The organism is Emticicia sp. TH156, from assembly GCF_002855535.1.
GTDB lineage: Bacteria > Bacteroidota > Bacteroidia > Cytophagales > Spirosomataceae > Emticicia > Emticicia fluvialis.
Window position 1 is genome coordinate 692,058 of record NZ_PKRS01000001.1, and the last position, 57,671, is coordinate 749,728.

A 57,671-nucleotide genomic window follows, 5' to 3' on the forward strand; every position below is an offset into this window, starting at 1 on the left:
GCTGTTTTCAATAGCATCATTGTGGTGTATCCGGGTACGTCTCCGGCCGACATGGAAAAACTGGTGGTTGACCCAATAGAAGACCGCCTTTCAGGTATCAGCGACATCAAAAAAGTAACATCTACTTCTGATGAAGGCGTGGCCAACATTGTGGTTGAGTTTCAATACAAAGTAAATGTTGACGAAAAATATAACGAGGTTGTAAGAGAAATAAACGCTATTCGGAACACGCTGCCTACAGATATTTACAGCATAGATATTATGCGTTATACGCCTGAAGGTGTAAACATCATACAATGTGCTCTGCTATCAGAAACTACCCCATATAAAGACCTGGAAAAAGAAGCAAGATTACTAAAAGAAGATTTACTGAAAGTAAAATCTATCAAGGCAGCAGAGGTATGGGCTTTCCCGAAACAACAGGTGCTCGTGGCGGTTAATCTTGACAAAATGGCGCAGTTTCATATACCGCTAAACCGTATTCTGGGAGCCATTCAGTCAGAAAACGCCAATATACCAGCAGGAAATATCGAAATCGGGAGCAGGAAGTTCAGCGTAAAAACGTCCGGAAGTTATGAAAATCTGGAAGAAATCAGGAACACCGTTGTAAATACCTCAGGCACCGCCGTTACCTATCTGAAAGATATTGCCGTAGTAAGCATGGATTACGAAGAAGAATCGTACATGGGCAGGCTGAATGGCAAGCGTGCCGTGTTTGTAACTGCAAACATGAAAGCCGGAAGTAATATTTTTGACACCGGAGATAAAATCCGCCCGGTTATTGACAATTTCAAAAAGAATCTTCCACCAAATATCCGGTTTGAGCAAAGTTTCGACCAGGTCAAGAGTGTTTCCACCCGTTTATTAGGATTAACGCGCGATTTCGGCATTGCCATTCTTTTGGTATTAATTACCCTCATACCTTTGGGCTTCAGGGCATCGGTTATTGTTATGATATCCATTCCACTTTCACTAGCTATGGGTCTTACCATGCTCGACCTGGCAGGCTTCGGCATTAATCAGCTAAGTGTAGTGGGGTTAGTTATTGCTTTGGGGCTACTGGTTGATGACTCAATTGTAGTTGTTGAAAACATTGCTCGCTTTCTGCGTTCGGGTATGCCCCGCCGCCAAGCCGCCATTGAGGCAACCAAGCAAATCGGGCTGGCAGTTTTAGGTTGTACAGCTACCCTGATTTTTGCTTTTTTACCACTCTGCTTTCTGCCAGAGGCTGCAGGAGACTTTATCCGTAGTTTGCCAATAGCGGTTATCACTACCATTATTGCCTCTTTATTTGTGTCTCTTACCATTGTGCCATTTCTGGCCAGCCAGCTAATGCCCAGAGAAGAGCATCAGGAAAACGTGGTGCTAAAATTAATGAAACGCGGCATTGAGGGGTCGTATCGTAAGATACTACACCTGGCGCTCAGGCATCCTGTTATCAGTCTGGCTATTGCCTTTGCTATTTTTGCTGGTAGCCTGGCGCTGATTCCGGTAGTTGGTACAAGTGTATTCCCCCGCTCTGAAAAACCGCAGTTTCTGATTAATGTTGATACCCCATTAGGCACAACCCTCTCAGAAACCGACAAAGCTACCCGTTTTGTTGAAAACGAGCTGGCAAAGCATGATATCGTGAAAAACTATGCAACAAATGTTGGGAAGTCTAATCCGAGAGTATATTATAATGTTTTACCCGTAGGCGGTACGTTATCTAACTTTGCACAAATTTTTGTGCAGTTGCAGGACGACGTAGAAGTACCTGAAAGAGAAAAATTTATTGACGAGCTTCGCAAAAAATTTGACTTATTTGCAGGTGCCAAAATAAAGGTGATTCAGTTTGAACAGGGCCCGCCGGTAGAAGCACCGCTGGCTGTACGTATTCTTGGTGAAAACCTCGATTCACTACGGGCTATTTCATTCAGAGTAGAAAAAATATTCAAAGAAACCCAGGGTACTATTTATGTTAACAACCCCCTTTCGGCGCAGAACGTAGACCTCAGAGTAAACATCAACAAAGACAAAGCAGGTATGTTGGGTATTCCAACTGTAGATATCGACAGAACCGTGCGCATGGGTATTGCAGGTATCAACATGGGAACCTTTAAACAAAATGATGAAGACGAGATTGATATCAATGTAAGTCTGCCTCGTGGAGAACGCGCCGGTATGGATGCCTTCCAGAAAATGTTTATCAGTAACCAGATGGGCAGTCTGATTCCGCTCAGGCAGGTAGCCACTATAGATTTTGAAACATCGCCGAACAGAATTAACCATTATGACCGTGACCGCTACTCAACTGTTACTGCCTTTATAAAAAGCGGTTACCTGACGCCAACAGTAACCAAAGACGCCAGCACGCGCCTATCTGAACTTAAACTGCCTAAAGGCTATTCGATAAAAATGGCCGGAGAAGTAGAACGCTCTCAGGAAACATTCGGCGGCTTAGGTACTATTATCATGATTACCATTTTCGGTATCATGGCTATTCTGATACTTGAATTTAAAACCTTCAAGAGTACTATTATCGTGCTGTCGGTTATTCCACTGGGTATGATAGGGGCTATTCTTATTCTGTTGTTTACGGGCAATTCATTGTCGTTCACGGCCATAGTTGGTATTATTGCTCTGGCAGGTATAGAAGTAAAAAACTCAATATTATTGGTTGACTACACCAATTTCTTAAGAAAAGAGCGGGGTTTAGGTATAAACGAAGCCATAGAAGAGGCCGGCGAAACCCGGTTTATACCAATAGTACTAACTACGCTTACAGCTATTGGCGGCCTGATTCCATTGGTGCTCGAGCATTCACCACTCTATTCGCCATTAGCGTTGGTAATGATTGGCGGACTGGTATCGTCTCTGATACTGACCCGCATTGTAACGCCGGTAATGTATAAGTTGCTGCCACCTCAGATATAATTCTTGCTTCAGGGCGATGCCGTTGACGGGCATCGCCCTAAAACTTTCTCAAGTCTTTTTGTCAGATGCCTTGTTTTATCTACCTTGCAATTGTTTAAGGGCCACAATGTGTCAGGCCCTGCAACTGAAATACAAAGAATCTGTATCGTATGGCTGACTTTCTGAATCTTAGCGACTTCCGCGACAACGTCATCAGGCTTATTGAAGCAAAATTTGAATTAACCAAATTAAGCTTTCAGGAAAAAATAGAAGGCATTGCCGTAAAAGCCATTTATCTGCTTATTTTATTTATTTTATCTATAACGGTAATCATTTTTCTCAGTATTCTGGCGGCAGTTGGGCTCAATATCTGGCTGAAAAGCCTCTGGCTGGGTTATCTGATTATATTTCTGGTTTATGCGGGTATTCTGGCATTATTTGTTTTAGCCCGAGACCGTGTGCAAAACAAAATAAAAGAGCAGGTTCAACAGATGGTGGATGAAAATCTTAATAATATGCCTGCTGACGACACCCCCCCGGAACTATAACCCATAAATTGATTTACCTGTTATAAAACAAAAAAGTTATCCGCTCACACAGATAACTTTTTTAGTATTTCGTATTCAGCACACACACTTTCAATACTGCCGCCCCGGTATTTGCCAGAAGTTGATCATCCGCCAAACACATTTTTGAAGTAAACTTAAAAGGCATACATACTCAGCTTTTCTTTCAGCTCTTTTCTGGCAATGTGTATTCTGTTTTTAACAGTTCCGATAGGCACTTTCAGTTTCTGTGCTATTTCATGATACTTAAACCCGCTGAAATGCATCATAAACGGTTGGCGATAATTCTCATCCAGAGTCTCAACGGCATGATTGATGTCTCTCATGGTAAAAGAAGAATACGCTTCATTTTCAATGCTGCTTTCAGTACTGTTGATAAAGTGTAAATTGTCTGTTGTATCTATAAATGTGTTTCTTCTCATTATCCGCTGGTAATTGGTAATGAAAGTGTTTTTCATTATAGTATAAAGCCAGGCCTTCAGGTTTGTACCATCGGTGTACTTTTCACGATTCATAAATGCTTTTACAAGCGTATCCTGCAATAAATCATTGGCGTCCTCCTGGTCTTTAGTCAATCTAAAGGCAAAAGGCTTTAATGCCTTTGAGGTCTTTGAAATGGCGTAATTAAATTCAAGAGTTGTCATGGTTTGTTTATCTTTTTTTGTTTTTCGTTAAACAAAATTAAAAAATAAATTTTCAGAATACCAAAACTCCCCCATTTTTTTTGCAAGAATTTTATTAAAAGAAAAAACCAGGCATTAATTGGGCGGAATCGACCTGTTTCATTAAACAGCAGGCTATTAAAAACACTAAAAAATTGTACCAGCCATCAATTCTGTTTAACCGGCCTGGCTTGAGATTCCCCAATTTCCATGTTTGAGCGGTGCCAACCTACGTTCGGCAAGCGAATTATCGCTGTTAAATATTTACTGATTAAACAAAAAAGATTTACTTTACGCTCTGATAAAATAACCCTCGATTGAAATATGTTAAAACTTGGATTTGTAAGTGCTATCTTAGCCGATTTTGGTTTTGAACACGTAGTAGATTTCGCTTCGAAAAACGGATTTGCCTGCCTTGAGATGATGTGCTGGCCCAAAGACAACTCTGAAGCCCGCCGTTATGCCGGCGTTACACATATAGATGTAAATAATCTGGACGATAAACATATAAAGTATATTAAAGATTATACCCACAGCAGGGGGATATCCATATCCGGGCTGGGTTATTATCCGAACCCCCTAGACCCCGACATTGAAAAGGCAGAATATTATATAGAGCATATCAAGAAAGTTATTGTAGCCTGTAACAAACTGGGAGTACCGGTTATGAACACTTTTATTGGCCGAGACCCCCGGAAGAATATTCAGGAAAACCTCATTACCTTTAAAAGAGTATGGAAGCCGATTATTGAAACGGCAGAGCAGGAAGGAATAAAGATAGGTATTGAAAACTGCCCGATGTTTTTTACAAACGACGAATGGCCGGGTGGAAAAAACCTTGCCATTTCTCCGGCAGTTTGGGATGCCATGTTTGAGGCATTCCCTACTCCGCTTTTTGGTTTGAATTATGACCCGTCGCACATGATATTCCAGATGATGGATGAAGTAAAACCTATCTATCAATATAAAAACCGTTTACATCATATACATATAAAAGATGTAAAGGTGTACAGAGACAAACTAGACAGAGTAGGCATTCTGGCCAATCCGTTAGAATATCATTCACCCAAGCTGCCGGGTCTGGGCGATGTAAACTGGCGTGGGTTCTTCACTGCCTTAACGGATGTACGCTACAAAGGCCCTGTGGTAATTGAGGTAGAAGATAAGGCTTATGAAGGCAGCATTGACGACATCACGTCGGCCATTCTTACCGCCCGCAACTACGTAAAGCAGTTTCTGCCCTAGAATAAACGTAAAATTTATTAATTCAGCGAGGCAAGGCGCGCCTCGCTGTTTTTATTTTCAGGCTTCAAAGCAGGCAAACTTCTTTAAAAGTTTATATTTGTTTAAATTTTATCTTATTATTTCTTAAAAAATTCTCATTTTTGAACAAAATCTGTTCAATCAAAAAAATTGAAATTTTAACCCTAAACTATCATGGCTTCTATTTCGGGCAACAAACCCAATTTCCAGACCACCGCTACTCAAAACAATTATCTGGTTCCGTTTATTCTTGTTACAAGTTTGTTCTTTTTGTGGGGCTTTGCCATTAGTATGCTAGACGTACTCAACAAGCACTTTCAGGAAACCCTCAGCCTTACCATCTCTCAATCTACCTGGGTACAGATTGTTACCTATGGGGCTTATTTCCTGATGGCACTGCCTGCCGGTATGTTCATGAAAAAATGGGGTTACAAAAAAGGCATTCTGGCCGGTTTGCTGCTTTATTCAGGGGGGGCATTTCTGGTGTATCCGGCCAGTGAGGCACAGTCGTGGACGTTTTTCCTAATTTCTTTATTTATATTGGCTTGTGGTCTGGCATTTCTTGAGACAGCGGCCAACCCTTATGCTACCGTTCTTGGCCCGCCAGAATCGTCAGAAAGACGTCTGAATCTGGCGCAGTCGTTCAATGGCCTGGGTGTTATTATCGGGCCACTGGTTGGCAGTATGCTGGTTTTCAGCGAACATAAACAGAGTATTGAAGAGGGCTTCAAATCTGTACAGCTACCTTATATGATTGTAGGTGGCGCCGTTCTGTTAATTGCACTGATGTTTCTGAGAACCCCCATGCCTGAAATTCAGGAGTCTGCCTCTGCTGCAGAAGATATGGGAGCCGACAACACTTCATTTGGCCGTTCTTTATCTGGCCTTTTTAGGCACAAACACTTTGTGCTTGGGGCATTTGCCCAGTTTTTAAACGTAGGTGTACAGGGTTGCGTATGGGGGCTGTTTATCAATTTTGTAATGGACGCCATCAAAGTTTCTAATATTGATGCTTCACGCTGGTTGTCGTTAGGTATGATTATATTCATGGTTGGCCGGTTTGCCGGTACATTCCTGATGCGCTACATTAAACCAAACATATTGTTGGGCATATATTCGCTGGGCATTGTTGCTTCTCTTTTGGTGGCATCTCAGGCAAAAGGGCAAATAGCAGTTAATGCCCTTATGGCATTTTTCTTTTTTCAGAGTATTACCTTCCCTACCATTTTCTCTTTAGGCGTAAAAGACCTGGGTAAATATACCAAGTTAGGGTCGTCATTCATCATTATGGGTATTGTAGGCGGCGCGGCGTTCCCTCCTATTATGGGTGCCATAGCCGACAGCACAGATATTGCTACCTCTTTATTATTACCAGTAGCCATGTTTGCCTACATTGCCTGGTATGGTTTCTCGGGTTCTAAAGTAAGCAGATAAGATATATTGAAATCAAAGGCAGGGTTTATTCCTGCCTTTGCTATATCAACACTACTATTCAATCTCTATGAAGTACATTGCATCTATCGACCAGGGTACAACCAGTACCCGCTGTATTATCTTCGACCGCAAAGGGAATATCGTTTCGGTTGGACAAAAAGAACATGAACAGATATACCCCAAGCCGGGTTGGGTTGAGCATAATCCGGAGGAAATCTGGAAAAACACGTTGGAAGTTATTGCCAGAGCCCGCATAGAAAAAAGCATTAAAACAGAAGACATTGCCGCTTGCGGTATTACCAATCAACGAGAAACCACAGTTGTATGGAACAAACGCACCGGTAAAGCCTATTACAACGCACTGGTTTGGCAAGATACCCGTGTAGATGAAACCGTAAAAGCGCTCACCAGAAGCCACGGTTCTGCGTTCTTTCAGGACCGCACCGGTCTGCCGCTGGCTACCTATTTCAGTGGCCTGAAAATCAAGTGGATTCTCGACAATGTGCCGGGGGTGAGAGAGGATGCCGAAAAAGGAAATGCCATTTTTGGCAACATGGATACCTACCTTATCTGGAACCTTACAGGAGGCATTAACGATGGTTTGCACATAACTGATGTTACCAATGCCAGCCGGACACAATTAATGAATCTGAAGTCGATGGCATGGGATGCCGAAATGGCAGAGATTATGAATATTCCATTGCAGATGCTACCTGAAATAGAGCCGAGCAGTAAGGTATATGGCCGCATTAAATCAGAAGTACTGGCTGGGATTCCGCTTGCCGGAGACCTAGGCGACCAACAAGCCGCCCTTGTGGGGCAAACCTGCTTTGAAGCAGGCGAAGCAAAAAACACCTATGGTACCGGCTGCTTTATGCTCATGAACACTGGCACTGAACTGGTACCCTCTAAACACGGATTATTAACCACTGTGGCGTATCAGTTTGAAAACCAGCCAGTGCATTATGCGCTGGAGGGGTCGGTGGCTATTGCCGGTGCATTGGTGCAATGGCTGCGCGACAACCTGGGTATTATTAAAAAAAGTACTGATATTGAACCTTTAGCCAAAAGTGTTGATGACAATGGCGGAGCTTACTTTGTACCGGCTTTCTCTGGCTTGTATGCCCCCTACTGGAAGTCATCGGCCAGAGGCGTAATGGCTGGCCTGACCCGCTATGTAAATAAAGGCCACATTGCACGTGCGGTATTAGAAGCTACTGCCTATCAGACAAAAGATGTACTCAATGCCATGGAAAACGACTCGGGCATTGAAATCAGTTCTTTGAGAGTAGATGGCGGCATGGTAGTGAATGAATTGCTGATGCAGTTTCAATCTGATATGCTGAAGGTTCCGGTCATTCGCCCTACTATGATTGAAACCACCGCCCTTGGGGCGGCCTACGCCGCAGGTTTAGCGGTAGGGTATTGGAAAAACTTCGACGATCTGATACAAAATTGGGGTGTAGACAAAACCTGGAAACCCAAAATGAAAGCCTTAGAAAGAAACAAACTCTACAAAGGCTGGAAAAAAGCGGTCAAACGGTCGTTCGACTGGGAGAAATAAAATATTATTAACAGAGGCGCAAATATCATCATGCGCCTCTGTTGCTTTATATAGTAAACAATATTTCGCTTCTTACCGCTCTATCATATTTCTCTTTATCAAACCTGTATAAGAACGGTGATTTAAAGGCCCCGCCTGTCCGTTTTTCAGGTAGTTTTTCCAGAATATCATAACTTAACACCAGCTTCTGGAAATTCCGTCGGTCTAGTTGTTTACCCAGAATAGTTTCATAAAGCCTTTGCAGTTCGGGCATGGTAAATTTTTCCGGCAAAAGGTTATAGCCTATCGGCTGATAACTCACTTGTCTACGCAGTGCTTTCAGAGCCATTTCAATCATATAGTTGTGGTCAAAAAGTAAATCAGGTATAGCGGAAATCTCCCACCAGCGGCATTCATCTGTGTACCAGTCAGGGGTAGCCATTACCTGCTCAAATTCAACAAGTGCCATATAGCCGATAGACACGTTGCGTTTCATGTATTTCTCGTCATAAAAATGTTTGCCGAAAGTCTGCTCCATTTTACTCATCAATACCTCCGGGTCAAATTTCTTATAGCGGTCAGTTTCTCCGAAAGTGTAAAATTGTTGTAGAAAAATCTCTTTAAGCCCTGTTCTTTCCTGCAAAATTCTGATAACCGCATCATTAACGGCCTCGTCCAGATAAATACGCCCACCCGGAAGGCTCCAGGAGTCGGTGCCCTTCCATTTAAGTAGCAGCACCTTCAGTTCTCCGGCATGAAATCCAAAAATCACACAATCAATTGATACTTCTTTTAATGTAGCTTCCAGATATTGTTTTAGTCGCGGGTCCATATCAGTGTTGGTTTCAGCCCAAAAATAAAAAAAATCTTTGTGTTTATTGTACACATTGAAAAATTCTCTATTATTGCGTAGTTTTTACACATTAGCATAATTATTTTTAAAACCAGAAAAATCCTATTACCTGTCTCTTTTATATTCAACCCTGCCTTTTACACCTGTTTTGCTCAGCCACCTTATTTTGTTTTATGGTTAGCAAAATTGATATAGGCAACACCCATAACCCGAACCTTTTACCCCCTGAGCGCAAAGTTTGAAAGAACAAACTATCACCCCGAAACTGTAATAAAAACTGATTGAAATTATGAGAACAATTATTAAAGGCCTTTTGCTAGGCATAATGCCACTGGCTATGCTGGCGCAGGTGCCTGAAGAAAACCGCTTTCAAAAAGTAACCCTTACCGAAAACCTGAATGAGCCGCTTGAACTGGCTGTGTTACCAGACGAACGCGTGCTATTTATTGAGCGCCACGGGCTGGTAAAGATGTACAGCCCCCTTACCAGAAAAACAACTACTATTGCCACTATTCCGGTTAGTACCAAGTACAACTTTGCAGATGGCGGGCAGCCTGAGGCAGAGGATGGATTACTGGGACTAAACATTGACCCCAGCTTTTCGAAAAACCACTGGGTTTATCTCTATTACTCTCCGGCCGGAAGTGAGCCCAAAAATGTTCTGGCACGCTTTGAATTGAAAGGCAGTACGCTTGACATGAACAGTAAAAAGATAATACTGGAAATACCCACCCAAAGAGACCAATGCTGCCATACCGGTGGCTCAATTGACTGGGACTCTGCCGGGAATCTGTATCTTTCAACCGGCGATAACACCAGCCCGAGGGCATCTGACGGCTATGCACCCATTGATGAGCGCCCCGGTCGCAGCCCTTACGATGCGCAGAAGTCTTCTGCTAACACCAATGACCTCAGAGGCAAGATTATCCGTATCCACCCTGAAGATGATGGCAGCTATACCATACCGGACGGTAACCTGTTTCCGAAAGGCACACCTAAAACACGCCCTGAGATATATACCATGGGCCACAGAAACCCTTACAGAATATCGGTTGATAAAAAGAATGGCTTTTTGTATTGGGGAGACGTAGGCCCAGATGCCGGAAAAGACTCAACAGGCCTTGGCCCGGCAGCTGAAGACGAGTTTGGGCAGGCCCGTAAGGCAGGTAATTTTGGCTGGCCTTATTTTGTTGGCGACAATAAAGCTTATTGGGACTTTGATTTTGCCAGCCTGAAATCGGGCGACAAGTTTAATCCTGAAAAACCAATCAATAATTCGCCCAACAATACCGGTCTGCTAGAGCTGCCCCCTGCGCAGAAAGCTTTTCTGTGGTATCCGGCAGCAGAATCAAAGAAGTTTCCTTTGTTTGGTGCAGGTGGCCGCAGTGCAATGGCCGGGCCGGTTTATAGAAAAGAAATGTTTGCCGGTGCCAAACGAGCGTTCCCTGACTATTACAACAACAAGCTATTCATTTATGAATGGATGCGCGACTGGATAATTGCCGTAACAATGAACGAGCAGGGCGACTACGTAAAAATGGAGCGTTTTTTACCTAATCTGAAACTGGAACACCCCATTGACATGGCTTTTGGGCCGAATGGGGATATGTACATACTGGAATACGGCCAGGGTTGGTTTGTGGCCAATCCGGAATCAAAACTTGTAAGAATTGAATACAACGGCGGTAATCGTAAACCAGTGGTAATTGCAATGGCAGATAAACAGGCTGGTGCTTTGCCACTTAAAGTAACGTTTTCGTCAATAGGAACAAAAGATTATGATAATGATGCACTGAAATATGAATGGAAAATAACGCCACAAGCGGGGGGCAATCCGGTAATTCTTACCGACCCAAACCCTACCTATACTTTCAGTAAGTTGGGCACTTATAAGGCGGCACTAACGGTAACAGATGCCCAAGGCCTTAAAGATACCAAAGAACTGATTATAAAGGCAGGAAACGAGCCACCACAGGTTTCTCTTGCGCTTTTGAGTGGCAACAAGACCTTCTTTTTCCCTGGCAAAGAGGTGCCTTACGAAGTGAAGGTATCTGACAAAGAAGATGGCAGCCTTGATAATAAACGTATACCGGCCGCCAAAGTGAAAATTACGGCTATTTATCAGGATGCCGAAGATACTCCCCAAGTTCAAGGGCATCAGGCAGCGCCGGTTACTTTTACAGCAGGCAAAAACCTGATTGACAAAAGCGACTGCAAAGCCTGCCATTTTCAGGATAAAAAATCAATCGGCCCCGCATTTACTGAGGTATCCAAAAAGTATAAGACCAATAGTAATGCCGTTGCTGTTTTATCTGACAAAATCATTAAAGGTGGCGCAGGTGTATGGGGCGACGTGGCCATGTCGGCCCATCCGAATATTGGCTTGCCCGAAGCCGGACAAATGGTAAAATATATCCTGAGCCTGGCAGATAAGCAAACACCCCCTGCTTTGTTACCGCCCAAAGGCACGTTTGCAACCAGAATACCAGAAGGGGTCGATGCCGGAAAAGGCGTCTTTAAAGTTAAGGCCTCTTATACTGACAAAGGCGCCAACGGGCTGCCTGCACAAACCACCGAAAAAACAGTGGTGCTGCAAAGCCCTACCATATTGCTTGGGCAAGCCCCGGAAACATCAAAAAACATCATGAAATTCAAGATGGGCGAAACCAATCTGTTGATAGTAACGGCGGCCAATACCTATGCGGCCTTCAAGAACATTGACCTCACAGACGTGAAAACCCTGCGCTTCATAATAGCAGCCCCCAAACAACAGCTAAACGCACAAGGCGGAATTGTAGAAGTGCATACCGGTTCACCGGATGGGCCGCTATTGGGCAAAACAGATTTCGTTGAGCCTAGTGACGACATGACCGCCTTCTCGGGTGCGAAACCACCCAAGACTTACCAGGTGCGTATCCCGGCCACTAATGGTTTCAGTGATTTGTACTTTGTTTTCAAAAACGACAAATCAAAAGGCGCTTTGTTTGTGCCTTTTTCAGTAACCTTCGAACCTTAATTTCAGAAATATCCATCATTTAATAATCAACTCATGAATACCCGTCGTCAATTTCTGAGCCAGTTAGGCCTTGCTACAGCAGGTCTAGGCTTGTCAAGCATGCTACCCGATACCCTTTTAGCAGCTGAATCAGCAAAAAAATTCACCTTCGAAATTTCACTGGCTGAGTTCTCATTTGCTTCAGAGTTATATACCGGCAAAATGAAAAACATGGATTTTCCGGCCAGAGCCAAAACCGAATTTGGTATTTCCGTCCTTGAATATGTTTCAGGGTTTTTCAACAATAAACATACCGACCAGGCCTACATGAAAGAGCTGAAACAGCGCTGCGATGACCTGGGCATGAAAAACCACCTGATTATGGTAGACGGTGAGAACATTGCATCGCTGGATGCTGCCAAGCGCCAGAAAGCGGTAGAAGCCCATTACGCATGGGTAGAGGCCGCAAAATATCTGGGTTGCACGTCTATCAGAGTTAACTGGGGTGATGCCATGTCGGCACTATCGGGTAAAGGCGAAGAAGGAAGCATGGAAGAAGTAGGCAAAGCCGCTGCCGAGGGGTATCAGAAACTATGCGATTTCGCAGCCAAAGCTGGCCTGAATGTAATTGTAGAAAATCACTTCGGATATTCAACCGACCCCGACTGGCTGGTGAGTGTGATGAAACAGGTAAAAGCAAAAAACAAAGGCTTTTTGCCTGACTTTGGTAACTTCTGTGCTGAAAGAAGCAAGCCTGCCACTATGGATCTGAAAGGCATTATGGCTACTAAATGCGTAAAAGAGTATGACAAGTATGACGGCGTACAGAAAATGATGCCTTACGCGAAAGGCATAAGCGCTAAAACCCATAAGTTTGGCCCAGATGGAGAAGATGTAGATACTGATTTCATCAGGATATTTAAAATTATTAAGGCTTCCGGCTGGACAGGCGGTTATGTAGGTATAGAATATGAAGGAGGCCTGATGCGAGACCTGGGCGGAGACACCAGTTACCTGCCCAATGCGGATGGCATAAAAGCCACCAAAAAGCTATTGGAAAAAGTACAGAAAGAACTGGCCTGATAGTAATCATTACATTTTTTAAAGCCATCAACGTTAACGCGTATGATGGCTTTATTTTTATAAACTATTGCTCTGAATCTATTACCTTTACTGTTTGTATATGTAAGCAATCACAGTTGCACCAATAGCAAAAACCATTTAAAAAGTATTACACTAAATACCGCTTTTGACAAGCACCGTTTCAATGAAAAAAACATTATTACTGTCGGCTACTTTATTATTTTTTCAAACCCTGGCATTGGCACAGGGCATTATGTGGGAACCCACCATAGAGACTGCCTTTGCCAAGGCGAAAGCTCAGAACAAACCGGTTTTTGTTGAATGCTATCATCCTAGCTGCCCCATTTGTATGAAGCTGGAACCAACCCTGAAAGATAATGAAGTGGGCAGGTTTTATAACCAGAATTTTATCAATTTCAAGTTGAATCTGAGCGATGCCCGGCAGGTAAAGTTTCTGAACGACAAAAAAATCTATCTGTTAAGCTACCCACTCTTTTTGTTTTTTGATAACAACCAGAACATCATTTATCTTAACGACCCTATCAATACACCCGGGAGCCTGATACAACATGGCAAAACTGCGCTTGACCCCGAGAGACAAACAGCCAACGCCTGGAAAAAATATCAGGCCGGTACCCGCGACGTAAACTCTATGATAGACCTGAGTTATCAATACAGGCTTACAAGAGACACTACCCGAAATTTAAGAATTGCCAATGATTTGTATGCGGTGTATCCGAAAGACAAACTGGGGTCAAAAGAAAGCTGGGCTATAGCCAAAAAATGTGTAATGGATATGGATAACGGCTTTGCCGAGTTCTGGATGAAGAATCTGGGAACGGCCCGTAAATATGAAGGAGAAGACGGTCATGCAGGCAATGAAACCAACGCTATGGCCCTGCTGATACAGATGGCCATTTATAGCCCCAAAGCCAGCAAATACTCAATGGCTAAAGTAAACAAAATTAAACAGTACATGACCCTTGTAGGTGCGGGGCAATACATAACCAGCAATACCTGGCACATTGAGGCACAGGCCATGATTCGTGAGCAGGGCCAAGACAAAGCCTTTACTTTTATACAGAACCAGGTGAGCCAGACAAAGCAGCCGCAAATGCTGGTTTATTACGTTACGTTTTACAACAATAATTTCCCTGACGGAAAATATGCTTCGCAGGTAAGAAACTGGCTGAATATAGCACAGCCCCAGCTGAGCTCAGCCCAAGACCTTACCAATTACAGATATGAGTCGGCTCGTTTGTATAAAAAAGCAGGCGATAAAGCTAAAGCAAAGCAGGAAATTGCTCAGGCTAAAACTACACTTGGTAATGCCAGGGCCAACGCTAAAGATGCAAATAGCAGAAATGTAGTGGAGAGCCTGTCGAAAAACATTGATAAACTGGCCGCTGAAGTAAATTAACAGCCATTTTAAACCCCATAAAAAAAGGTCTCTGTAGTTTTACAAAGACCTTTTTTAAGGCAATGCCCTTAATGAAATTAGTTTTTCTTAGGAGCAGGAGTAGTAGCCGGAGCCGTTGTTGTATTACCAGCTGCTTGTTTGGCAGGAGGCGTAACACCTAATTTTTTGAAAACCAGGTCTGAAATATTATCAGCATCAGGAGCAACTAACAAGATAGGCGTAGTACCAGGGCCTGCATCTGTATTAAATACATACACATAACCGCTTTCTTTAGCTACTTCTTTAATAGTTTTGTCAATTTTATCTAAAACCGGAGCCAGCAATTGTTGTTGTTTTTGTTGCAAAGCAGTTTCAGAATTTTGTTGAAATTCCTGAATTGCATTGTTTTGGTTTGTCAATTCTTTCTCGCGGTCAGCTCTGATTACCGGCGACATAGTTGCCTGGTTTTTTTGGTAATCTTCATATTTCTTTTGAAAATCCGTGATTTTATCCTGCAACAATTTGTCGTATTGTGCTTTTTCGGTTTTCAATTTAGTTTCTATATCTTTAGCATCGGGTAAGTTGTTAAGAATAAAATCTACGTTAGTATATCCGATTTTTTGTTGAGCATTCGCAGTAATACCGACAAACATTAAAGCCGCAATCAACGAGGCAAAAAGCTTTGTTTTCATTTTGTTACTATTTTTTTGGTTTGGTTACTTGGTTATTTTGATTTTTATCTTCCTTTAAGGAAATCCCCAGGGCCTCCATTACGTAATCTGTGTAATCGTGGCGGGGGTCGGTGTAAATCATGCTCATATCTGAGGCCTTGTCAAATATAAACATTAATTGTTTCTGGCGGGCAACTTTCTCACAAGCTTTGTAGATGTCGTCCATGATTGGCTTCATTATTTCCTTTTTTTTGGCAAATAAAAGGCCGTTCATTCCAAAAACTTTGTTGTTTAACTCTTTTACTTCTTTTTCTTTATCATCCAGCGCTTTCTGCCGCTCCCGCTTCATCTCGGCTGTCAGGAGAATCTCTTCCCGTTGAAACTGCTGCCGCATTTTTTCTAATTCTTCGTACTTGCCCTGCACATCCAGCACCCATTTTTCAGAATATTTCTCCATCTCGTCCTGGGCTTTTTTGTATTCGGGCATCTTGCTGGTAATGAACTCCGAATCAATGTACCCAAACTTTTGTGCAAAAGACTGAATAGAAAAGAGTGCCAAAAATAGCAAAATAATTGTCTTTTTCATTCAAAATTAATTACGAATGGATAATATTTTCTTCTCTGGTTAAATACTAACGTCTTTTTCTGCTCTTAATTGCCTTATTAACGCCGTTCAATCAGGGCTGGTGTACTATTAACAGATATTAACAAAAATGCCCTTTGTTATCTGATTTGCTGACCAATACTGAATGTAAACGATTTTAAACCGCGGTTCGGGATACCCGGAATCGGGTCAAATCCTTGTCCGAAGTCAAGACCAAGCAAACCAAACGCAGGCATGAAAATCCTGGCGCCCACACCGGCAGTACGACGTAACTTGAACGGGTTAATATCTTTATAACTACCCCAACTGTTACCCGCTTCGGCAAACACCTGTAAGAATATAGTTGCCTGTGGGTTCAATGATACCGGGTAGCGGATTTCGGCTGTATATTTACTGTAAGCCAAACCACCCAGACGGCTCAGTGTGATTTCTCCTTTTCTGTATCTTTCGGCCTCATCCATCGACAGCTCATGTACAACGCCTTCGTCGTATCCGCGCAAACCTATCAGTTCAGCACCTACGTTCATGGCATTCTGCATACCAAGACCGGCACCTCCGAGAATGAAACGGCCAAACGGGCTGTAGTCTGAACCAGAGCTGTATTTTCCAAGGAAACCAAGGTTAGCTTTGGCGTGCAAGATAAACTTACCTACAATTGGCGTATACCAGTCGCCATCAAACATCCATTTATGTCCTTCAATCCACTTAAATTTGTCGGTGGTTGGTGTGCCTCTCAGAATTGAGTAAGGCGGGTTAAAAGTAGCCGATAAAGTAAACTGAGAGCCGGAACGTGTAAACTGCGGGTTATCAAGCGCATATCTTGATATGGCTGTAATCAACGACAGGTCGTTCGCTACTCCCTTCTGGAAACCCGGAATAAAGTAACTGTTATCTACATTATATCTTTGGTACGACAACGAGGCATTGAAACTGAAGTTTCTGTCGGGCCAGTTAAGGCGTTTACCATACGTAAGCGACGCCCCGGTGTTTTTAAAGTACCCATTATAAATACTTGCCCCGCCTAACATTGAAAGATAAGGCGAATTGGCTCCGTATTGTCTTTCAAGCGCTCTCTGATACGCACGGTTGTCAGACGAAGTATGGAAGACACTCACTGTAAATGAGTTTGGTTTTTTGCCACCCAGCCAGGGCTCTGTAAATGAAACAGAGTAGGTTTGATAGAACCTGCCGCTGGCCTGCACACGCAATGCCAGTTTTTGGCCGTCTCCGGCAGGTAAAGGCCGCCATTTGTTCAGGTTGGTGATATTTTTGGCAGAAAAGTTATTGAACACAACCCCAAAAGTACCCACAAAACCCTGCAAACCACCCCAACCGCCAGAAAGCTCAATGTTATCACTTGGTTTTTCTTCAACGTTATATTCAATATCAACTGTGCCATCTGCCTGAGGAATAGGCTTTGGCTCAATTTTCTGTGGGTCAAAGTAATTCATACGGGCCAGTATCTGTTGAGACTCTATCAATTCAGTTTTGCTGAATTTCTGACCCGGACGGGTCAATAGCTCTCTCATGATTACATGGTCGCTTGTTTTGGTATTACCATTCAGAATGATACGGTTAATGGTAGCCTGCTTGCCTTCAATAATACGCATTTCGATATCAATCGAGTCGCCATCAACGGCTACTTCAATCGGCGTACAGCTAAAGAACAGGTAGCCGTCGTCCATATACATAGAACTCACGTCTCCCTGCGGAATCCCGTTTATGCGTTTATTTAAATCTTCAGGGTTATATACGTCTCCTTTTTCAACCCCCAGTATTCTTTGCAGGTCTTCAGTTTTACGGAGGTAGTTACCTGTCCAGGTAATTTTACGGTAATAAAACTTATGGCCTTCATTAATATTCAGCACAATGTTCAGGTTGCGGCCATCTGGCGAATACACCGAATCTGATGTAACCTGGGCATCACGATACCCTTTTTTGTTATAGTATTCTACCAGCTTCTGTTTATCTTCTTCAAACTTTTTAGGTACAAATTTTGAGGGCGTAAAAATTCTCAGCGGCGCTTTTATTTTGGTACTTTTCAGCTTGGCCAATACACGCCAGTCTGGCATTTCTTCTACGCCATTCAGTTTGATATCGTTTATTTTTACTTTCTTTTTCTTATCAATACTTACAATCAACGTGGCATTGTTTGCTCTGATGGTATCTGATACCTGTTTGATTTGAACATTGGTGTTAAGAAACCCTTTATCGACATAGATTTTCTTGATAGTAAGCTGAATATTTTTGATAAGGGCATCTGTTATTACTTTTCCCTTATTCGATTTCACCTTGTCGCTTACGGTTTCAATTTCACCTTTACGTAAACCTTTAAAGGTAAATTTATTTAGGCGGGGTCTTTCGCGCAGGTTGATATCCAGCTCCACTTTTCCACCTTCTATTTTAACAATGTTTATGGCAACGTCTTCAATGATACCCTGCTCCATCAGCCTGCGGATGGCCGTACTGATTCTTTCGCCGGGAATGGAAATTTTATCGTTTACGTTCAGCCCGGAAACTGAGATAAGGGTGTTTGGGTCGAGGAATTTAACACCGCTGACAGTAATTTTTGATATGGTGTATTCCTGAGGCCGTTCATAGCTAACGCCATTGGCAGACTGCGCGCCCTGCCGCCCAACACCAATTCTTAATTGAGCAAAAATTTCTGTTGAAGAAAACAAAAGTGCAATAAAAAGGAAGCCTTTTTTTAATCTGATAGTGGGTATCCCGGAAAAGGGTTGGTTAAACTGATACTTTTTACTTGTAAAGATCATCATTTTATTTTTTATACCTCTTTTAAGACAGGAGGTAATTGCTCACTTGTTTTTCCGAAGCGTCTTTCGCGCTGCTGGTATTGATAAATCGCCTCGAACAGGTGTTGTTTGCGAAATTCGGGCCAAAATAAATCGTCTATGAAATACAATTCTGCATAGGCCAGTTGCCAGAGCAGATAATTACTGATGCGGTGGTCGCCGCCTGTACGAATCATCAGATCCACGTCAGGGGCGTCGCCGGTGGCCAGAAACTGAGCAAAAACATCTTCGTTTATGTCTTCAAGAGCCAGTTTACCCTCTTTTACCTGGCTTGCAATTTTTCTGGCTACTTCTACTATCTCCCATTTGCCACTATAACTTAGTGCCAGTGTTAAGGTAAGGCCTGTATTGCTTTTAGTCAGCTCTATTGATTCTTTTAATTTCTTCTGCGCAGATTTGGGTAGTGAGTCCAGGTCTCCGATAGCTTTCAGACGAACATTATTCTTGTTTAGGTCGGGTACTTCTTCACCAATGGTTCTGATAAGCAATTGCATGATACCGTCTACTTCAAGCTTCGGCCGGTTCCAGTTTTCTGTTGAAAACGTGTATAAAGTAAGGTATTTTACGCCAAGCTCTACACAGGCTTCAACTGACTCTCTCACTGCCTTGATACCATGATGATGCCCGAAAATACGCATGGCACCCTGCTTTTTAGCCCATCGACCGTTGCCATCCATTATAACGGCTATGTGTTTGGGTAAATTGCTTAAATTAATGTTTTCTTTCACGTAAAAAAACTATTATCAATGGTGAATTATCAACCAAACGTAGTGTCAATTGATGAAAAGGATTGCAAAGTTAGGAAAAAAGAACTGTCATTGATAAGTTTTTACCGATTTGTAGACTTTTGTTATAATTTTTTAACAAAAAACAGCAGAATCTTTCGCCAAAGTACATAAAACAGAAAAGTTATCGTCTGACCGGAGGGCAATAAATCTTATAAAATACATAACTGATACTGAAATTGGTATAGTAGTACATGTCTTTTGTTCTTGTTCCGGGTACTTGTGTTTTAAGGTTATATTTTACAATATTATCAATACCTGTGTTTAAGTTAGTGTTGTAGACCCCATCTTTGTTATAGCCCAGGCCATCCACAAAGTCATCGTTAATCCAGCGCGTGCCAAACTCCATTCCCCAGTTCCAATGCGGGCTCAGTTCTTTTTTAAATCCAATACCGAGAATCCATGCATTGGTACGTGTGTCGCTGTATCCGCTGGTATAATAAAATGAAGGCAGTAAAATATCTGAATAACTTCTGATATTGTAATTAGTAGAACGAATGGTAAAAGCTGCGCCGCCAAAAACATAAGGAGACCAGTTAGTGGCATTACGGGAAGAGCTGGTTCGGAAGTTCAGAAAATTATATTCAATCTGGCCACCCATTTCCAAAATTCTGGCATTAAAATTAAAACCCCGTGTTCTGTGATACACATCGTCCATGTCGCTGTCATTTGCATGAACCCTGCCTGCAACCACGTTAGCCTTTAATGAGATGGAGCGGCTTATGTTCATCCGCCCGAACAGGTTGGCACCAGGGTCAACCACGAAGGGCTTATATTTGGGTAGTACGTCTCCTTTATAGTTAAGCCCGCCTACACCTGCGCCGATTTCAAATATCTGCGCATGTAGTTTGGGCAAAGCCGCAATGAGTATTACCAGTACAAGACTTTTTTTCACCAGAATTTTATACTAAAAATAAAAAAATTTTATCTGAGTGGCGGGCATTTGATGCCATCGCCAATAATATAACTCAATGTAATTTGGCTCAGGAAATAGCTATCCCATCTTGAGCCGCCTCTCACGGTACCTGCTGAATAGCCGCTACCATTAACAAAAGGCGTCTGGCCTGCTGGCGCACCAAATTTAGTTTGAACAATGTACTGGAAATCTTCCACGCGGCTCTTGCCGGTAGCTGCTGAAAAATTCTCAGAATATCTGTTTGAGAACGCCGCTGATTCAGGTGAAGGATAAGTAGCCGGGTATGTGGCATCACCTACATCATCCAGATAATCAAACGGAGTTATTCTGAAGCCGCCTTCCAGGTTTATATCAAACTTCTGGTTTACTCTTATTTTAAAGCCTAAACCCACCGGAACTACCGCCTGAACCAAAGAGTACGGCTTTGGCCCACCCGACCCCTGGCCTGATGTCTGTAAATCTTTCAGAGGAATCCATTTGCCTAATCCTTTATAGCCGCCTGTTGCATCTGTTGCCGACTCTCTGGCTTTGGGGTTATGGGCATAAAAGCCAATTCCTAAAACGGCATAAGGCATAACCAGATTTCTGTTCTTTTGCCCTTTGGCTGCCGACGGTAAAAGATTAAACAAGCCCGATACGGTAAACTCTTTTATATCGTTTCTGAAATGCAGGTTTCTCATGTATGTTTTATAAAACCTGTCTAAATCTCTTTTGCCATAAGTATAGTCGTCGCCGGCTATCCGGGCATAAGTAAATGAAAACCTGGCTGCTACCTGCGACGAAAAATGCCATGTATAATTAAGTGTACCGTTCCAGCGTACATTGGTAATCAAACCATAATAGAATGTACCGTAAGGCGACAAGTCTCCGAAATAATGTGATGAACCAACTCCGATTCCAACGGTCGAATACTGATACATCTTATTTTTATTACTAAAAATGTTTAACTGCGCGTTGGATTCTGATATACCCGTCAGTAACAAAGAAATACACAGCACACCGCTTAATAATGCTTTTTTCATGTTGTGAGTTTTCATCTAAATTAGCAAAGCTAGTCTGAAATAGTTAACGTATGTTCAAATAAAATATTATCAGTTACGGGCATCTACACCCCATTTAAGTTTATTTCTGAGGGTGTTCAGAAAATTATTGCCATCAATACGAATCATTCTGGCTTTGAAGCTCTCCTTTTTCACAACAATGGTGTTGTCGTCTTCTGTTGCAATGATTTTGGCGCGCGAGTCCATAGACACCAGATAATTATTACTGCGGCTTTCTACTTTTAAAGAAATAACGCTGCTGTCAGACACAATCATGGGCCTCACAAAGAGGTTATGCGGGCAAATAGGCGTTATAATAAAATTGGCAGAATGCGGCATTACCAAAGGCCCGCCACAGCTGAGCGAGTATCCGGTTGAGCCTGTTGCTGTTGCTACCATCAGGCCGTCAGCCCAATATGTATTCAGAAATTCGCCGTTAATGTAGGCATGCACCACTATCATTGACGACGTATCTGTTTTAGATATGGCCACTTCGTTCAATGCAAAATTCATGCCTTCTTCAAATATTTCAGCGTCTGACGACGCGCACAGCATGGTTCGCTCATCAATGTCGTACTCGCCGTTTACCAGCTGGCCAATAGTGGTTTCAATCTGCTCATAAGAGACCGCCGCCAGAAAACCCAGACGGCCAAAATTAAAACCCAGAATGGGAATTTCGCGCTTGCCCACGTGCGACAGCGTCTCCAGAAAAGTGCCGTCTCCGCCCAGGCTGAAGGCGAGGTCGGCGTTGAAAATTTCCTGCGAAGAGGTGTACACATTTTTACACTTCAGCTGGATGCCCGATTGCAGCAAAATACGTTTGAAGGACTCTGACAGCTGGATTTCAACCTGATGTTTGTCTAGTTCATCAAAAACCTGCTGTACGTGAGGTACAGACTCCACATTGAATTTTCGACCGTGAATGGCGATTTTCATTAGGAATTATATTAAAATTGCTGTTAAAACGGGCATTGAAGTGCAAAGATGCCAAAAAACTGTCACATCTGAAATCTCCTGCAAAGGTATGATTTAATTCTTGATTCCCGAAAATACAATCTGCTTATACCTGCGTATTGCCCCAATTTATCTGCAAACCCGGTTTACAACGTGGCAGCCAGCTACTACAAATTAAATGTTTCACCCTGCGCCGGTATCAGAACCTGATTAAACCCTGCCAGCATCAGGCGGTTCTTAAAGGCCAACTGACTGGGCAAATCGCCGTGAACCAAAAACAGTTGCTTTACTTTTGAGGCATTCTGGCAGCTCAGGTAGGCTATCAGTTCTGAGTAATCGGCATGGGCTGAAAAAGAATCCATTATTTCTATGTGCGCGTTTACCCGGTGTACTTCACCAAAAATTTTAACGTGCTTGGGTTGAAGCTTCAAAGCCGCACCCAGGCTTTCGGGCGAGCAATAACCTACCAGCAATATGGTATTATTGTGGTTTTCTATATTATTGGCAATATGATGCTTGATTCGCCCTGCCTCTGCCATGCCCGACGCCGAAATAATAACGCAAGGTTCTTTTGAGGCGTTCAGGGCCTTAGACTGGTTTACCTCGCTGATGTAATGCAGGTTATCAAAGCCGAAGGCATCTCCGTCATGTTTAATATAGCCCAGTATTTCCGGGTTAAAGCATGACTCATTTCGCTTCATTACCATAGTGGCTTTAACGGCCAGCGGGCTGTCTACATATACTGGTATTTTGGGGAGCTGCCCCTCACTGTATAGTTGGTCCAGGGCATATACCAGCTCTTGTGTGCGGTCTACGGCGAAGGCCGGAATTATCAACTTACCTTTCCGTACAACGCAGGTGTCATGCACCACTTTCAAAAGGTGCGCCTTCATGTCTATTTCTGGCTCATGCAGGCGGTCGCCGTAGGTTGACTCACATATAATGTAATCTGCCTGTGGGAATGGCTCAGGGCTACGCAGGATTTTATCATTCGGCCGACCGACATCACCTGTAAAAAATATTGTTTTGGTTTCTTCGGCTTCTTCAAATGTCAGGTAAATACCAGCGCTGCCCAAAATGTGGCCGCTGTCAAAATACTCCACCTTAACGCCCTCTTCCAGATAAAATGGCGTATGGTAATCAACGGTTTTAAATAACGCAAGGGCCGCTTTTACGTCTTCTTCGTCATAAAGCAGTTCCAGTAAGGGTTCACCTCTCTTTTGCCTTCTTTCGTTAATCCGCTCCAGGTCTTTTTCCTGTATGTAGGCCGAATCGAACAACATTATTTCACAAAGGTCTTTGGTAGCATAAGTGGCATATATATCGCCTTTAAAGCCTTTTTTTACTAATCTAGGCACCAGACCCGTGTGGTCTATATGTGCGTGGCTCAGCACCAGCACATCAATTTCTTTAGGGTCAAACCCAAACTGCAGGTTCAGGTCAGAAGTGTTAATTCCCTGAAATAATCCGCAGTCTAACAAAATTCTGGTTCCTTTTCGGGTAGTAATCAGGTGTTTGCTACCCGTTACGCGCTGTGCGGCTCCGTGAAATTGAATTTTCATAATATTTTCAAATAATATTTATGTCGGTTAAAACTTTTCTGATGGCCAGACTCAGGAATAAGCATTGGCATTTTGACAAATGTATTTATAAATATTTTTACTTACCGAATTGACTGCTAATTTTGACGAAAATTTACGCAGGTAAACAAACTTTAATCCATAAATTTCTTTAAGATGTTTCGTCTTGACAATAAAGTAGCTATCGTAACCGGAGGAGCAAGCGGCATAGGTCTTTCCATTTCCAGATTATTCGCCAAACAAGGAGCAACCGTACACATATTTGAATTGAACATTGACCAGGCCGAGCGTGAAGCCGACCTCATAAACGCCAATGGAGGTGAAGCCTATTTTCATAAAGTTGATATTTCGAAACAGAAAGAGGTAAAAAAGGTAATTGATAAAATAGCCAAAGAAAACGCCATTGATATTCTGGTTAATAACGCAGGTATAGCACACATAGGAAACGTGGAAACCACCAGCGAAGAAGACTTTGAGAAGGTTTTTAATGTAAACGTAAAAGGCACTTACAATTGCCTGCAGGCGGTTATACCGCATTTGAAAAACAAAGGCGGTGTAATACTGAACATGGCCTCTATTGCAGCAACAGTGGGTATACCAGACAGGTTTGCCTACTCTATGAGCAAAGGCGCTGTTTATACCATGACCCTGCAGGTAGCAAAAGATTACCTGAAATACAATATCCGCTGCAATAGTATTTCACCAGCACGGGTACATACGCCTTTTGTAGATGGTTTTCTGAAAAAAACGTATCCGGGAAAAGAAAAAGAAATGTTCGATAAACTTTCAAAAACCCAGCCCATAGGCCGCATGGCTAAGCCTGAAGAGATTGGCTCGCTGGCGGTTTATCTGTGTTCAGACGAGGCCGGATTCATTACCGGCTGCGATTACCTGATTGACGGTGGCTTTGTACGCCTGAACAATTAAACGCAACAGGTATTTAAGATTTGAAACAGATTGCCGCGCACACTTGTTCTATTGAAAATTATTCGAATTTTATCTCATGCGAAAAGTAGATTTTTTAGTGATTGGTTCCGGTATTGCGGGTTTAAGCTTTGCACTCAAAGCTGCCGCTAAAGGAAAGGTTTTGATTTTAACGAAAGTAAATGCCGACGAAACCAATACTAAATATGCACAGGGTGGCATTGCTGCTGTTTTTGACCCCGAAACCGATTCTTTTGAAAAACACATCAACGATACCCTTATTGCCGGAGACGGACTCTGCGACAGAAAAACCGTAGAAATTGTTGTAACAGAGGGGCCAGACCGAATTCAGGAATTGATTGATTATGGTACTAATTTTGATAAACACGGCTCTGAATATGATTTGACACGCGAAGGGGGGCATTCTGAAAAAAGAATACTGCATTATAAAGACGTAACGGGCAAAGAGATTGAAAGGGCACTACTGGAGCAAGTGGAGAAAAATGAGAATATTGAGATTCTGACACATTATTATGCCGTAGAAATAATTACTCAGCACCATTTAGGTGTTGAGGTTACCCGCGAAACCAATGACATTAACTGCTTTGGCGTATATGCGCTCAATGTGCATACTGGCCAGGTAGAAACCATTCTATCTAAAGTTACACTAATGGCTACAGGTGGGGCTGGCAACATTTATTCGGCCACAACTAACCCCGTAATAGCCACCGGAGACGGCATTGCTATGGTTTACAGAGCCAAAGGCCGTGTGCGCGATATGGAGATGATTCAGTTTCATCCGACCTCTCTTTACAACCCCGGCGAATACCCGAGTTTTCTGATTACTGAGGCCGTAAGAGGCGAGGGAGGAGTGCTTAAAAACAAAAAGGGTGAAGAGTTTATGCAAAACTACGACCCCCGCGGCTCACTGGCACCCCGCGATATAGTGGCACGCTCAATAGATGCGGAAATGAAGAAATCGGGGGAAGACCATGTTTACCTAGACATATCGTTCAAACCAAAAGAACTAATTCTGCAGCACTTTCCTAATATCTACGAAAAATGCCTGAGCATTGGTATTGACATTACCCGAGACATGATTCCGGTTGTACCTGCTGCCCACTATTTGTGCGGAGGCATTTTGGTTGATGAGTTCGGCCGTTCTACTATTCAGAGACTGTTTGCCTGTGGCGAGTGTTCTTCAACCGGCCTGCATGGCGCCAACCGCCTGGCTTCTAATTCGTTGCTAGAAGCGGCCGTTTTCGGCAACAGAATAGCACTCATGGCTATTGATGAAGTAGATAAAATAAGATTTCAGGAAAACGTACCCGACTGGAACGAGTTCGGAACCGAGCAGTCGAACGAAGAAATTCTGGTTACCCATAACCTGCGCGAACTGCAAAGAATGATGTCTGACTATGTGGGGATTGTACGTTCTGATTTCAGACTAGAAAGGGCATTTCGGCGTTTAAAGCTAATTAAAGACGAAACAGAAGAGTTTTATAAAAAAACCAAGCTATCGGTAAAGCTTTGCGAACTGCGAAACCTGGTACAATGTGCCGAACTGGTAATTAAATGCGCCATGAAGCGCAAAGAAAGCCGCGGTTTGCACTACACTACCGATTATCCGTACAAGTTAGGCGGCAAACCCGAAAATTCGGTCTTGTAGGGTTTGGGGTATCAATGCAAATTGAGTATATTTGATTTCTGTTCAAATCCTTAAATGCCTTATACTCAATGCTATGAAACTCTTACTTTTTGTTTTTCCCCTTACTGTTTATGCACAAGCCCCCCCAAATGTAGAGAGTACCCTTGAAACCATTGATATTGAAACCGGTAAAAGAACGGTAGTAATTAAAGAAAAACGCCACTTTGAAGCCCCCAACTGGTCGAGAGACGGAAAGTACTTTATCATTAACTCGGGTGGTTTATTAGAGAAAATAGCCCTGAATGGTGAGAAAATGGGTAAAATTGACACCGGTTTTGCCAACAAATGCAATAACGACCACGGTATCAGTTTTGATGGCGCGTTGCTTATCATCAGCCATAACGACCCTCGTATGCAAGGCACCGCTGGTGGTTCTTCACGCATTTTTACGCTTCCAATACAAGGCGGCACCCCACAACTAATAACAGAGAAAGCCCCTTCATACTGGCATGGCATATCGCCGGACGGAAAAACACTGGTATACTGTGCCGCAAGAAACGGTGAATTTGATGTGTACAGCATACCCGTTAACGGCGGAGAAGAAAAAAGACTAACCAACACACCAAGCCTGGACGATGGCCCGGAATACTCTTACGATGGCAGATACATTTATTTTAACTCATACAGAAGCGGTAAAATGCATATATACCGCATGAACCCGGATGGCAGTAATCAGGAACAACTGACCTATGATGATTACAGCAACTGGTTTGCTCATCCATCGCCTGATGGCAAGCAGATAGTTTTTATTACATATATAGAAGACCAGAAAGCAACACACCCTTTTGGCAAAGACGTAAAACTGCGTATTATGAACTTGAAAACGAAAAAAATCAGGGATCTGACTGCGGTGTTCTTCGGTGGGCAGGGTACAATCAACGTACCCAGCTGGTCGCCGGATGGCAAAAAGCTGGCATTCGTATCTTATCAGGTAGATAAATAAATATTAAACCTTACGCACATGGCTGAAAATCTTTCTCGTCGTTCGTTTATCCAGAATCTGGGTGTGGGTATTGGCACCACAGCGGCAGCCTTCGCCATCCCATCCATTGTGAGTATTCCGGAGTCTAAACCAAAGTATGAAGGCAGGAAACTGGGTATAGCCCTGGTAGGGCTTGGCAGCTATGCCAAAAATCAACTGGCGGTTGGTTTAGAAAAAACCACTAATTGTTATCTGGCCGGTATAGTAACCGGTACACCCGCTAAAGCCGAAGAATGGATGAAGAAATATAACATTCCGAAAAAGAATGTGTATAACTACCAGAATTTCGACCAGATTGCAGATAATAAAGACATTGACATTGTGTATGTGGTACTGCCTAATTCTATGCACCCTGAGTTTGTGATTCGGGCGGCCAAAGCAGGCAAGCACGTTATGTGCGAAAAACCAATGGCCAATACTGTAGAAGAGTGCCAGGAAATGATAAAAGCCTGCAAAGATGCGGGCGTACAACTGGGCGTTGGCTACCGTATGCACTTTGAACCTTTTACAAAGGAGGTTATCAGGATGAGCCGTGAGAAAGTTTTCGGAGACCTGCGGTTTATACAGTCAAACTTTGGTTTCAGAATCGGTGACCCAACCCAATGGCGATTGAAAAAAGCCATGGCAGGCGGCGGCCCTTTGATGGATGTTGGCATTTACTGCGTGCAGGCAGCACGTTATGTAACAGGGAAAGAGCCTTTGGCTGTTACGGCACAGTTTGGGCCTATTACAGACCCGGAAAGATTCAAAGACGTAGAGGAGTCTGTATCATGGCAGTTTGATTTTCCGGATGCTGTAACCGTAAACGGTTTTACATCTTACAAAACCAATATTGAGCAATTGTTTATTACGGCCGATAAAGGCTTTATGCACCTGAGCCCGGCTTACAGCTATGGGCCAATTAAAGGGCGCACCAGCCAGGGCGATTTGCACTTACCCGTTGTGCATCATCAGGCCAATATGCTGGAAGCCATCTGTAAGGAATTTCTGGAAACCAAGCAATTCCCTCCCCATATATCAGGCGAAGAAGGGCTGAAAGATGCCCGGATACTATCGGCTATTTATGAGGCTGCGGGGAATGGGAAGAAGATTAAGTTGGTTTAGCAAAAGATATTTAAGAATATTGCCACGAATTCCATCAAGCTTTACTTCTATTCTAGCTTTGTGAAGCTCGTGGTAAAATAAATCAACCATATTTATAGTCCTGGGTTGTTACTTTTTTTACCTAAAAAAAAAAGTAACGCAAAAAAGCAGGCATCATTTAACTCGCGCAATTAAAAATCTGATAGTATTGCGGGGTTAATCTGAATCTATCGCCCGATTTTTAACTGCGCTCAAACAGGAAATGATGTTAGCGGACTTTAATTTTAGTGTTGATTTTCTACTCTTTGAATCTGAAATTTTAAATATCTTTATAATACTTTACGACCTATAAAAAAAAATAGCTGTGCCCGACGGGCACAGCTATTTTTTTTACAATGAGCTATCACTACAGCTTAGGCGCAGCCGGTTTATGTGGCGTATCAAAAGTTTTGGCTCCTTTTACTTTCACTTTCCGGCGATACACCTTATCTACACAGGTAATGTACATTATATCAAAATCTGGCCCGCCTAAGCATAGGTTAGATACCTGTCCTTTGGTTTTAGGTACCGGTAAAATGGCATTTACCCGACCGGTCTGGTCAAGTACCTGTATGCCGCTCAGCGTAGTTACATAAATTCGTCCGTCGCGGTCACATTTAAGTCCGTCAGACCACGCGTTTTCGTCTACATCTCTCACATGCAGCCATCCGAACTTTTGTTTATGTGCCAGCCTTCCGTCAGGTTGAATCTGATACACCCAAACCCAATGTGAGGCCGATTCGGTTACATATAATTGTGTCTGGTCGGGCGAGAGTGTCAGACCATTGGCAAACTTTAGCCCTTCATCTACCTCTACTTTTTCGCCATTAGGTCTTATCAGGTACAATTTACTTGGGCTGCTGACACCATTAGGAGCGGTGATATAAACATTACCGTTTTTAGCAACCACAATATCGTTGCCTGTCTGGTTGTCTGCTATAACGGTTTCTTTACCTGTCTGGTCATAATTAAGAATTTGTTTGGTGCCACCGGCTACTACATACCGCTTGCCATCTGGCCCGAAGCAAGTACCGCTCGATTTCTTCGCATCTATATCCAGTGTACTCAGTTGGCCTGCCAAATCTACCTTGTAGGTCTTTGAATTGGGGATATCCTGAAAGAACACTTCTCCTTTGGCATTGGCTGCCGTACCTTCTGTAAAGGTGTATCCCTCTCCTACCAGTTCCCATCCTTCATTATCAATCAGTATTTCGCTTAAAAACTGGTTTTTAGATTTACCGGCGGCTACAGGCTTCGGGTAGTCTTTCCATAACCAGCGCATGGCCTCAGGGAAAACAGCAGTGCCGTGTTTGCCGTTATGCCCGCCTTCTCCCCATATATGATTTACTTCATAGCCTGCAAAGGTCAATGCTCTTTCCATGGTTTCATTGGCTTTCCACCAGTCTCCGGCATAAATATTCAAATCGTTGGTGCCATCCTGCAAATAGACCCTGATTGGCTTGGGTTCATATTTACGGATGAGTGTTGGGTATTCATGCGCTCCCCTCAAACCCACATAAGTGCCAATAGCACTAAAGACCCTTGAGAAAGCATCAGGCCGCTCCCACGCTGCCGTAAAGGCACATACCGCACCGCTACTGGCACCACCAATGGCGCGGTCGTTCGCGCTCTTTGACAAACGGATTGGTCGTCCGTCACTCGCTTTTTTCTTTTCTACTTCCGGCAAAAGCTCTTCTAAAAGAAATCTTGCGTAGGCATCACCCAGTCCATCATATTCATAACTGCGGTTGAAGCGGTCGAGCGCCGTTTCTGCATTGGCTGCTTTTACCCTGCCGTGCATCACAAAGACACCGATGGTAACAGGCATTTCTTTTTTGTAAATCAGGTTATCGAAAACCGTCGGGGCCTTCCATTGAACACCGTCCTGATTGATATACACACAGGCAGGTTTATCGGGATTGTATTGTGCCGGAATATACACCCAGTATTCGCGCCAGGTACCGGGGAAAATCTTTGAGTCCTGAAATTCAAACTTCAGCACTTCTCCTTTAGGTACGCCTGCCTGTTCGATAGATGCGGGGTCGTCAGGATAGTTTTCATTAGGCGTCTGGGCATAGGCACACATTTGCCAGCAGGCAAAGAAGACAGCAATTATTTTTTTCATAGGTGAGAAGAAACGGGTGAAACAGATTAACCAAATGTAGCAAAAACTTTTGGACTCTAAACTCCTGTTAATCAATATTATAATCACATTGCGCCTTAAAAAAACCTAAATATCATACCAATTAAAAAGTAGCCGGGCAAGCGCACCTGATACAGGTTATATATTAACCCGTTAAAAACAATTGCCCACATAGGTGCAAAAAATAAAATTATCCAAATAATATTTATTCTGAAAATAAATTATCCTAATTTTGCATAAATTTTAGAAAAAGCAACCATATTAACATTTTATTAAGGATAAATTAACTTACAATATAATGTCAGCAGCAACAAATTACATTCCCTACAAAGTAAAAGATATTGCATTGGCCGATTGGGGTCGTAAAGAAATTAAATTAGCCGAAGCCGAAATGCCAGGTTTGATGGCCATCCGTAAAGAATACGGACCATCAAAACCATTGGCAGGAGCGCGTGTAGCAGGTTGCTTACACATGACCATACAGACAGCCGTTCTGATTGAAACTTTGGTTGAACTAGGCGCTGAAGTAACGTGGTCGTCATGTAATATCTTCTCAACACAAGACCACGCCGCTGCTGCCATTGCTGCTGCGGGTATTCAGGTTTATGCCTGGAAAGGCCAGACGGCCGAAGAGTTTGACTGGTGTATTGAGCAAACCTTGTTTTTTGGTGAAGAACAAAAACCATTGAACATGATTCTTGATGATGGTGGTGACCTAACCAACATGGTGTTTGACAAATACCCTGAGTTGATTGGTGATATTAAAGGCCTTTCAGAAGAAACAACTACTGGCGTTCACCGTTTATATGAGCGTCAGAGAAACGGCACTTTGCACCTGCCGGCCATTAACGTAAACGACTCGGTAACGAAATCTAAATTTGACAACAAATACGGTTGTCGTGAGTCGTTAGTAGACGCTATCCGTCGTGCAACCGACTTAATGCTTGCCGGTAAAGTGGCTGTTGTAGCCGGATACGGTGATGTAGGTAAAGGCTCGGCAGATTCACTTCGTGGTGCAGGTTGTAGAGTGTTGGTTACTGAAATTGACCCGATTTGTGCATTACAGGCAGCTATGGACGGCTACGAAGTAGTTACGATGGACGAGGCCGCTACCCGTGCCAACATCTTTGTAACAGCTACCGGAAACATTGATATTATCCGCGACCGCCACTTCAAAGCCATGCGTGATAAAGCAGTGGTTTGTAACATTGGCCACTTCGATAACGAAATTGATATGGCTTGGTTGAACAAAAACTATGGCCACACAAAATCTACTATCAAACCACAGGTAGATATGTATGAAATTGATGGCAAAGACATCATTATTCTGGCTGAAGGCCGCCTGGTAAACCTGGGTTGTGCTATGGGTCACCCATCATTCGTGATGTCGTGCTCGTTCTCTAACCAGACTTTGGCACAGATTGAGCTTTGGAACAACAGCGATAAATATGAGAAAAAAGTGTACGTGCTACCTAAGCAACTGGACGAGAAAGTAGCTGCTTTCCACCTGGCTCACGTTGGCGCTAAACTTGACACGCTTAATATAGACCAGGCTGCCTACATTGGTGTGGCAGTTGAAGGGCCTTTCAAATCAGAAATGTATCGTTATTAATACGCAATATCTGAATGGTATCAGGCGGGGGTTTCAACAGAAGCCTCCGCTTTTTTGTACCTGTGCGTTAGTATTTAAGCCTATATTGATAATTTATTTTGGTATGCCAGACCATAATTAGCCGAATTTAAGCGAATATTGTGATTTAAACCACTCTAGTTTTCATGAACCTGAAATTAAAATCCAAGCTTCGTAAAATTACTACTTTCATTTTTGATATTGACGGCGTACTGACCGACTCAACTGTGCTGGCATTAAGAGGCGGCGAACTGGCCCGCACTTTTAATGTAAAAGACGGTTATGCAATGGGCAAAGCGGTGAGGTCCGGGTATTCTATTGCCATTATATCGGGCGGCAAAGAAGAGAGTGTACGTGAAAGGCTTTCACCATTAGGTATAAAAGATATTTTTCTGGGTGTACGTACCGACCAGAAGCTCTCGGTTTTTGACCAATATCTGATAGACAATAACCTTACAGCTGAGCAAACCATTTATATGGGCGATGATTTACCTGATTGGGAGATTATGAAACACAGAAAAGTGCTTTCTGTATGCCCAGCCGATGCCGTAGCTGAAATTGTGGAGGTTGCCAATTACCGCTCAACCAAAGACGGCGGCAAAGGTGCAGTAAGAGAGATTATAGAAATGGTAATGAAAGAACAGGGTAAGTGGATGAAGATATTTTAATCTCTGATTTTTTACTTACGGCGGATGAATTTATCGGCTACAGAAACAAAGGTTAGTTTTAATTTTTGATACCGACTTAAGTCGATATGTACCGAGAAACTAACCTTTGTTTAGACAGTCGCCCAATTCATTGGGTGAACTTACAACGATTTAATCAAAATCCAGCAGGTTTCAACTTTAAGCCCGCTGTTTCTTCTAATCCGAAAATCAGATTCATGTTCTGCACAGCCTGCCCTGACGCCCCTTTGGTAAGGTTATCTATAACGCTGCTTATAAGCAGATTATCGCCATGCTTCTCCAGATGCAATATGCATTTATTAGTATTTACCACTTGCTTCAGGTCTATTTCAGACTCGTCGCTTATATGTGTAAAGGGGTGTTCTTTGTAATAATTTTTATACAGTGCCTGAGCCTCTTCTATGGTGCCATCAAATTTGGTATACACATTGGCCATAATGCCTCTGGTAAAGTTACCACGGTAAGGTATAAAGTTAACGGCCTTGCCAAAGTCTGACTGCAAAGACCTGATGCTCTGGTTGATTTCTTTCAGGTGCTGGTGGGTGAACGCTTTATAAATAGAAATATTGTTGTTTCTCCAGCTAAAATGAGTAGTGGCAGAGAGCGATTGCCCCGCACCAGTGCTGCCTGTTATGGCGCTTACGTGTATATCTTCTTTTAAAATGCCGGCTTTTGCCAAAGGCAGTAAGGCCAGCTCTATACTGGTGGCAAAGCAACCCGGATTAGCAATTTTGGCGGCTGTTTTTATCTTGTCTCTTTGCAGCTCAGGCAGCCCATAGGTAAAGCCATTGCTTTCATCACGGAAGTCGGTGCTGAGGTCAACAATTTTCATGTTTTCAGGAATGGTATGTTCAGCCAGAAACTTCTTTGATTCGTTATGCCCCGAACATAGGAACAATACATCCGCTTTGCTGAAATCCTGCTCATCGGCAAATGTTAAATCAGTTTCGCCCAACAGGTCTCCGTGGGTAGCATATACTGGTTTACCTGCCTGGCTTTTAGAGTTAACAAATGCAATGCTGGCGTTTGGGTGGTTTAGCAATATTCTCAGTAGTTCTCCCCCTGTATATCCTGCTCCTCCGATGATTCCGATATTGATTTTCATAAGCAAATAAAAAAATTTAATGCAATTCCAGCTTGCCCGCGGGTAAGCTACTTGCCAAAGAATAATGTAACAGTTAATGTATTGCTAGTACAGAAAATACCCTGCTTTGCGGGTATGAAGTATAACAACAGATAGTTTGTAAGAAGTTTCTGGCGCAAATTTAAGATATTTTAAATGTTCTTTCGGCTTCAATTGAAAACTTTTACATCTATGTATCAGATAAAACTTATAATTTTGGCAAAAATCTAAAATCTACATTATGCTATTTTTAGAAATACCCTGGAATGTAAATCCGATTATTGTTAAACTCGGTAGTTTTGAATTACGCTGGTATGGGCTCTTTTTTGCATCTGGCTTTCTGATAGGCTACCAGATAATGGCCCATATCTTCAAAAAGGAAAGAAAACCGGAAAAAGACCTGGATTCTCTCTTATTTGTAATGATAATTGCTACCGTAATAGGTGCACGTTTCGGGCATTATTTCTTTTATGAATTTGAAAGTTTCAAACAAGACCCCGGGAAGTTTCTGATTGATATGATTGTGCCACCGTACACAGGTCTGGCCAGCCACGGCGCCACTATTGGTATTCTTACAGCGCTGTTTGTTTATGGCCGCAAGCACAAAGACCAGCCCTTTCTGTGGATAACAGACCGCATTGTTATTACTGTGGCTTTGGGGGGCGCTTTTATACGGCTGGGAAACCTGATGAACCACGAGATAGTGGGTAAACCAAGTAATGTACCCTGGGCTTTTCGGTTCAATACTTTTAGCCTGAATCCTGACGGTTCTTTAAAAATGACTCCCGAGGCATTTGCCCGCCATCCTGCACAGTTATATGAAGCACTTTCATGCCTTGTTCTGTGCGGCTTGTTGTTTTATTTATGGAACCGTTTTAAAGAAAAAACACCACATGGATTGCTGCTGGGCATATTTCTGATATGGGTATTTACACTGCGTTTCCTTTACGAATTCCTGAAAGAAAACCAGGAGGCATTTGAAGACAAAATGACCTATAACATGGGGCAGATTCTGAGTATTCCGGCGGTGCTGCTGGGTATAGGTATTCTGATTTACTCTTTAACCAAAGGAAAAAAAGATGCAGAGTATTACTCAACGCATACATTTGAAGCAAAAGAGAATAAAAAATAAAAAAATGCCCCGCAAGATAGTTTCCTGCGGGGCATTTCAATATTTAACAAATAAAAATGGTTTAACTGGCCATTAGAAACCCTTTGATAAACTCGTCTATCTCGCCATTTAAAACAGCTTCAGTGTTAGACGTCTGAATATTCGTCCGATGGTCTTTCACCCGGCGGTCATCCAATACGTAACTTCTAATCTGCGAGCCCCACTCTATCTTCATTTTTCCGGCTTCTGTTTCAGCTTTGGCAGCATTCCGTTTTTCAACCTCTAACTGATACAACTTAGACTTCAACATCTGCATGGCATGTTCGCGGTTGGCATGCTGGCTACGTTCTATCTGGCAGGTTATCACAATACCGGTTGGCTTATGGGTAAGCTGTACCTTTGTTTCAACCTTGTTTACATTCTGCCCTCCGGCACCACCCGAGCGAGAAGTCTGGATTTCAATATCTGCATCTTTTATCTCAATATTTATTGAATCATCCACTAAAGGATAGGCATAAACCGATGCAAATGATGTGTGACGACGCGCGTTGGAGTCGAAAGGTGAAACCCGGACAAGCCGATGCACTCCGTTTTCTGATTTCAGGAATCCATAAGCCATAGGGCCTTCAATCTGTAATGAAACCGATTTTACTCCGGCTGTATCACCATCCTGATAGTCGAGCTCCGATACTTTGTAGCCTTTTTTGTTGGCCCACATCATATACATCCGCATTAGCATACTGGTCCAATCCTGGCTTTCTGTTCCACCGGCACCTGCATTTATCTCCAATACAGCGCTAAACTGGTCTTCTTCATTAGAGAGCATCTTTTTCAGCTCTAATTCTTCCAGTATTTCATTAAATTTCTTGCCCTCTTCGTCTACTTCTTCTTCTGTGGCTTCGCCCATAGTGTAGAACTCAAACAGGGTTTCAAGGTCACCCAGAGCGCTTTCAGCCTTTTCATAGCCGCCTGTCCAGCCTTTCAGGGCGCGTACCTGTTTCATTACGTTTTCGGCCTTTTCGGCATCTAACCAGAACTCCGGCTGGGCGGTCTGGTTCTCGAGGTCATCTAGTTGTTCTTTCTTGCTATCGTAGTCAAAGATACCCCCTTAAAGCCGCTACTCTGGCTTTTAACTCCTTCAATTGTTCGGTAGTCATATTTGTGTTTGAAATTATTTATCGCTGGTAAAGACTGCTTACTTTAAGTTACAGCCTGCAAAACTACTTAATTTTATTCATTATCCTTAACTTGCGCTTTCAGATATTATTCTATTCTGATTTTTTTTAAACAACTTTTTTGTTTTGGTGTTATATCTTTACCCGAAAACGCATACTGACATCAGATGTACTGATTTACGGCTCATCTGAAAGGGATATTACCCGAACACACATTAACCTAAGTTAAGAAAATTTATAACATAATGAGTAACTACTCCATACGAGATTTAGAGCATTTATCCGGAATAAAAGCTCATACCCTAAGAATCTGGGAGCAACGTTATAATATTATAACCCCTAAACGTAGCGATACTAATATCAGAATTTATGATGATGAAGATCTGAAATTGGTGCTGAATATAGCGCTCCTGAAAGACCACGAGTACAAGATTTCTGAAATTGCAAAGCTCTCAGCCGATCAGCTGTCAAAAGAGGTTATTGAAATTTCTGAGAAAAAAAACAGCTATCCGGAGCAAATACATGCGCTTACCATTGCCATGATTGACCTGGACGAAGCCCAGTTTGAACGAATAATGCATATCAATAACAATAGGTTTGGTTTTGAGGATATGATGATAAACATCATTTACCCTTTCCTGAGCCGAATTGGTATTTTATGGGTAACAGGTTCTATTGGCCCGGCGCAAGAGCATTTCATATCTAACCTCATACGCCAGAAACTTATTGTGGCCATAGATAGCAAAAGCCCTTCTTTTACTGAAGAGTCGAAAAAATTTGTGTTGTTTTTACCGGAAGGCGAGCTGCACGAACTTTCTTTGCTTTTTGCCAATTTTGTACTCCGAGCCCGCAATCATAAAGTTATCTATCTGGGGCAAACCCTTCCGTTTGATGAACTCGTATATGTTTGTGAGTCTCAGAAACCCGACTATATTTTCTCTGCAATTACCACTACGCCATCTCAAAAAGACGCGCAGGCTTATGTAACGCGCCTGGAAAATAAATTTCCGGACACTCAGATTCTGCTCACCGGCTATCAGGTTATTGGGCAAGGTATAGAAACCGGCACCCATACGCGCATTATAACTCATATTAACCAGTTAATTGAAGTTGCAGAGCAAAAAGCCTGAAACCATGTATAACATTTGAAAGCAAAACGCCCCGACTTGAGAAAGCCGGGGCGTTTATCATTTTATAATCTGAAAGATTACGCTTTCTTAGATTTTTTGCTTTCTGCTGCCACCGGAGCTGCTGCTGCCAGTTTCTCAGCTTCTTTGCGCATATCGCGTTGCATACCGTCAACAACGATAGGCGTTGCTACGAACAACGAAGAGTAAGTACCCACGATTACCCCGATAAACATAGCGAATACGAAGCCACGGATGGTTTCACCACCAAAAATCAATAATACCAATAGTACAAGCAAGGTAGAGAAACCGGTTACGGCTGTTCTACTCAAAGTACTATTCAAGGCATTGTTGATAACCGTTGGGATATCTTCCTTCAGATCACGTTTCTCGGCCAGATACTCACGCACCCGGTCAAATACAACCACGGTGTCGTTCATTGAGTAACCCATGATGGTTAGCACGGCACCTACAAAAGCCTGGTCAACATCAAGCGAGAATGGCAAGAAACCACGAAGAATAGAGAATACCCCAAGGATAATCAGAACGTCGTGCAACAATGCCACCAATGAGCCGTAACCAAAAGCCAGCTTGCGGAACCGGATATAAATATAGGCGAATACCAATATGATTGAAATTAAAACGGCTTTTATTGCACCCCAGATGGCATCATTAGCAATGGTTGGCCCTACTTTTGAAGAGCTCACTACTTTTCCGGAGTTGCCATTTACATTTGCCAGAACTTTGTTTACACTAGCCTGAATGTCTTTTTCAACTTCTGTATTGGTGTTTTCAATTTTATAAGGCGTGGTGATTTTCACCTGGTCGAAACCTCCGAAAGTTTTAACCTCAATGGCCTGGCCTTCAAATGTAGGTTTCAATGCGTTTTCAATATCTTCGGTATTGACAGTCTGGGTGAATTTGGCAATGTAAGTACGGCCACCCAGGAAGTCTACACCAAGACCAAATCCTTTGATTGCAATTGAAATAATACCTGCAATAATAATGGCACTTGAAATAGTGTAATACAACTTGCGTTTGGATACAAAATCGAATTTCGAATCTTTGAACAGTTTCTCTGACCACTTAGTAACAAATGAAACCGATTTACCTTTACTAATGTAGTATTCAAAGAATAATCTTGAAACAAAAATAGCTGAGAACAATGACGTGAAGATACCAATCAATAACGTAGTAGCAAAACCAAGAATAAGACCTGTACCAAAAACAAAAAGTACAACCCCAGTGATAAGTGTGGTTACGTTGGAGTCAATGATAGACGACATTGCATTTTTGAAACCATCTCTTACGGCATCTTTAAAGGTTTTACCCAGCGCCAACTCTTCTTTGATACGCTCATAGATAAGTACGTTAGCATCGACAGACACCCCTACTGACAATACCATACCGGCAATACCCGGCAAGGTAAGTGTAGCGCCAAAAGAGGCCATTACACCTAGCAGCAGGAACAAGTTTACAATAAGGGCAATATCGGCAATGACACCGGCTTTGTTGTAGTAAATTAACACAAAGCCCAAAACTATCAACAAACCAACTAATGAAGAAATAATACCAGCCTGAGCAGCTTCAGAACCTACCGTAGCACCTACGATGTCTTCAGAGATGATGTTGGTTGGTGCTGGCAATTTACCGGCTTTCAACACATTGGCTAAGTCTTGTGCTTCTTCTACAGTAAAGTTACCGGCAATGCTTGAGCGTCCTCCCCCAATTTCTCCGTTTACGTTTGGCGCAGAATACACATAGTTATCAAGAATTATAGCTATCGGGCGACCAATGTTTGCACCTGTTAAGGCTTTCCATTTTCTGGCGCCTTCTGCATTCATCTGCATTTCAACGGCAGGTTTTCCGCGTTCATCATAATCCTGGCTGGCGTTGGTTACTACGTCACCTTCCAAAGGAGCCTTGCCCAGGTCTTTCACAAAATACATATCCACAATTTCTTCGCTGGTGTTGGTACCATTCGCACGAGGCTTGATATCAAAAACGTAGCTGGCGTTTGCCGGGAACAAAGCACGTACATCTGAACGATCCATTACTTCTTTTACGCGGGCAATGTCTTTGGTTCTAACAGCCAGGCCATAGCCTGTTGGTATGAAAAGGTTGCTGAAAGCGTTGTTCTGGCGTTGAGCCAAAGCAGTTGAGTCTCCTTTAGTTGAATCTCCCTTGGCGCCACCGGCCAACTGAGCACTCAGGCTGTTTTTAGAACTGTCTTTTGGCGTGCTGGCAGTAGTGGTTTCAGCTGCTGCCGGAGCTTTCTTTCTTGCTTCAATATCCATCTGCAATAAAATACCTGCAAGACCATCAATTGCCGGGGCAATTTCCTGCATTGTATACACTTCGCAGAATTCAAGTTTGGCTGCACCAGATAACAACTTGCGCACGCGGTCAGGGTTATCAACACCTGGTAACTCTACCTGAATGCGGTTAGTACCAGATAAACGTTGAAGGTTAGGGTTAGCCACACCGAATTTATCAACACGGGTCTGGATAATTCTGAAGGCACGGTCAAAAGCCCCATCTACTTCTTTTTTAATGTAGTTTACAACCTGGCTGTCTGACGACTCAAGGCTAAGTGTACCGCGGTTTGAGCTATTAGAAAAAACCGAAGCCAGTTTTGTGTCTGGTGCCAGCTTTTTGTACTCCTGCGCAAACAGGTCTACAAAGTTTGTATTGGTAGAAACGGCTCTTTTCTGAGCGTTTTCAATAGCGGTAGCTACTTTAGGGTCTCTTGCGCTGGCTGCAAGCGAACGAAGGATTTCGGCAGGAGAAACCTCAAGAATTACACTCATACCTCCTTGAAGGTCAAGGCCAAGGCCTAATTCCTGTTTGGTAAGGTCTTCAGTAGTTGTGCCTAAAAACACTGGTTTTTTCCATAGAGAGTCCAGATATCTTTGTTTTTTGGCGTAATCAATTTTTCCTGATTTGTCGGTAGCAAAAGCCTCTGCATCTTTTCTGATGTCGTTGGCTTTCCAGGTACGCAATAAAAAGTAAGCACTGATTGACAGGAAGGCAACCAAAAGCGCTATAATTCCACCTTTGTTGTTCATTAGAGGGTATATTTAAGAAATAAAATTGAATTTGAATTGAAGCATCATGACGGTCTCATGATTAAAAAGAAGAATGGCACAGCCCGTACCGGGCTAAAATACTATGGGGCGTTGGGTGCAATGTGGTGCTCGTACAGTTTTTCGAAGTATGATAGTCTGTACAAAGGCTTGGTAATGGTTTTAACCGAGGTTTCAACTACCACATAAATTATCTGCGGAAGCGGAACACGGATAGCATAATGGCCAAAATCAAAAGCATGGCTGGGTACTACTACTTCAAGCGATACCTCTCTTACAACCGTTTGTTCTTTCGAATTATCTTTTTTGTCTGCCTTGTCAGCCTTCGTCTTCTCAACGGCAACAGGTGCTTCCGGCGAATGTTTGTGGTAAATCTGTTTACCCAAAACACTCGTCAGTACAACCATGACGAACATTAAAAGCCCGAAAGAACGCGATATGTAAGAGTTTTTTGCCATTAAGGGTGACAAAGCTACAAGTTTTTCACGAAATAAGTCAAATAAGCCGCTAAAAATTTAAAACTAATAAACAGAAAGCGTGCCCTGAATACTGCACTTGCAGCATATTAAGGCACGCTTCATACAAAAAACGGTATGTTTATCTGAAAACCACTACACCTGATGCTTTTAGCTTTTCAGCCTCTTTGGCAGGGAGTGTCCAGTCATTGTTAAATCTTCCTCCGGCTATTACGTTATTAACGGTACCTTTAAAGAGTACAAAGTCCTGAAATCTGGCTATGTTATTCATAGGCATCGGGGAATTCTGGCGAGACATGGCATTCGGATTTTCGCTCAGGGTCCACCACGGTAGACCAGAGTTAACCAGCACATAGCGCGCTCCTACCGGAAACACATAAGCCAGGCCATAGTCTGTGGCCGAGGCATTTAGTTGTACCGGCAGTTTATCACTGAATTTATCAATCAGGCTATTGGTCTCTTTCGTACCGAAAAGAATCAGATTTGAACTTTCTATATCGCTCGGGCGCACTTCTTTATCGCTCAACAGGCGCGGAAACACCATTACCCTGCCTATGAAATCACCTCTGTAAACCGACCACTCCATGGCTTTCTGTGCCTCGGTGCGTCTTCTGTTCAGTTCGTCGGCAGATGGGCTCCCACCTGTGCCATACACATAAATATGGCGGTCGGCTATGGCCTCTGTCATGGGGCCTTCTGCACCGGGTTTCTTAGCTGATGCGAAGGTACCCGAAGTATTAACTGCCCATGTGTTATTATTTTGGGTAAGTGTTACGCCAGAGCCCGTTTCTGCCTTAATTGCCTGCCCGTTAATAACTAACTCTAAAGGCAATTTTGATTTAAAAGACGGGTGCCCATCCAGCTTTAATGTAAAAGATAGCAGGCCTTTGGTGGTAATCTCAAGTTTATTTTTGGCAGTAAACTGGGCATCAATTGATGCGGTAGTACCCGGCGTAAACTCATCAAAAACTACCCAGTAAGCTTTATTGTGTTTATATTGGCTGGTGGCAAAACGAACGCGTTCAGGGAAAGGGTTTCTTTTGAATTGAGAGAACCAGCTGAAAATAAACTCGTCTTTGTAGGCGTTTTCCCAGCTGTTGTGTTTCACACCCGGATATTCGGTATATTCTACCTGCGCCCCGACATCTTTAAACCGTTGCACCCATTTACGGGTTGAGTCAACTTTTACGGCCGGGTCCTGGTCGCCCTGAAAAAAATAAACCGGGTAATTCAATGCATTGGGTGCCATTTCGAGGGTTCCGGCCGGAGGCGCCGGGCAAACCGGCGCAATGGCAGCCCAAATATCAGGGTAACTCAGGCCTATCCACATGGTTCCGCCGCCACCCATTGACAACCCCGTAAGGTAGGTACGGTTTTCATCTATTGAGAAACGCTTCTTTGCATCGGCAAGCATATCCATTACATCTTTTTCAGCCACACCCTGATACCCCATTGTACCACGTGCATAAGCGCTGATAACAATGTAGTTTACATCTTTCCATTCAGGAAAATAACGGCTGGCTTCTACGTCAGACTCTCCCTCTGCATTGCTTTTGCCAAATACACGGCGCAAAGCCAGACGGTGATTAGACCCTGCCCCATGTAACATAACCACCAGAGGATATTTCTTTTTGGGATTATAGTTTTTAGGCAGATACAAGCCATAAGGCTGCTCGGTGTCGTCAACGTCAGAATGGAAAGTTAGCACCTGCGGCCCCGGTGCCAGTTTTTGCCCAAAGGCAAGGAGGTGAAATCCTGACAGCACAAAGGCCGTCAGGATTGTTCTTAAGATTAAAGTTTTCATAGTTTTTTATAGTTAAGTTGGTGCTTATTAATTTGCTCCGCTTTTAAAATCAATGCCCAATACCTGCATCATGATTTGCGTAGGCAGGGTTTTCTGATTTTTAAATACGAAATAAACATCATGCACACCCCCAGATGAAATTTTAACAGGTGCCATTACGGTTCCTCTTCTTACGGCCATCTGCATGTCTTGTCTTACACCAGGAATTGGCGGCGGCGCTTGCTGTGCTCCGTTATTAGCCTGCGGGCGGAAGGCCGCCGGTTCTTTCACCTCTATCATCTCGGTTTTGCCTGCCAGTGGGCCGGTTGGTGAATCTAATCGGATTTCAATAACGCCCCCGGCTGCTCCTACACGGGTAGTTGCCTGCACGTAGAAGTCAATCTGGTCTATGTTGGTTAAATCTATTTTGTTGTAGGCAATGTAAGAGTCGGTACCAACAATAAAGAACGACTTAGACGGGGTCATTACTTTTTGTGTTCCTTTGGCTTTATCGGCCAGCTCAGGGTCAAGGAATGAGTTTCTCAACACAATGGTTTCTTCCGATTGCAGCGCAGGCATCAGTTTGGTGCCTCTGTCTTTGTAAGAAGCTCTCAGCACAAATGAGCCGTTCTCTTTTTGCCCGGCTGGTATAGCAGTAGTGTAGCTGCCTTTGGCAGGATACGACTGCACCGCTTTTTTCTCGCCTATGCTCAGGATATATTCTACCATCGATGTGGCATCAGTAACCGAAAGCTGCGGGTGGGCACTCATGGCGTGGTCTCCCCAAACGCCCATACCACCGCTGATTACTTTCTTGGCCAACTGCTCTTTTATTCCGGCATTACCTCTGTATTTATTGGCAATATCGGTATAGCTTGGCCCCACCGATTTTTTGTCAATTACGTGACAGGCCTTACAGTCGCTGGCTTCAATCAGTCTTTGGCCGGTTGAGGCAAAAGCGGCGGCATCTGCACCCCGGTGGTTTTGCGAAACCTCTATTTTATCATAGCCTATTGGCATGTAATCTATATTAACTGCTACCTGCTCGGGTTTAATTTTACCGTTGCTCAGGCTTCCGTCTTCTTTGTCTGTTACTTTTACTTCGTATTCAAGTGGTTTATTAGGGAAGTAGAACGTTCTGTTTCCTTTCAAAATATCAAATACAACGGTTGGAGGTTCGTTGCCCACTTTAATATCCAGCGATTTACTGTTTTTAGCACCTTTCGCATCTGTAACGGTTAAGGTTGCTTTATAAATGCCGGGTTTATCGAAACTTACAGCAGGATTTGCTGTTTTAAAGGTTCTTGTGCCAGCGGTTTTGTTGCTTACAGTCCATTGATACGTAAGGGCGTCGCCGTCGGCATCAGTTGTACCTGCAGAAGAGAAATTAACTTTGAGAGGAATTGCCCCACCTGACTTATCGGCTGCAATCTGAACTTCCGGTTTGCGGTTAACTGCATTATATTCAACTTTTACCAGACGGGCGTTGTCGTTACCTCTGAACCAGGCCGTGCCGTATTCAAGCACGTACAGGTCGCCGTCAGGTGCAAAGTCAATATCTATGGCGCTGCCAAAGTCTGTATTAGGCATAAAACGCTCCATTGATTTATAATTGCCGTTTTCGTCCATCGTTACGCTCATAATCCAGCCACGCATAAACTCTACAATCAGCCATTTGCCTTCATAATAATCAGGGAAAGGGCGTTTGGCCAACGGGAAATCAGAGCGATGATACACGGGTCCTCCGGTTGCGCTTCTGCCCGAGCTACCCACCAGCGGAAACTCTTCAGAAATAGCATAAGGATACCAGATAAATGCTTTTTGTGCAGGCGGCAACTCTCTTAAACCTGTGTTATTGGGTGAATCGTTGATAGGTTTGGCGGGGTCAAACTTCGAATCGGCTTTGATTTTGTTGGTAGTAAAATCCCAGTCGGCATACACTTTGTTGTCGCCGATGAAATACGGCCAGCCATAATAGCCCGGGCCTTTGGCCTGGTTGAACTCATCATAACCACGCGGGCCACGCTCTGAATCCTTAGAGGCATCGGGGCCTACTTCTCCCCAATACAAATATCCTGTTTTGGTGTCAATACTTGGTCTCCAGGGGTTACGATGACCCATGGTATAAATTTCAGGACGGGTTTTAGGAGTACCAACCGGAAACAAGTTACCTTTAGGTATAGAATACGTACCGTTGGCTTCTGGTTTAATTCTCAGAATTTTTCCGCGCAGGTCGTTCGTGTTAGAGGCCCCCCGCTGGTCGTCCCAGTTTTCCTGATTCGGACGCTCATCAATAGGAGCATATCCATCAGAGTTACTGTTACTGGTGTTATTTCCTACTGTCAGATACAGGTTGCCCGACTTATCGAAAACCATACCCCCGCCTGTGTGGCAACACTCTTGTCTTTGGGTTGGTACTTCCAGAAGTATTTTCTTAGACGCCTCAACGAGTTCTTCTCCTTTCAGCTCCCAGCGTGCCAGTATATGTTTCGGCTCGGCGGGGTCTGCATAATACATATAAATCCAATGGTTTTTTTCAAAATCGGGGTCTTGTACCAATCCCATTAAACCTTCTTCCGCTTCGCGCTTTACCCCCTCGCGGTTTGTGTATTTAGTATTAACCGGAATAGTGGCAAGCGTTTTTATTTCTTTAGTAGCCGGGTTAAACTGTTTCAAGGCGCCTTTACGCTCCACAAGCAATACCCGACCGTCTTTCAGCAAGGCCATTTCCATGGGTTCGTCCAGCTTTTCGGCCAGCACAACTTTGGTAAATCTGTTTTCTTCAGGAACCTGGGCCAGGCCTTGAAAGGCAAAAAAAAGCCCCGTTACAAAGAGACTTGTAAACTTCTTGTATTGCATCATTGATAAAAAAGGTAAACGGGTTTATTTTGAATAGTTTAATAGTTTCAGTAATTCATCAATGCTTGATTCGCTCACCGGAATCTCATGTGCCCCGATTCTGATTCTTTGCCCTCTGATTGATTCAATTTTATCAGTATTCACAATAAAAGATTTATGAATCCGCATAAATTGTCTGGTTGGCAATTTTTCTTCTATTGCCTTCATCGTCGACTTGGTAAGAACGGGCTTGGTTTGGGTTGTGAGAAAAATTTTGATGTAATCTTTCAGCCCCTCAATATGGGTTATATCTCTGATGGTAATTTTTACCAGCGAATACTCGACATTTATGAAAAAAAATTCGGGAAATTCTTCTGGTTTAGGCTGGGCAGGGTCGGCTGCGGTTGCAGCAACCGCCGGCGCAGGAGGCATTGTGTTTTTACGATGAAGCTCAAGCGCTTTATAGGCTGCTTTTGTAAAGCGGTCAAGGCTTACGGGTTTCATCAGGTAGTCGATTACATCTAAATCATAGCTTTCAACCGCATAGTTGGCATAGGCCGTTACAAAAATAACCATTGGTTTTTCTCTTAAGCTCTGCAGAAACTTTGTTCCGAGCATACCCGGCATCTGAATATCCAGAAACATCAGGTCTATTTTTTCTTCCTGCAAAGCCTGCATGGCTTCAAACGGATTTTTGCAGGTACGTACCAATTCCAGAAAAGGTATCTGTTTGATGTTCTCTTCCAGGAGCTTGCGCCCCATACTTTCGTCGTCAACGGCAATACATCTGAGTGTCATGAGCCAATTGTTTTTAGTTGCAAAAACAGAGAAACAATAAACCAGTTGTTCTCTTTTTTTATGTCTAGTCTATGTTTATCGGCATATAGTAGTTCTAACCTGCGTCTGACGTTCTTCAGGCCTATGCCCGAGCTGCTGTCTTTGTCTTCAGGAAGCTCAGGGGCTATTTTGTTTTTTACTTCATAAAACAGCTCGCTACCGTTACATCTTACCAGAACATCAATCAGCGGCGAGTCTATCATGCCCACTCCATGTTTAAATGCATTCTCTACAAAAGGAATCAGCAGCATAGGTTCTATAATCTGCGAGCCAATGTTTCCTTCTGCCTTCATGTTTATTTCAACGTCTTCTTCAAACCTTACCCTCTGCAATTCTATGTAGTTATTCAGGTAATTGATTTCTTTGTCCAGAGACACCTGCACGTCGTCGGCTTCGTACAACATATAGCGCATCAGTTCAGATAACTGAATAGTTACAGCCTCTGCAGCTGCCGACTTGGTGCGTATCAGGTACACAATGCTGTTCAGCACATTAAAAATAAAGTGCGGGCTTATCTGAGACCGCAGGAACGACAACTCTGCCTGCAGTTTTTCCTGTTTTTCTTCCTGCTTGGTTTTTTCCTGGTCGGCCATGTAAATAATTAAACCGTAAACAGTACTGATGGCACTTACAAAAAGAATAGGGAAAATAGTCTTTAGTTCAAAGATAACAATTTTATGCCCACTCATGTCAACCGGGTTTTCCCAAAGCCAGAGTTTCAGAAAATACTGAACAAACATAAAAATAATACTCATTACAAGTACTGAAAACACATAAGAACCTACCCCTCTTTTCCTGAGAAAATAAGGCATCAGAATTAAAGTGTTAATAAAAAACTGAGGGATATGCGTAACAGACAGCGGAACGATGTGTGTCAGATACCAATGGTCTCTGTCCGTACCGTTCATTAAGGCGTTAATGATTGGCCAAATAGACCAGACTCCCCAAAAGAAGATATGAAATAAAACCCTGAACAGGTGTTGATAAGATATTTTTCTATTGAATATAGTCATTAAGTATGAAAGAGTTTTTATAAATAATTGCACTTTTTATTTTTCCTTACGCACAAAACCAAGGGGGTTTCTAAAGTACAAAGCCTAAACAAATCTATATTATTAAAATAACTCAATGTACACCAAACAGACCAAAGTGTTAAGTCTGACGACAAAACTGCTCAAAATGCAATCAAAACCTGATTTATGGCCTGTTCTGTACCTTTTTTGCACTTTATAAGCTACATTTTATCTTTCATCTTCACTCTTCAAGATTTCATCTATTTACTGAAAAAGTACCGGAAACACCTGTTTATTTTGGTGAAGTAAAAATACAATCAAGCGAAAAAAATTATAAAAAATAAGACAATGAAGAAGTTTATCAGTATCCTTAGTTTGGCAGCCCTCGTTGGTTTCTCTGCTGCAGCGCAATTTCCGGGCGGGCCCGGCGGAATGGGCGGCCAGAGAGGAGACGGCAATGGCCGCCCCAATAATGCCCAGCAAACACCCCAACTTAACCTTGATGGAAACGCTCCGAAGGGTAATTCGAAAATATCCGGCTTTGTAGTTGATGAGGCCGTAACAACCGCGGTAGAGTTTGCCAACATAGCCCTTTATAACAAGGCAACCAACAAAGTGGTAGACGGAACAATGGCCGACGAAAAAGGAAAATTTTCTTTAACCAGAGTAGCCGCCGGCGAGTATAAGCTGGTTATCAGTTTTATTGGTTATGCTGACAAGGTAATTGATAATATAAAAGTTGAAAAAGGAAAAGATATTGACCTGGGAGTAATTAAATTATCTACCAGTGCCAAACAATTGGACGAGGTGACGGTAACCGCCGAAAAATCAATGATAGAAGAGAAAGTTGACCGCCTTGTATATAATGCAGAAAAAGATATAACATCTAAAGGTGGTGACGCAGCCGATGTATTAAGAAAAGTACCTTTGCTGACGGTAGACCTTGACGGTAACGTTTCGCTACGTGGTACGTCTAATATCAGAGTATTAATCAACAATAAGCCTTCTACCATTATAGCCAGCAGTATTGCAGATGCGCTTAAAATGATTCCGTCAGACCTCATCAAGTCGGTTGAAGTGATTACTTCACCTTCGGCTAAATATGATGCTGAGGGCTCAGGTGGTATCATTAACATTATTACAAAAAAGAGTTCTATTGAAGGTTTAACTTTAAACCTGGACTCGGGTGTAGGCGTAAGGGGCTCTAATCTGGGCCTGAACGGCAATATCCGTAAAGGTAAACTGGGTATCTCAATGGGTGGCGGTGGCCGGGCTTTTTATAATAAGGCGGCTACTTCACTAGACCAGAGTACTTTAAGGGGCGGCAATACAGTGTTGACCAAACAAACTGCCGATGCCTTTGACAACGGCTTGTTTGGAAGATATAATCTTGGGTTTGACTATGACATAGCCAAGAACCAGTCGCTTACCGCGGGCATTAACCTGGGTACACGTAATTTTATCAGAACGCAAGACTACACCACCAGTCTGTATACCAATAATGTTTTTAATTCTACGGCATACAGAAATGTAGACAGCAAAGACCTTTCGAGCTCAATTGATGTCAACCTTGATTACATTCGTACTTTCAAACCATCGCAAGAGTGGTCGGTTTCAACACAATACAGTAAGAGTAATCTTAAAAACAACTTTCTGGCAGACTTACTGAACGAATCAGGAACCCTTACAAGCCGCCAGAAAAACCTGAACGGTAATACTAATCAGGAGTTTACGTTGCAGACTGACTTCCAGACCCCGATAAAACAGAATCAAGTATTTGAAGTAGGCGTGAAAGGCATTTTCAGACAGGTAAACAGCGATTTCAGCTATCTTTTTGCCGGGCCGACAGGCGACTTTGCCACTGATGCCAGAAACCCATCCGGCTTGCTGGACTACTCGCAGAACATAGCTTCAGGATATATGTCATATACCTACTCAACCAAAAATAAGTATGTGTTTAAAGTGGGTGCCCGTTACGAATACACAACTATTGAGGCAAAAGATCAGGTAAAAGATATTAATATACCTTCTTATGGTAATCTGGTGCCTAGTGTAAACGTTTCAAAAACTATTGGTGCCACTACCTTAAAGGCGGCCTATAATAAGCGCATTCAGCGCCCGGGCTTGCAACAGTTAAACCCTAACTTTAATGCAGCCAACCCGCAGAATATTACCATTGGTAACCCGAGCCTTCGTCCGGAAATAACTGACAATTTCGAACTAAGCGCCAGTGCAAACATCAAAAAGGTTTATCTGAACGCCTCGGTGTTCGGCCGCCAGACCAACAATTCTATCTTGCGCCTGAGCGTACCTTCTGACACCCTGGCCGGTGCAATTGTTACCACATTTGAGAACATAGGTAAACAACAGATGTATGGTACAAACATATTCGGAAACCTGAACATTACTCCCAAATGGTCGGTAAATGCGGGTATTGACCTTTATTACAGCTATCTGGAAGGTATGGCGCAGGGCTCAGACGGGGTGTCGTCGCTTATCAGTAACGACGGTGTGGTTATAGGTGGCCGTCTGCAAACGCAGATTCAGCTGAAAAACGGCTGGGGTATTCAAGGCTTTAGCTTTTTCAGAGGTAACCAGATACAGTTACAAGGTACCCAGGGTAGCTTCTATATGTACTCGCTTGGTTTCAGAAAAGATTTCAAAAACAAAAAAGGAAGCCTTGGCTTGGCTACCGAGAACTTTCTGGGGGGTATAAAAGTAAAAACAACATTAAACTCGGCGCAGTTTAATCAGGTTAGTGTTAATAATATCTACAACCAGAACGTGAGGCTGACATTCAGTTACAAAATAGGAAATATGAGAATGGTAGAGAAGAAAACCAAGTCGGTTAAGAACGACGACGTGAAGGCAGGAGAAAGTAACAATATGAACAACTAAGGATTTTCAAAATTAGGTTTTTTATAGTTTTGTTTTAGTTAAAGGAGCTATCTTTCATTGATAGCTCTCTTTCTATTTTTTAGGCTTGATACTCTTGATAATGTCTGCTTTTCTCAGGATGATGCTCCAGACGGCAAAACCTGAATTATCGCTAAAACATAGTTTCCCAGCCCCTTTTTCAGCTGCGACAGGAGCCGTGTAGATATAGAGCGAGTCGCCAATGCTTTGAATATTGCTGCTCAAAGTTTGTTTCTGAGCCGCAATATCTGCATAGGCTTCAAGCACTTCTTTTTCTTTGGCATACAGGGTTTTATTGCTGCCAATGTCTGGCTGGCCCAGTAAGCGCACCTTCAGGTTATACCTCTTTGCCACTGAATCAAGCAAGGGGATATTTTTAAGCTGGCATATTTCTTCAAGACGCGCCCCTGATGCACCTTTCAGTTGTTTTTCCAGTTCGCCTGACAAATCAGTGCTTATCCGGCTACCCAACACTTCTACCTGCTCCATTATCTGGGCAGGCGACACCTTCTTTATTTTGTGTCCTTCCATTTCCTCTTTCACTTCGGTAGTATCCAGACGTTCCACGTTTGAGCAGGCAAACTGGGTCAGACACAAGCTTAGTATTAAAACACTATTCTTAGCCATGGTTTTCTATTAAACAAACTCTTTACCTTTCGTTCCGGCTGTAGCCACAAACTCTTTAACTTTCTGCTCATCTTCCTTACGGCAAATCATAAGCACGTTATCGTATTCAGCTACTATGTAACCATCAAGGCCATTTACAACCACCAGGCGGTCGGCAGGAGTTTTGATGATTGAATTACTGGTATTATATAACAAAGTGTTACCGTCTATTACGTTCTGGTTTTCGTCTTTGTCTGAAATCTCATACAATGATTTCCAGGTACCGAGGTCAGACCAGCCGATATCAGACAGCACCACAAACACGTTTTCGGCTTTCTCCATCACACCATTGTCAATTGAAATACTTTTGCACTGAGGATACGCTTTTTTAAGTGCCTCGGCTTCACCGGCAGTGTAGAAGTCTTTCTTGATTTCTTCAAATGCTTCAGCCATTTCAGGTAAGAACATTTCGAAAGTCTTTTTGATAGTCTTCACATTCCAGATAAAGATACCGGCGTTCCAGACAAACTCTCCGCTTTCTACAAACTTAACAGCCCACTCAAGGTCTGGTTTTTCAGTAAAGGTTCTTACCCTTTTAATATCGCCTTCCGACTCTGTAAACTGAATGTATCCATAACCCGTATCGGGTCTGGTTGGTTTAATACCCAACGTTACCAAAACGTCGTTACTGGCCGAAAAATGCAAAGCAACGTTGATTCTCTTACGGAACTCTTCTTCTTTCAGAATGATGTGGTCTGCAGGAGCAACCACGATATTGGCATCCGGATTTTTAGAGGCTATTTTATAACAGGCATACCCGATACACGGTGCGGTATTTCTACGGTTCGGTTCTAGTAATATCTGGTCGTCAGACAGATACGGCAATTGTTGTTTTGTTATATGGTAGTACTCTTCGCTGGTAACAATGTAGATGTTTTCTTTTGGGCAAACACCTTCAAAACGTTCAACAGTTTGCTGAATCATTGTTTTACCGATTCCCAGTACATCATGAAACTGTTTTGGGTTGGTACTACGACTAAACGGCCAGAATCGTGTTCCGACTCCTCCGGCCATAATGATTACATAATTGTTTTCCATTAAAATCGCTAAGTGTTAATATAATATCAGAGTAAATAATCAAGGAATGTACAAAAGTTGAGAATACAATCTTATTGCTTACTTAGATGCTATTGAAGATTTGATAATTCTTTGGTTTATTGAGAGTATTCTACTTCTGAGTTATAAGCTATTTCAAAATCAACTGCATGTAAAACTACATTTTCTTTAACATTCCACCAAAATTAAGTTTGTGTTAATCAGATTTACGGCTTTATATCCAAAAATATCTATTTTTTATACAGTAAACACCCAGCTATGCCCTCATTAAGGTGGCCGAATTTGTTTTGATGCTTACATGGCTGGCTTTCATAAAACCGCCTTGCGCAGTGCCCTGGTATTGTTGGCAGCTTAACGGCGTTACGCTATCAACAGCCAGCCATGCCGGGGTGTTGCCAATCAAAAACCAAATCGATAAGTAAAACAGTTAAATAGCTGTTATCTGAGGCATTGGGGGGTGGTTAGTCCCGAAAACTACAGCAAAAATTAAAAAATGGTACCGAAAAGTAATGCTCCGGAGCATATATAATTATTTTTTGGTAAAATTGTAAAATTTTTATAAAATCAAGCGATAGTATGCTTGCATATTACTTTTTTCTTTTCTATGTTTGACACAAATTTACGTTTTGTTAACCCACTAACCAATACCCCCATGTTCAAACTTTCCGTAAAAAAATTATTATTCGGAATCTGTTACTTATTTGTTACCCATATTGTATTTGCTCAAACCAAAGTTTCAGGTACTATAACAGATGCTGTTACTAAAGAGCCTTTGATTGGAGTAAGTGTGCAGGTAAAAGGTAAGGTAATTGGTACGATTACCGACATTAAAGGATACTTTTCTTTCAGTACGTCTACACCTCCGCCGTTTACGATAGTAATATCTTCGGTAGGTTATGAAAGCCAGGAAGTAAGTGTTTCAGGCAATAATGCTGCTATTACAATTGCATTGAAAGAGCAGTCCATATTAGGGCAGGAGGTTGTAGTTGCGGCCTCTCGTGTAGAAGAAACTGTGATGAAATCGCCGGTTGCTGTTGAAAAAATGGATATTCGTGCCATTCGTGAAGCAGCGGCTCCGTCTTTTTATGATGCCCTTGCAAGCATGAAAGGTGTAGACATGACCACCCAGGGCTTATTGTTCAAATCAATCAATATGCGTGGTTTTGGTGCAACCGGAAACCCCCGCACCGTACAGATGATTGATGGTATGGATAACCAGGCACCGGGGCTTAATTTCCCGGTTGACAATATTGTGGGTATGCCAGAACTTGACGTTGAAAGCGTAGAGTTACTTCCGGGTGCTGCTTCGGCTCTTTATGGCCCCAATGCCATTAATGGTCTGATTCTGATGAACAGCAAAAGCCCGTTCCTGTACCAGGGTTTAAGCGCAACGGCCAAAAGTGGGGTCATGACGGCCTCAAACCGTACTACTGTTACTACGCCGTTCCACGATTTATCGCTTCGTTATGCAAAGGCATTTAATGATAAGTTTGCCTTCAAGGTAAACCTTTCTTATATAACGGCTAAAGACTGGCAGGCTAATAATTACACCAACCTTAACCTGGGTGGTGTACAGGATGGCTCACGCGGAGCAGGTGTAAAAACAGACTACGACGGCATGAATATCTACGGCGATGAAGTGCAGGCAAACATGACAACCGTAGCCAACAGCATGATTAACGCCGGTTTGCTTCCTTCAGCCGCAGCAGGGCTTATTCCGGCCAATACTAATGTAAGCCGCACCGGTTTTAAAGAAGTAGACATGATTGACTACAACACCAAAAGTTTTAAGACCAATGTTGCCCTGCACTATCGATTGAACGAAAAAGTGGAAGCCATTGCACAGGTTAACTATGGCTATGGTACCACTGCCTATACCGGCACCGGCCGTTATTCGTTAAGAAACTTTAACCTTACGCAAGCCAAGCTTGAGTTGAAAGGCGACAATTTCACGCTTCGTGCCTATACAACGCAAGAGCGCTCAGGTCAATCCTATTTTACTGGCTTAACGGCCGTTTCAATGCTTAACTCTATCAAGCCGCATGAAACTTGGTTCGGGCAATATGTAGGTGCCTTCGTTCAGGCCAGAAGTGGTGGTTTGGCTGCAGACCAGGCCCACCTTGCAGCCCGCGCAGTAGCCGACCAGGGAATGCCTCAACCGGGTACGGCCGCTTACGATGCCTTGCTTGAAAAATACAGAGATTTACCAATTGCCAATGGTGGTGGTGCCTTCTTAGACAAAACCAACATGTACCATGCCGAAGGGGTGTATAACTTCAAAAATCAGATTAAATTTATTGACCTGCTGGCTGGCGCCAACTTCAGAAAATATGATTTACGCTCTGACGGAACCCTGTTTGCTGACAGAAAAGAAGGCAGAAACGGCAGCATTGGTATTAACGAATATGGCGCGTTCGTACAGGCTGCTAAAAGTCTGTTTAAAGACCACTTTAAAATTACCGGCTCTTTGAGATATGATAAAAACGAGAATTTTGAAGGACAGTTTACACCGCGTGTTTCAGGGGTTGCTTCTTTTGGTGAGCAGAATATCCGTGTATCTTACCAGACAGGTTTCAGAATTCCAACTACTCAGAACCAGTATATTGACCTTAAAACACCAGCCGGAACACTGATTGGTGGTCTGCCTGAATTTGTGAACAGATATAACCTGAACAAGGGTATTGCATTGCCTGTGTTGAATGACTTCCAGGCTAACCCAACAAAATACATAACACAGACTGTTTTAGCACAGGCACAAGCCTATGCTACACAGGCTGTAAATGCACAGTTGCCAGCCATTAAAGCAGGTGTTACCGCAGCGGTGCAGGCTCAGGTAACCGCTGGCGTTACGGCTCAGGTAAATGCGGCTGTAGCAGCCGGACAAATACCTGCCGACCAGGCTTCTGCTGCCATTGCTGCTGGTGTTGCACAAACAATGGCTTCGCCTGCCATACAAACAACCATTGCAAACAACGTTCAAAGCACTGTGGTTACTCAAATTACAGCAGTTACCACTCAGGTGGCTCCTGCTTATGCTTTGGCCTCATTACCTAAGTACTCGGCCAAGACCCTGCAACCAGAGCGCATCCAGTCAGTTGAAATCGGTTACAAAGGCTTAATAGCTAAAAAACTATTTGTAGATGCTTATTACTATACCAGCACCTACCGAAACTTTATAGGTGGGGTGTCGGTGGTTGTACCTACGCAAGCTGCCGGGCCGGGTCTGCCGATTGAGTCGGGCGTATCCAGCGCAAACACAAGATTGGGTTATTCAAGACCAGCCAATACCTCAGAAAAAATAAAAGTTGACGGCTGGGCAATTGGGCTGAATTACTCGCTCGTTAAGAGTTTCTACCTGAGCGGTAACATAGCCAATAACCGTTTGAAAAACTTTACGCCATCGGCCGAGCAACAATATGCAGGCTTTAATACACCAGAATACCGTTACAACCTTGGCTTTGGTAAAAGATTGGGCAGTGGTAACAAGGTAGGCTTTAATATTAATTTCAAACATCAGAATTCGTTTGTTTGGGAAGCCAGCTTTAACCAGCCAACAACAACTGGCATCGGGTTCTTTTCAAACACTACTGTGCCGGCCATTAATACCATAGATGCACAGGTAAGTCTTAAATTACCAAGCATTAAGTCTATCCTGAAAGTGGGTGGTACCAACATTGGTGGCAAGCCATACATTCAGGCTTACGGAAGCGCATCGGTAGGTTCTATGTATTATGTTTCGTTGTCGTTTGACGAACTTCTGAACAAATAAGATTTTATTAATTTTCATAATTTTCTTTGGTTTAAGTTAAAAAGAGCTTCCGTTTGGAGGCTCTTTTTTTATTGACTGGCAACAGAAAGTTTCATATAATTACGATTTTTCATATTCTGTTTATAACTTTACAACCGTAATTATTAATTAAACTCATTATCATGAATAAAATTAAAGTAGCTAATCCCGTTGTTGAGCTAGACGGTGACGAAATGACGCGAATCATCTGGCGTTTTATTAAAGAAAAATTGATTCTGCCTTATATTGATGTAGATATTAAATATTATGACCTTGGCGTTGAGTATCGTGATGAAACAAATGACCAGGTAACTATTGATGCAGCCAATGCTATTAAAGAATATGGAGTGGGTATCAAATGTGCTACTATTACGCCTGACGAAGCCCGTGTAACAGAGTTTAATCTGAAACAAATGTGGAAATCGCCAAACGGCACAATCCGTAACATTCTGGATGGTACTGTTTTCCGTGAGCCTATCGTTTGTAAAAACGTGCCTCGCCTGGTTTCTAACTGGACCTCCCCCATCATCGTTGGTCGCCATGCCTTCGGTGACCAATACCGCGCTACTGATTTCGTAGTTGATGGCCCTGGTAAATTAACCATGAAATTTGAAGGCGCTGACGGTACCGTTAAAGAGTTTGATGTTTATAACTTTAAAGGAGGCGGAGTAGCCATGGGTATGTATAATACCGACGACTCTATCCGCGGTTTTGCGCACTCTTGTTTCAATGTGGCGCTTAACAAAAAATGGCCTTTGTATTTATCTACTAAAAACACCATCCTTAAAAAATATGATGGCCGTTTTAAAGATATTTTTGAGGAAATCTATCAGGCAGACTACAAAGCTAAGTTTGAAGCAGCGGGTATTGTATATGAACACCGTCTGATTGATGACATGGTGGCATCTGCCTTGAAATGGAACGGTTCATTTGTTTGGGCTTGTAAAAACTACGATGGCGACGTACAGTCTGACTCTGTAGCGCAAGGTTTCGGTTCATTAGGTTTAATGACTTCTGTATTGGTTACTCCGGATGGCGAAACTATGGAAGCAGAAGCAGCTCACGGAACGGTAACCCGCCACTATCGTGACCACCAGGCCGGAAAACCAACCTCAACTAACCCAATTGCTTCAATTTTTGCATGGACCCGTGGATTGGAGTTCCGTGGTAAAAAAGACGGCAACCAGGAGCTGATAGATTTCTGCCAGGCTTTGGAGCAGGTTTGCGTTGAAACGGTTGAGTCTGGTAAAATGACCAAAGACTTGGCGGTTTGTATCCACGGAAACAAAGTAACCCACGGTGAGCATTACTTATATACGGAAGAGTTTTTGGACGCATTAGACCAAAATCTGAAAATAAAATTAGGCAAATAATACATTTTTATTGCTTAACAGGCACCCTGGCTCTTACAGCCGGGGTGTCTTGT

At 43.0% G+C, this 57,671-nt stretch carries 40 protein-coding genes (1 of these 40 only partly in view); 19 read left to right on the plus strand and 21 right to left on the minus strand.

Annotated elements, in window-relative coordinates; all coding sequences use genetic code 11:
- Positions 1-2,916: the 3' portion of an efflux RND transporter permease subunit gene (locus C0V77_RS02975; protein WP_101724808.1), read on the plus strand. 123 nt of this gene lie to the left of the window's left edge; 2,916 of the gene's 3,039 nt are visible here — the last part of the coding sequence; its start codon lies beyond the left edge, outside the window; the stop codon is at positions 2,914-2,916.
- Positions 2,917-3,065: 149 nt separating this feature from the next.
- A complete protein-coding gene (locus C0V77_RS02980) occupies positions 3,066-3,443 on the plus strand; it encodes a phage holin family protein (RefSeq protein ID WP_101724809.1) in 378 nt (125 codons plus the stop codon).
- Between the two features lie 155 nt (positions 3,444-3,598).
- Here C0V77_RS02980 and C0V77_RS02985 read toward each other — a convergent pair whose 3' ends face one another.
- Complete coding sequence (locus tag C0V77_RS02985; RefSeq protein WP_101724810.1) at positions 3,599-4,105, minus strand: RNA polymerase sigma factor; 507 nt, start codon at positions 4,103-4,105, stop codon at positions 3,599-3,601.
- A gap of 342 nt (positions 4,106-4,447) precedes the next feature.
- Between C0V77_RS02985 and C0V77_RS02990 the strand changes: the two genes are divergently transcribed.
- From C0V77_RS02990 to glpK, 3 genes are all read left to right on the plus strand, one after another.
- Positions 4,448-5,368, plus strand: coding sequence for a sugar phosphate isomerase/epimerase (locus tag C0V77_RS02990; RefSeq protein WP_101724811.1), 921 nt, complete (start codon positions 4,448-4,450; stop codon positions 5,366-5,368).
- Between the two features lie 192 nt (positions 5,369-5,560).
- Complete coding sequence (gene fucP, locus C0V77_RS02995; RefSeq protein ID WP_101724812.1) at positions 5,561-6,820, plus strand: L-fucose:H+ symporter permease; 1,260 nt, start codon at positions 5,561-5,563, stop codon at positions 6,818-6,820.
- 67 nt (positions 6,821-6,887) lie between these two features.
- Positions 6,888-8,384 (plus strand): glycerol kinase GlpK, encoded by a 1,497-nt coding sequence (glpK, locus tag C0V77_RS03000; RefSeq protein ID WP_101724813.1) that lies wholly within the window; start codon positions 6,888-6,890, stop codon positions 8,382-8,384.
- A 46-nt stretch (positions 8,385-8,430) separates the two neighbouring features.
- Here glpK and C0V77_RS03005 read toward each other — a convergent pair whose 3' ends face one another.
- Entirely contained in the window at positions 8,431-9,195 is a 765-nt protein-coding gene (locus tag C0V77_RS03005; RefSeq protein WP_101725040.1) for an NrtR DNA-binding winged helix domain-containing protein, read from the minus strand.
- Between the two features lie 310 nt (positions 9,196-9,505).
- Here C0V77_RS03005 and C0V77_RS03010 point away from each other — a divergent pair, with 310 nt between their 5' ends.
- The 3 genes from C0V77_RS03010 (at position 9,506) to C0V77_RS03020 (ending at position 14,714) form a co-directional block, all read left to right on the plus strand.
- Positions 9,506-12,232, plus strand: a complete 2,727-nt coding sequence (locus C0V77_RS03010; protein WP_101724814.1) for a PQQ-dependent sugar dehydrogenase — start codon at positions 9,506-9,508, stop codon at positions 12,230-12,232.
- A 33-nt stretch (positions 12,233-12,265) separates the two neighbouring features.
- Complete coding sequence (locus tag C0V77_RS03015; protein WP_101724815.1) at positions 12,266-13,294, plus strand: sugar phosphate isomerase/epimerase; 1,029 nt, start codon at positions 12,266-12,268, stop codon at positions 13,292-13,294.
- A gap of 184 nt (positions 13,295-13,478) precedes the next feature.
- Positions 13,479-14,714, plus strand: coding sequence for a thioredoxin family protein (locus C0V77_RS03020; RefSeq protein ID WP_101724816.1), 1,236 nt, complete (start codon positions 13,479-13,481; stop codon positions 14,712-14,714).
- Positions 14,715-14,791: 77 nt separating this feature from the next.
- On the opposite strand, the gene C0V77_RS03025 is transcribed toward C0V77_RS03020, so the two are convergent.
- The 8 genes from C0V77_RS03025 to C0V77_RS03060 form a co-directional block, all read right to left on the minus strand.
- Positions 14,792-15,385: an OmpH family outer membrane protein gene (locus C0V77_RS03025; RefSeq protein WP_101724817.1), complete on the minus strand. Its 594-nt coding sequence runs from the start codon at positions 15,383-15,385 to the stop codon at positions 14,792-14,794.
- A gap of 7 nt (positions 15,386-15,392) precedes the next feature.
- Complete coding sequence (locus C0V77_RS03030; protein ID WP_101724818.1) at positions 15,393-15,950, minus strand: OmpH family outer membrane protein; 558 nt, start codon at positions 15,948-15,950, stop codon at positions 15,393-15,395.
- A gap of 137 nt (positions 15,951-16,087) precedes the next feature.
- On the minus strand, positions 16,088-18,742 hold the full coding sequence (gene bamA / locus C0V77_RS03035; RefSeq protein ID WP_101724819.1) for an outer membrane protein assembly factor BamA: 2,655 nt from the start codon (positions 18,740-18,742) through the stop codon (positions 16,088-16,090).
- Positions 18,743-18,753: 11 nt separating this feature from the next.
- The gene (locus tag C0V77_RS03040; RefSeq protein WP_101724820.1) at positions 18,754-19,509 is read right to left on the minus strand and encodes an isoprenyl transferase; all 756 of its coding nucleotides are present in this window, start codon (positions 19,507-19,509) and stop codon (positions 18,754-18,756) included.
- Between the two features lie 181 nt (positions 19,510-19,690).
- On the minus strand, positions 19,691-20,461 hold the full coding sequence (locus C0V77_RS03045) for a DUF6089 family protein (RefSeq protein WP_158237874.1): 771 nt from the start codon (positions 20,459-20,461) through the stop codon (positions 19,691-19,693).
- Between the two features lie 29 nt (positions 20,462-20,490).
- A complete protein-coding gene (locus tag C0V77_RS03050; RefSeq protein WP_101724822.1) occupies positions 20,491-21,504 on the minus strand; it encodes a DUF6089 family protein in 1,014 nt (337 codons plus the stop codon).
- Between the two features lie 69 nt (positions 21,505-21,573).
- Complete coding sequence (locus C0V77_RS03055) at positions 21,574-22,458, minus strand: NAD kinase (protein WP_101724823.1); 885 nt, start codon at positions 22,456-22,458, stop codon at positions 21,574-21,576.
- Between the two features lie 185 nt (positions 22,459-22,643).
- Positions 22,644-24,038, minus strand: coding sequence for an MBL fold metallo-hydrolase RNA specificity domain-containing protein (locus tag C0V77_RS03060; RefSeq protein WP_101724824.1), 1,395 nt, complete (start codon positions 24,036-24,038; stop codon positions 22,644-22,646).
- Positions 24,039-24,212: 174 nt separating this feature from the next.
- Here C0V77_RS03060 and C0V77_RS03065 point away from each other — a divergent pair, with 174 nt between their 5' ends.
- The 4 genes from C0V77_RS03065 (at position 24,213) to C0V77_RS03080 (ending at position 28,774) form a co-directional block, all read left to right on the plus strand.
- Positions 24,213-24,983: an SDR family NAD(P)-dependent oxidoreductase gene (locus C0V77_RS03065; protein ID WP_101724825.1), complete on the plus strand. Its 771-nt coding sequence runs from the start codon at positions 24,213-24,215 to the stop codon at positions 24,981-24,983.
- Between the two features lie 76 nt (positions 24,984-25,059).
- On the plus strand, positions 25,060-26,649 hold the full coding sequence (nadB, locus tag C0V77_RS03070; RefSeq protein ID WP_101724826.1) for an L-aspartate oxidase: 1,590 nt from the start codon (positions 25,060-25,062) through the stop codon (positions 26,647-26,649).
- Positions 26,650-26,722: 73 nt separating this feature from the next.
- The gene (locus C0V77_RS03075) at positions 26,723-27,631 is read left to right on the plus strand and encodes a DUF5050 domain-containing protein (RefSeq protein WP_101724827.1); all 909 of its coding nucleotides are present in this window, start codon (positions 26,723-26,725) and stop codon (positions 27,629-27,631) included.
- An 18-nt stretch (positions 27,632-27,649) separates the two neighbouring features.
- Positions 27,650-28,774, plus strand: coding sequence for a Gfo/Idh/MocA family protein (locus C0V77_RS03080; protein WP_101724828.1), 1,125 nt, complete (start codon positions 27,650-27,652; stop codon positions 28,772-28,774).
- Between the two features lie 385 nt (positions 28,775-29,159).
- On the opposite strand, the gene C0V77_RS03085 is transcribed toward C0V77_RS03080, so the two are convergent.
- On the minus strand, positions 29,160-30,917 hold the full coding sequence (locus tag C0V77_RS03085) for an SMP-30/gluconolactonase/LRE family protein (RefSeq protein ID WP_101724829.1): 1,758 nt from the start codon (positions 30,915-30,917) through the stop codon (positions 29,160-29,162).
- A gap of 316 nt (positions 30,918-31,233) precedes the next feature.
- On the opposite strand from C0V77_RS03085, the gene ahcY reads away from it, so the two are divergent.
- Both ahcY and C0V77_RS03095 read left to right on the plus strand, forming a co-directional pair.
- The gene (gene ahcY, locus C0V77_RS03090; RefSeq protein ID WP_101724830.1) at positions 31,234-32,547 is read left to right on the plus strand and encodes an adenosylhomocysteinase; all 1,314 of its coding nucleotides are present in this window, start codon (positions 31,234-31,236) and stop codon (positions 32,545-32,547) included.
- A gap of 164 nt (positions 32,548-32,711) precedes the next feature.
- The gene (locus C0V77_RS03095) at positions 32,712-33,233 is read left to right on the plus strand and encodes an HAD family hydrolase (protein ID WP_101724831.1); all 522 of its coding nucleotides are present in this window, start codon (positions 32,712-32,714) and stop codon (positions 33,231-33,233) included.
- Positions 33,234-33,387: 154 nt separating this feature from the next.
- Here C0V77_RS03095 and argC read toward each other — a convergent pair whose 3' ends face one another.
- Complete coding sequence (gene argC, locus C0V77_RS03100) at positions 33,388-34,356, minus strand: N-acetyl-gamma-glutamyl-phosphate reductase (protein ID WP_101724832.1); 969 nt, start codon at positions 34,354-34,356, stop codon at positions 33,388-33,390.
- Between the two features lie 259 nt (positions 34,357-34,615).
- Here argC and lgt point away from each other — a divergent pair, with 259 nt between their 5' ends.
- Positions 34,616-35,506, plus strand: a complete 891-nt coding sequence (gene lgt, locus C0V77_RS03105; protein ID WP_101724833.1) for a prolipoprotein diacylglyceryl transferase — start codon at positions 34,616-34,618, stop codon at positions 35,504-35,506.
- A 61-nt stretch (positions 35,507-35,567) separates the two neighbouring features.
- Here lgt and prfB read toward each other — a convergent pair.
- Positions 35,568-36,642, minus strand: a protein-coding gene (gene prfB, locus C0V77_RS03110) for a peptide chain release factor 2 (protein ID WP_101724834.1) whose coding sequence is annotated in 2 segments (ribosomal slippage) — positions 35,568-36,581 and positions 36,583-36,642 — 1,074 coding nt in all. Because the reading frame shifts where the segments join, the coding sequence is not laid out codon by codon here.
- 263 nt (positions 36,643-36,905) lie between these two features.
- On the opposite strand from prfB, the gene C0V77_RS03115 reads away from it, so the two are divergent.
- On the plus strand, positions 36,906-37,790 hold the full coding sequence (locus C0V77_RS03115; RefSeq protein ID WP_101724835.1) for a MerR family transcriptional regulator: 885 nt from the start codon (positions 36,906-36,908) through the stop codon (positions 37,788-37,790).
- A gap of 77 nt (positions 37,791-37,867) precedes the next feature.
- On the opposite strand, the gene secDF is transcribed toward C0V77_RS03115, so the two are convergent.
- From secDF to C0V77_RS03145, 6 genes are all read right to left on the minus strand, one after another.
- On the minus strand, positions 37,868-40,855 hold the full coding sequence (secDF, locus tag C0V77_RS03120) for a protein translocase subunit SecDF (protein WP_101724836.1): 2,988 nt from the start codon (positions 40,853-40,855) through the stop codon (positions 37,868-37,870).
- A 101-nt stretch (positions 40,856-40,956) separates the two neighbouring features.
- Positions 40,957-41,331: a hypothetical protein gene (locus C0V77_RS03125; RefSeq protein WP_143705996.1), complete on the minus strand. Its 375-nt coding sequence runs from the start codon at positions 41,329-41,331 to the stop codon at positions 40,957-40,959.
- 139 nt (positions 41,332-41,470) lie between these two features.
- A complete protein-coding gene (locus tag C0V77_RS03130) occupies positions 41,471-43,153 on the minus strand; it encodes an alpha/beta hydrolase-fold protein (RefSeq protein WP_101724838.1) in 1,683 nt (560 codons plus the stop codon).
- A 27-nt stretch (positions 43,154-43,180) separates the two neighbouring features.
- Positions 43,181-45,994 (minus strand): PQQ-dependent sugar dehydrogenase, encoded by a 2,814-nt coding sequence (locus C0V77_RS03135; protein WP_101724839.1) that lies wholly within the window; start codon positions 45,992-45,994, stop codon positions 43,181-43,183.
- A gap of 21 nt (positions 45,995-46,015) precedes the next feature.
- On the minus strand, positions 46,016-46,768 hold the full coding sequence (locus tag C0V77_RS03140) for a LytTR family DNA-binding domain-containing protein (protein ID WP_101724840.1): 753 nt from the start codon (positions 46,766-46,768) through the stop codon (positions 46,016-46,018).
- A complete protein-coding gene (locus C0V77_RS03145) occupies positions 46,765-47,715 on the minus strand; it encodes a sensor histidine kinase (protein WP_158237875.1) in 951 nt (316 codons plus the stop codon). Before C0V77_RS03145 ends, C0V77_RS03140 begins: the two co-directional genes overlap by 4 nt.
- A 453-nt stretch (positions 47,716-48,168) precedes the next feature.
- On the opposite strand from C0V77_RS03145, the gene C0V77_RS03150 reads away from it, so the two are divergent.
- Positions 48,169-50,718: a TonB-dependent receptor domain-containing protein gene (locus C0V77_RS03150; protein WP_101724842.1), complete on the plus strand. Its 2,550-nt coding sequence runs from the start codon at positions 48,169-48,171 to the stop codon at positions 50,716-50,718.
- Between the two features lie 72 nt (positions 50,719-50,790).
- Here the strand turns inward: C0V77_RS03150 and C0V77_RS03155 are convergent, their stop codons facing one another.
- Entirely contained in the window at positions 50,791-51,363 is a 573-nt protein-coding gene (locus tag C0V77_RS03155; RefSeq protein WP_101724843.1) for a hypothetical protein, read from the minus strand.
- 9 nt (positions 51,364-51,372) lie between these two features.
- Entirely contained in the window at positions 51,373-52,440 is a 1,068-nt protein-coding gene (locus tag C0V77_RS03160; protein ID WP_101724844.1) for a mannose-1-phosphate guanylyltransferase, read from the minus strand.
- 670 nt (positions 52,441-53,110) lie between these two features.
- On the opposite strand from C0V77_RS03160, the gene C0V77_RS03165 reads away from it, so the two are divergent.
- On the plus strand, positions 53,111-56,227 hold the full coding sequence (locus C0V77_RS03165; protein WP_101725041.1) for a carboxypeptidase-like regulatory domain-containing protein: 3,117 nt from the start codon (positions 53,111-53,113) through the stop codon (positions 56,225-56,227).
- A gap of 161 nt (positions 56,228-56,388) precedes the next feature.
- Positions 56,389-57,618, plus strand: coding sequence for an NADP-dependent isocitrate dehydrogenase (locus tag C0V77_RS03170; RefSeq protein ID WP_173830514.1), 1,230 nt, complete (start codon positions 56,389-56,391; stop codon positions 57,616-57,618).
- Positions 57,619-57,671 lie beyond the last annotated feature (53 nt).

Coding starts and splice junctions, on each gene's coding strand:
- C0V77_RS03050 (WP_101724822.1), bottom strand. CDS start 21,504: ATGAAAAAAGCATTATTAAGCGGTGTGCTGTGTATTTCTTTGTTACTG.
- C0V77_RS03060 (WP_101724824.1), bottom strand. CDS start 24,038: ATGAAAATTCAATTTCACGGAGCCGCACAGCGCGTAACGGGTAGCAAA.
- secDF (WP_101724836.1), bottom strand. CDS start 40,855: ATGAACAACAAAGGTGGAATTATAGCGCTTTTGGTTGCCTTCCTGTCA.
- C0V77_RS03170 (WP_173830514.1), top strand. CDS start 56,389: ATGAATAAAATTAAAGTAGCTAATCCCGTTGTTGAGCTAGACGGTGAC.
- C0V77_RS03055 (WP_101724823.1), bottom strand. CDS start 22,458: ATGAAAATCGCCATTCACGGTCGAAAATTCAATGTGGAGTCTGTACCT.
- C0V77_RS03065 (WP_101724825.1), top strand. CDS start 24,213: ATGTTTCGTCTTGACAATAAAGTAGCTATCGTAACCGGAGGAGCAAGC.
- C0V77_RS03020 (WP_101724816.1), top strand. CDS start 13,479: ATGAAAAAAACATTATTACTGTCGGCTACTTTATTATTTTTTCAAACC.
- C0V77_RS02990 (WP_101724811.1), top strand. CDS start 4,448: ATGTTAAAACTTGGATTTGTAAGTGCTATCTTAGCCGATTTTGGTTTT.
- C0V77_RS03125 (WP_143705996.1), bottom strand. CDS start 41,331: ATGGCAAAAAACTCTTACATATCGCGTTCTTTCGGGCTTTTAATGTTC.
- C0V77_RS03140 (WP_101724840.1), bottom strand. CDS start 46,768: ATGACACTCAGATGTATTGCCGTTGACGACGAAAGTATGGGGCGCAAG.
- C0V77_RS03010 (WP_101724814.1), top strand. CDS start 9,506: ATGAGAACAATTATTAAAGGCCTTTTGCTAGGCATAATGCCACTGGCT.
- C0V77_RS03005 (WP_101725040.1), bottom strand. CDS start 9,195: ATGGACCCGCGACTAAAACAATATCTGGAAGCTACATTAAAAGAAGTA.
- C0V77_RS03095 (WP_101724831.1), top strand. CDS start 32,712: ATGAACCTGAAATTAAAATCCAAGCTTCGTAAAATTACTACTTTCATT.
- C0V77_RS03025 (WP_101724817.1), bottom strand. CDS start 15,385: ATGAAAACAAAGCTTTTTGCCTCGTTGATTGCGGCTTTAATGTTTGTC.
- bamA (WP_101724819.1), bottom strand. CDS start 18,742: ATGATCTTTACAAGTAAAAAGTATCAGTTTAACCAACCCTTTTCCGGG.
- ahcY (WP_101724830.1), top strand. CDS start 31,234: ATGTCAGCAGCAACAAATTACATTCCCTACAAAGTAAAAGATATTGCA.
- C0V77_RS03145 (WP_158237875.1), bottom strand. CDS start 47,715: ATGAACGGTACGGACAGAGACCATTGGTATCTGACACACATCGTTCCG.
- C0V77_RS03030 (WP_101724818.1), bottom strand. CDS start 15,950: ATGAAAAAGACAATTATTTTGCTATTTTTGGCACTCTTTTCTATTCAG.
- C0V77_RS03130 (WP_101724838.1), bottom strand. CDS start 43,153: ATGAAAACTTTAATCTTAAGAACAATCCTGACGGCCTTTGTGCTGTCA.
- C0V77_RS03165 (WP_101725041.1), top strand. CDS start 53,111: ATGTTCAAACTTTCCGTAAAAAAATTATTATTCGGAATCTGTTACTTA.
- C0V77_RS03085 (WP_101724829.1), bottom strand. CDS start 30,917: ATGAAAAAAATAATTGCTGTCTTCTTTGCCTGCTGGCAAATGTGTGCC.
- lgt (WP_101724833.1), top strand. CDS start 34,616: ATGCTATTTTTAGAAATACCCTGGAATGTAAATCCGATTATTGTTAAA.
- C0V77_RS02980 (WP_101724809.1), top strand. CDS start 3,066: ATGGCTGACTTTCTGAATCTTAGCGACTTCCGCGACAACGTCATCAGG.
- C0V77_RS02985 (WP_101724810.1), bottom strand. CDS start 4,105: ATGACAACTCTTGAATTTAATTACGCCATTTCAAAGACCTCAAAGGCA.
- nadB (WP_101724826.1), top strand. CDS start 25,060: ATGCGAAAAGTAGATTTTTTAGTGATTGGTTCCGGTATTGCGGGTTTA.
- C0V77_RS03115 (WP_101724835.1), top strand. CDS start 36,906: ATGAGTAACTACTCCATACGAGATTTAGAGCATTTATCCGGAATAAAA.
- argC (WP_101724832.1), bottom strand. CDS start 34,356: ATGAAAATCAATATCGGAATCATCGGAGGAGCAGGATATACAGGGGGA.
- C0V77_RS03150 (WP_101724842.1), top strand. CDS start 48,169: ATGAAGAAGTTTATCAGTATCCTTAGTTTGGCAGCCCTCGTTGGTTTC.
- C0V77_RS03155 (WP_101724843.1), bottom strand. CDS start 51,363: ATGGCTAAGAATAGTGTTTTAATACTAAGCTTGTGTCTGACCCAGTTT.
- C0V77_RS03135 (WP_101724839.1), bottom strand. CDS start 45,994: ATGATGCAATACAAGAAGTTTACAAGTCTCTTTGTAACGGGGCTTTTT.
- C0V77_RS03160 (WP_101724844.1), bottom strand. CDS start 52,440: ATGGAAAACAATTATGTAATCATTATGGCCGGAGGAGTCGGAACACGA.
- C0V77_RS03080 (WP_101724828.1), top strand. CDS start 27,650: ATGGCTGAAAATCTTTCTCGTCGTTCGTTTATCCAGAATCTGGGTGTG.
- fucP (WP_101724812.1), top strand. CDS start 5,561: ATGGCTTCTATTTCGGGCAACAAACCCAATTTCCAGACCACCGCTACT.
- glpK (WP_101724813.1), top strand. CDS start 6,888: ATGAAGTACATTGCATCTATCGACCAGGGTACAACCAGTACCCGCTGT.
- C0V77_RS03075 (WP_101724827.1), top strand. CDS start 26,723: ATGAAACTCTTACTTTTTGTTTTTCCCCTTACTGTTTATGCACAAGCC.
- C0V77_RS03015 (WP_101724815.1), top strand. CDS start 12,266: ATGAATACCCGTCGTCAATTTCTGAGCCAGTTAGGCCTTGCTACAGCA.